The organism is Acidithiobacillus ferrivorans, from assembly GCF_016250455.1.
Taxonomy (GTDB): Bacteria; Pseudomonadota; Gammaproteobacteria; order Acidithiobacillales; family Acidithiobacillaceae; genus Acidithiobacillus; species Acidithiobacillus ferrivorans.
In genome coordinates this window covers 2610266-2666150 of the sequence record NZ_CP059488.1, presented here as the reverse complement: position 1 = coordinate 2666150, position 55885 = coordinate 2610266, and the positions used below count along the sequence as shown (strand labels likewise).

Here is a 55885-nt window from a genome sequence, read left to right as displayed (position 1 = left end):
AGTTCTTGGTGGAACACGCCATTCTCGATCAGAAAAATTTGTTGCATGAGCAGATTAATAGAATCTCGGTGCAGATGGAGAGCATGCGCAGCCTCAAGGATCGGACGGCTGAGAAAGTGCCCGAACTGGTGGCGCAACATCAGCGGTTACTCCAAAGTTTTGAGAAAGACCGGTATGCCTTCGAGGAAAAAAAGGCGGCTTTCCGTCAGGCGGTTGAAGAGTGCCTGCTTGTTCCCTTAGCGCCGGCTTCTTTTGATTTTGTGATCAGCAACGCCAAAGCGGAGATGCTTTCCGTATGGACGACTGCAGGTATCGTCGAACGTTTCAGACTGTTCTTCGAGGAGGCCATAGCCCATTTTGATAAAGCGCTACAAGGTGCGCAGCAGGTGTCGGCACTGGTGGCTGGGGAGTATCAGGTGTTGCAGAACCGTTATCGGTTGCCTGTGTTGCGGACGGTGCCCTATGCCATCATGCCGCGACGGGCGGAGCTCGTTGGTATGGCGGAAAGTTATGAGCGATTTGGGATGATGCTGGAGATCGCTATGAACACCCAGAGTGCCGTAGTGCGCAAGGCCTTCTTGACCGTAGCCAGTCGAACCCGCGATTTCGTCGTGGAAACCAGACGGGAAGTAGAGACCTGGGTAGATCAGATCATGGCGGTCATGAACCAGCAACTGCAGGTTTTTCACGACAATGCCGAAGAGGAACTCAATGCGTTGCAAAGTATTGCTCAGACCGTGGGCAATATTGATACCCGCATTCAGCAACTACAGCAGAGCCTGCAGATTGCGCAGGAGCAGATGGCCCGTCTCGACCATGACTCGGCGCCATTGCTCCATCTGTTGCAGGAATCGCTCAGCACTGTTTCGTAAGCTGCAGAAATTTTTGTTCCAGAGTTTCCGGCGACTCTGCATGGTCGGGGTCGCTGAGGATGCAGTCGACAGGGCAGACCTCCATGCATTGCGGGGTGTCATAGTGACCGACACACTCCGTACAAAGATTAGGATCAATAACGTAGATCTGCGGGCCCATGCTGATGGCGTTGTTGGGGCATTCCGGTTCGCAGACATCGCAATTGATGCACTGATCGTTAATGAATAGGGACATTACATCCTCCTCTAGGCACCCTTGTATTCTACTTTTCTGTAAGCCTGGGGTCCATGCCGACACAAAAGTGCTGCTTTAAGGCCGTGGCCACGGCGGGCTGGACGAAGGCGTCCACATCTCCCCCCAGACGGCTGATTTCACGCACGAGGCTGGAAGAGAGAAAAGTGTACTGATCGGAGGTCATCAAGAAGAGGGTCTCTATCTGGGCATTCATGCGCCGGTTAATGGAAGCCAGCTGAAACTCATGCTCAAAATCCGATATGGCGCGCAGCCCGCGCAGGATCAGATGGGTCTTTTCTTCCTGAAGCAGGTGAATCAGCAGTCCAGGAAATGGCCGTACCCGCACCCCTGGAATCCCGCCTAAAGTTGCCTCGGCGAGCGCGACCCGTTCTGCGAGAGGGAAAATAGTTGTTTTCGCCGTTTGGGCGGCTACCGCCACCACGACCTCGTCAAATAGTGCAGCGGCGCGCCGCACCAGATCTTCATGACCATTCGTGATGGGATCGAAGGTGCCGGGATAAATAATGCGGCGTTCTGTGTGAGGCTTAGTCATGGGGGGGCTCCGGCAAAATGGTATAGAGAGTATGGTGCGAATCGCCGCAGCGGCCGCGCCGATAAGCGCGCCAATGATTGGGGATGGCGGCGTCATCCCATTGTTCGGCAGCGGAGGTCTCCAGATACAGCCAGCCTTCTGCGGCGAGCTGCTGACCATTCCACAATATGGGGGCCATCCGCGTAGGCCAACCTTGGTCGAAGGGCGGATCGGCAAAGATGATATCAAAGGATCGGGGGCAATGTTGCAGGTATCCCCATGCATCTGTGCCAGCTAACTGCTGTGCTACTACACCGCAGGCGGCCAGATTCCGGGACAAGAGTTGGCGGTGTTGTGGGTCTTTCTCGACGAAGACCACTTCGCGCGCGCCGCGTGACCAGGCTTCCAGTCCCAGCGCACCGCTACCTGCAAAAAGATCCAGCACCCGTGCTCCAGCCACCTGTCCTCCCAGCCAGTTGAATAGCGTCTCGCGTACCGCACCCGGTGTGGGGCGCAGGGAATGACCGGCTGGAGTGAGCAACCGTCGCCCGCGATGGCGACCCGCAATAATAGAGACGCTCATACAGGCTGATCCCGCGGCAAGAAACGCCGCTCATGGCGCGCTGCGGCATTACACGCATTGTTCGATTCCGCCCTTCGGTGGATAATGAGGAAATTCATAGTGTCTGAGGTCTGCCTAGCCAATGGTGTTTGACTGGTTCAAGCGTAACAAAAGCCTTCCTGTGGGGGAAACGTCGCCCGCTATAGCAGAAGAGTCCGCGCAGGCAACAGCCTTTTACGATGTGCCGTCGCCAGAAGTGCCGACGCTCGCTGACACACCCGGAAAAGGGCTTGTCTCCCGTCTTCGACAAGGCCTGACCCGAAGTCGGGAACAACTGGTCGAGGGTGTGGGGCGTCTGGTGCTCGGTAAAAAGGTCATTGATGCAGAATTGCTGGATGACCTGGAAGCCTTATTGCTGCAAGCTGATCTGGGCACGGCTGCAACCCGGGAAATCATGGACAGCGTGACGGAACGGGTACATCGCAAGGAACTCATGAACCCCAACGCGCTCCAGGCGGCATTGCGCGAGTCGCTCCTCGATATCCTGCGTCCCTGCGCGCAACCGTGGTTGCCCGAGAAGGGGCGTTCTCAGGTGTTGCTTATGGTGGGCATCAATGGGGCGGGCAAAACGACCACCACCGGCAAGCTGGCGGCACACTGGAAGGCAGAGGGTTTCGGCATAGTCCTCGCTGCCGGAGACACCTTCCGCGCCGCCGCCGTAGAGCAATTGCAGGGCTGGGGTAAACGGGTGCAGGTGCCCGTGGTGGCGCAGGGGACGGGTGCGGACAGTGCTTCCGTGATCTTCGATGCGCTGACTATGACCCGTGCGCACGGCAGCGACTTGCTCATCGCCGATACCGCCGGACGCCTTCATACCCAGGGCCATCTCATGGAAGAGTTGAAGAAAATCAAGCGGGTCCTTGGCAAACAGGATCCAGAGGCGCCACAGCAGATCTGGCTGGTGCTGGACGCGGGCACCGGCCAGAATGCTCTTAATCAAGTGCGTCAGTTTCACGATGCGGTAGGGTTGACGGGTATTTGTATCACCAAACTGGATGGCACCGCCAAAGGTGGCGTGGTGGCGGCTATTGCCAAGGCCCTGCCCATCCCTATTCGCTATATCGGTGTTGGTGAGCAGATCGAAGATCTACGTCCTTTTGACCCCGAATCTTTTGTCGATGCCCTTTTTGCGGAGTCGAAGTCATGATCGAGTTTATCAACGTCACCAAGCATTACCCGGGACGGCATCACGTCCTCCGCGAGGTGAATCTGCATTTGCGTAAAGGCGAGATGGCCCTGCTGACGGGGCCTTCTGGTGCTGGTAAAAGTACACTACTCAAGTTGCTTCTGCGGTTGGAAGATGTCAGTCGCGGCACGCTGATGGTTAATGGCGTCGATGTCTCCACCCTCAGGCGCCGTCATATTCCCGCCTACCGGCGGCGGATCGGTGTCGTCTTTCAGGACCATAAGCTGCTGATGGATCGCGATGTGTTCAGTAATGTAGCGCTGACCTTGCAGGTGGGAGGCCTCACGGGCCGGCAGATACAAAGCCGGGTACGGGCGGCGCTGGAGAAGGTGGGGCTGGGGGATCGGGCGCAGGATTTGCCCGCGACCCTGTCTGGCGGTGAGCAGCAACGTGTGGGTATTGCCCGTGCTATCGTCCATACTCCAGAAATTCTGCTGGCGGACGAACCGACGGGTAATCTGGATAACTCCCTGAGTACGGAGATTCTTGATCTCTTTCGCGACTTTCATCACCATGGAACGACCGTGCTGGTGGCCACCCATGATCAATCGCAAGTCAATCGCCTCGGCCTGCCGGTATTCCACCTGGAACAGGGCCATCTGCACACTCATGAGGAGGACAAGGCGTGAATCTCCACATTCGTCTGGAAGCGGCAAAAAATGCGCTGAATGCGCTGATCAAACAGCCGGTGGCCACGCTGATGACTGTGCTGGCGCTGGCTATCGTTCTGGCGCTTCCGGTGGGTCTTTTTGCTGCCCTCAACAATCTCCAGCAGTTGTTGGGGCACTGGCGGGATCAAGCGCAGATCTCCCTCTTTTTGCACCAGGAGGTCTCTGCCGCAGAGGTTCAGAAACTCCAGGCCCTCCTCGAACGCGGCACCGGGGTGGTGAGCGTGCGTTATGTGGGCAAAGAGGCGGCGCTGACGGAGTTTGAGCACCAGGCCGGGATGACGGCGGCCATCCAGACCTTAGGTGAAAATCCTTTGCCAGCCTCTTTTGTGGTCGAACTGAACCCGCTGGCGCAGAGTCCAGCTGCGCTGCAAACATTAGTAGTCTATTGGGGCCAGCAACCGGGAGTAGCCAGCGCGCAATCAGATCTGCATTGGGTGGCGCGTTTGCAGGCGATTCTTGCCTTAGGTAAGCGCGCGGTGTGGATTCTCGCAGGATTGCTCGCCGTGGGTGCCATCCTGGTCATGGGGAACACGATTCGCCTGCATATCGCCCAGCGGCGTGACGAAATCGACGTGGCGAGTCTGGTAGGGGCTACCCGCGCCTTCATCCGGCGTCCCTTTCTTTATCAGGGCCTGTTTCAAGGGGCGGTCGCCGGGATGATTGCCTGGCTTATTGTCGCTATTACGGTAACCGTTTTGCAGGGGCCGGTGGAACAATTAGCAGAACTCTATGGGACCAGATTTCACTTGCTGGGTCTGAATTCCAGGGAGGGTCTTATGCTTATCGCCGCCAGTGCGCTTCTCGGTTGGTTGGGGTCGCGCCTTGCAGTGGGGCGGCACCTCGACCATACTTTTTCCTGAGGCCTGACTCCGCAAAACGGAACATGCGGTCGTATTCGGAGTCCAACTACGCGTGACGGTGCATGAGGATTGCCATGAAAGAACTTGCGATAGCCGGTAAAGATTTGGTTAGCCCCGACGGGCTCGCGGCCTACCTGCGTTTTGTGAACGCGCAACCGCTTCTGCAGCCGGAAGAAGAGCGTGATCTTGCCCTGCGCCTGCGTGATCACGACGATGTGGATGCGGCTAAAGATCTGGTGCTCAGCCACCTGCGTTTTGTGGTGCGGGTAGCGCGGGGCTATCGAGGGTATGGGTTGCAAGAAGCCGATCTGATTCAGGAAGGTAATATTGGGCTGATGAAGGCGGTGAAGCGCTACGACCCGGATCATGGCGTACGTCTGGTCTCCTTTGCGGTGCATTGGGTCAAGGCGGAGATTCACGAATTCATCCTGCGTAATTGGCGTATTGTCAAAGTGGCCACTACCAAGGCGCAGCGCAAACTGTTTTTCAACCTCCGTTCCAGTCGCACCCACACCGGCTGGATGGGTGGCGAGGAAAGTGCCGCCATCGCGAACGATCTGGGCGTTACCCAGTCGCAGGTGTTGGAGATGGAAGGGCGGATGTCCGGTTACGACTATTCGCTTAACCTCGAACCCAATGAGGATGGAGAGGGGGGGCGTGTCCTGGAGTTGGCGGATCCCACCGGGTCTCCCGTAGAGCAACTGGCGGAGCGAGACTGGGATCAGCATCAGCACAAGGCCTTGCACTCGGCGTTGTCAGTTTTGCCCCAGCGAGATCGCTACATCATTGAGAACCGCTGGCTTAGCGAAGACCCTAAGACCTTGCAGGTGTTGGGCGATGAGCTGGGCGTTTCGGCAGAGCGGGTACGACAACTGGAAAAAAGCAGTATGGGAAAGTTGCGTCAACAGATGCTGGCGACTGCTTGAGTGCGGTGCTGCTTTTTCACGTCGACGACGCCGGTCGCTGGCCTAATCTGCTGGCCAATGTTCGTAACGCTCAGGCAGCGGCTCCGGAGCGGAGTTTGCGGGTCATCGCGAATGGTCAGGCGCCCATGTCCCTCTGGGCGAAGGGCCACTGGCGGCGCGAGATAGAAGAGCGCATCAGTGCTGGCGTGCGGGTCGATTTTTGTGAAAATAGCCTGCGTAATCTGGGTTTAGATCCTGATGACCGGCCGCTAGGCAGCCAACTGGTTGCCGCCGGAATCGTTGCCATTGCCGATGCCCAAGCGGTCGGCGCCCTCTACATTAAGCCCTGACCCCGCGGTGCAGTCACCCCATCACAAAATATAGCGGGACAAATCCTCGTCCTGCGCCAGATCTTTCAGGCGGCTGTCCACGTAGGCAGCGTCGACCTCCAGAGCCGTAGTACCGCTGTCCGGCGCGACAAAAGCCACCTCTTCCAGCAACCGCTCCATGACGGTGTGTAATCGCCGAGCCCCGATGTTCTCCACACGCTCATTGACCTGCTGGGCAATCTCGGCAATGCGCTGCACACCCTCCTGAGTAAAGTGCAAAGTCACCCCGTCGCTGGCCAGCAAGGCACTGTACTGCCGGACCAGCGCATTCTCCGGCTCCTGCAGTATGCGTACCAAATCTGCCGCACTGAGGGCTTCCAGCTCCACGCGAATAGGCAGGCGGCCTTGCAGCTCTGGAATTAGGTCTGAGGGCTTACTGAGGTGGAAGGCACCAGAGGCGATGAAGAGAATGTGGTCGGTCTTCACCACGCCGTAACGGGTGCTCACATTGGAGCCTTCTACCAGTGGCAACAAATCTCGCTGCACGCCTTCCCGGGAGACGTCCGAGCCCTGCTGAGTGCCAGCGCGCACTGCCACCTTGTCGATCTCATCAATGAAGACAATGCCGCCGGATTGCACCCGCTCCAGCGCCAGGGCGCGGACTTCCTCTTCATTGACCAGCTTGGCGGCTTCATCGTCCGTCAACAGACGCTGCGCTTCGCTAACGGTGACGCGTCGCGTGCTGGTTTTGCCTGGTGCCATGTTAGAGAACATATCGCGGAGCTGGTTAGTCATTTCTTCCATGCCCGCCGGGGCCATGATCTCTACACCACCCTTGGGCGCACTCACTTCGATCTCAATTTCCTGCGCGTCCAGCTTGCCTTCGCGCAGCATTTTGCGAAACTTCTGGCGTGTACCCTCATCGTTGCGTGGCACAGTGCTGTCGCGGGGGCCGGGGATGAGGATGTCGATGATCCGCTCCTCGGCCAGCTCCTCAGCACGCTGGCGCAGCGCGACCTGACGTTCGCTGCGGATCATATCTACAGCGGTTTCGGTCAGATCGCGGATGATGGATTCCACATCCTTACCCACGTAGCCGACTTCGGTGAACTTGGTGGCTTCTACCTTGATGAATGGGGCGTTGGCGAGTTGCGCCAGACGCCGGGCGATTTCCGTTTTGCCTACCCCTGTGGGCCCGATCATCAGGATGTTTTTGGGAGTGATTTCCTGATGCAGTGGCGGCGGCACCTGCCCGCGTCGCCAGCGGTTGCGCAGGGCAATAGCCACGGCACGCTTGGCCTCGGATTGGCCGATGATGTACTTGTCCAGCTCCTGGACGATCTCGCGGGGGGTCATTTCAGACATGCTCATAGTTCTTCAATCGTGTGGTTGTGGTTGGTGTAAATGCAGATATCGCCGGCAATGCTTAGGGCACGTTCGGCAATGCTGCGGGCGGGCAGGTCGCTATTTTCCAGCAGGGCACGCGCCGCTGACAAGGCATAAGGTCCGCCGGAGCCGATGGCGATGATGCCGTATTCTGGCTCCAGTACGTCTCCTTGACCGGTAATAATCAGGCTTTGTTTATCATCGGCGATGGCGAGCATGGCTTCCAGACGGCGCAGTACCCGGTCGGTGCGCCACTCCTTGGCCAGTTCCACGGCGGCCTTGGCCAACTGGCCGGGGTGAGCCTTATGTTTGGCCTCAAAACGCTCCAGCAGGGTAAAAGCGTCTGCCGTAGCTCCGGCGAAACCGGTCAGGACGCCCGGATCTATACGGCGTACCTTACGGGCGTTACCTTTCATCACCGTATTGCCGAGGGTCACCTGGCCATCTCCCGCCATGACCACGTTGCTACCCCGGCGGACACAAAGAATCGTTGTCCCGTGCATTTGCTGCGAATCTGTCATGTTTTTTCCTCAAAATGTTTCGTATCCTGAGCGCCGCGTCGTGATCGCGGGTGCGCCTGGTCGTAGACCTGTGCTAATTGCTGATAATCCATATGGGTGTAGATGGCGGTGGTGCCAATACCGGCATGGCCCAGGTATTCCTGTACCGCGCGCAAGTCGCCGGACGATTGTAACAGATGGCTGGCAGCACTATGGCGCAGGGTATGGGGATGCAGCGGTTGTCCCAAGCGCGCCGCACCCAGTTTCTTGACCCGTATCTGGATGCTACGCACGCTGAGTCGCTGGCCGCGTTGATTGATGAAAAGCGCTATTTCTTCACCTGCAGACACCGCCGGGCGCAGCGCAAGGTAGGCGCGGAGTGCCGCCCAGGCGGGCTGACCCACGGGTACGATGCGTTCCTTGTGGCCCTTGCCCAACACCCGCACCGTACCCCCATGATAATCTAGGTCGCCTACATTCAGTCCTGCCAGTTCGCTGACGCGCAGGGCGCTGGAGTACAGCAGTTCCAGGATCAGTTGATCACGCAGGCGGATAAAGTCTTTCTGATCCTCTGCGGCGCCAGGGGTGGGTTGCATCAGCACGCGCGCCTGATCTACGGTCAGCCAATCGGGCAGACGCTGCTCCGCCCTGGGCATGGCAAGGCCCTGCACCGGGTTGCGCAGTTTGGGCGCGTCATGTTGCAGATGGCGATAGAGGGCACGTATCGCCGCGAAATGCCTGCGCAGGCTGCGAATGGCCACGCCCCGGCTGCGCTCCGCCATGAGGTAGGCGCGCAGGCTGCTGCGCTCTATTTGCGCGATCTCCGTCTGCCCGCGTTGCTGTGAAAACCGCGACCAGGCGACCAGGTCATGGCCATAGGCGCTGATCGTGGCCGGACTGGCCCTGCCGCTCTGCCGGAGCGTTTCGATAAACTGAGTAACGGCCGCTTCAATCAACATGGGCTCAGGCAGCGATCCAGTGCCGCTGTAACCAGGCGGGCAATCTGGTCGAGCAGGTCGGCCCCGGCGTCCTCGGCATAGCGGCCGGGGTGCTGACTGCCGAGCAAAATACCCCCTTGCAGATGCTGACCGGCAAGCGGGATCAGGGCGAAGGACTCCAGTCCCGCCCCGGCAGCGCCGAAGAGGGTGCTGCGCAGGGTCGGGCTGAGGGTCAGTCCGGTCGCGGCGCGCAACAGCGGGAAGCCATTCAGAATCTCCTGAAAATCCGCTTGCTCCAGTGGCAGGAACTGCGGCAGATCGGCCATGGGCGTGCGGGCGATCAAGGCCATTTCCTCGACCTGAAAACCCTCCCGTAAACGGCCGATAACGGTGTGAAGGGTCGTGGTACAATCGGGCGTCTGCAGCAGTTCGGTAGCCAGATCGGAGAGATGCAGGCCGAGTGCGGCATTCTGTTGGGCGGCACCTAGCAGTGCACTAATACGCTGATGCAGATGGACGTTTTCCTCGCGCAGTACCTGTACCTGCCGCTCCAGCAGGGACGAGGCTGAACCACGTCCGACATGGGGCAGGGTCAGGATGTGGAGCAGGTCTTCCTGATCCCACAAAAATCGCGGGTGCTGGCGGAGATAGGCCCGGACCTGATCCGCCTGGTCATCCATTTCGGGGGCCGTGGTCACTCAGTCATCCTCCCAGTGGGTTTCATGGTAGCGTTCAGCGGCGCCATGCACCTCCAGCGCGGCGATCAGGCGTGCCAGCATCTCGCCCTCCTGATCATTGAGTTTATGCAGAAAATTAAGTTCAGCTGCATGACTGTTCAAGCTTTTGGCAATGCCCTGCAATATCGTGTCCTGCATGATGTTTCTCCCTTTGCTGCCTATGACTCAGTGATTCAGTCTGACAAGGGCCAGACCCCGTCAAAAACCACTTGCGCCGGGCCAGTCATCAGGACCGGTTGCCCCAGGCCCGCCCATTCGATCTGTAAGGTGCCACCAGGCAGAGTCACCGTCACCGCATGATCCAGCTCGCCCCAGCGGATACCGGCGACTACTGCCGCGCAGGCATTGCTGCCACAGGCCAGAGTCTCCCCGGCACCGCGCTCCCAGACCCGCAGTTGAATATGGCCCCGGTCACGGACTTCCATGAACCCCACATTGCAGCGCTGGGGAAAGTCCGGGTGTATTTCCATACGGGGGCCGAGGGTGGCTACCGGTGCATCGGCCACGCTGGATACGCGCAACACCGCGTGGGGATTGCCCATGCCGACAGCGGCGATGCGCAGCGTGTCATCCCCTATGGGCAGCAGGTATTCGGGCGCTTCTTCCTTGCCGCAGAAAGGAACCTCAGCCGGGGTGAGTCGCGGGATGCCCATGTTGACGGTGACTTCACCATTATCCTGGTGATGCAGGATCAGCCGTCCGGCCAGCGTCTCGACGGTGATCAGCGCTTTGTCCGTGAGTCCGGCGCGGCGCACGAAGACGGCAAAGCAGCGGGCGCCGTTGCCGCACTGCGCCACCTCAGTGCCGTCCGCATTAAAGATGCGATACCGGAAATCACAATCGGGGGACGTCGCGGTCTCTACGAGCAGAATTTGATCGCAACCAACGCCGAAGTGGCGGTCGGCTATGGCTCGGATGGCCTCGGGGCGCAGCTCGACCCGTTGACGAACGCCATCGAAAACGACGAAATCGTTACCCAGGCCCTGCATCTTGGTGAAGCGCAGGGAGGGGGGCACAGAATCAGTAAGGGAGTGGCTCATGTGCCGAGTTTAGCAATGTCTGTCCGGGGAGGACAGAGCGCGCGAATCGGAGGCTTCGGGCTATGTTTTCCGTGGCTCTTGCATGTCGTGCTCCAGATTTTTCAGCCTGGTTGAGGTGGCATCGCAATGGTTTGGCCATGCGTGGGCGCGCATAATCGTTGTTTTTATTGGCTGGGGGACGTGGATTCGAACCACGGTTAGCGGAGTCAGAGTCCGCTGTCCTACCGCTAGACGATCCCCCAAGAGAGGGGCGAATGATAGCCGTGGCGGCCCGTTCATGTCAAACAGCAGGGGCTTTACGGTTGGTTTTTGTGGTGCGTTGTAAAAAAGGTGTTGTGAAAATGTTGCAAAGCGTCCGCTCCGGTGCTATAGTTTCCTTCGTGGTACTTGAAACATCGCTCTCGAGGAGGAGCTTAATCATGAAAAAGAATCTCGTAGCTTTGGCCGTTGCGGCGGCTTTTGTGGTCCCTGGCGTTGCTTTCGCTTCGACCAGTTCCAACCGGGACACCGGTCCGGTCGTTTTCGGTTATGCCCAGATCACCGGTGCCCAGCAGTTCGGTACCCCAGCCTCGCAGTCCAGCGGCCTGATCTTCGGCGCCAACCGTATCCGCTTGGGCTTCAAGGGTGAGGCGGTTCCCGGCGTAACTTATTACGTTGAGGGCGCCTATGATGAGGCGGGCTTAGGCAATGGTTTGCCAAATGGCCTGAATAACGGTCTCGGTGGTAACGTGCTGGGTGGTAGTAGTGCCCAGTTGATGGATGCTTATATCAACTTCGCACCGGTGCCCTTCGCCCAGTTGCAGGTCGGCAAGTTCAAGACCCCGGAAGGTCTGGAATACACCAGCGTGGCCGGCAATGAACTGACCTTCATCTACCGCAACATGGGCCAGTCCCTGTTGCCCGGACGTTCCGTCGGCGCCATGGTCCATGCGGGCAACGTGATGGGCACGGGCATTGGCTATGCCGTGGGTATTTTTGATAACACCTCGCTGGATAATTATACCGCCTTCAGTAATGCCCCCGGCAACACCTTTGGCGGCGGTCAGGGCGGCTTGCTCAACGGCAACGGCAAGTACATCACCTCCGGCATGTTGAGCTACAGCATGAGTCCGCTGTTGACCGCGGAAGTAAGCGGCAGCATGGGAACGGCAAGGACCTATCATGGTACTGACAAGCTCACCAGTTGGAATGTGGGTCTCAGTGGCGGCATGATGGGCATCAACTACGGCGCCGGTTATACCCGGACTGATGGTACTAATACGATTGGCTACATGAACGCGAGTCCTAACAGTGTCGGCACCGTCAATGCCAGCGACTGGCATGCGGAGTTGGCCGCCAATCTGCATGAAATGAGCCTAACCCCGGACTGGTTGGACGTCGAACCTGCCGTGCGTTACGACCAGTACCATGTGACGGGCGCTGGCACCCTGGGTAATGCAACCGTTGGTGTGAACTACTTCGTGAACCCCAATAATCCCCATGCGGCGGAAGTTCAGTTGAACTATATTCTGGCTACCCGTGGTGGTTCCATCGACAACGCCTATGGTTATCCCAACGGTAATTCCCCCATCAACGGTGTTGCCTACAACACCCTGATGTTGCAGTTCCAGGCTGGTTTCTAAGTTCAAACAAGCCTTCGGACCGCTTCGGCGGCTCCATTGCCGCCCCTTCGGGGGCGGTTTTTATTTGCTTTTTCGGGTGGATACCTTTATAAGAAAACCCGCTGCGGGGCTTGTGCCTCTGCGTTTTTTCTTATGACCGTTTTTGGGGAATATTAGTGTCTCGTCAAATCCGTAACATTGCCATCATCGCCCATGTTGACCACGGTAAGACCACGCTGGTGGACCAGCTCCTGCGTCAGTCGGGTACCTTTGCCGCCCACCAGCAACTGGAAGAGCGGGTGATGGACAGCAACGACCTGGAAAAAGAGCGCGGCATCACCATTATGGCCAAGAACACGGCGGTGCAGTGGGGCGACACCCACATCAACATCGTTGACACTCCCGGCCATGCCGACTTCGGTGCCGAAGTGGAGCGGGTGCTGGGCATGGTGGATGGCGTACTGCTGTTGGTGGATGCCGTTGAAGGCCCGATGCCGCAGACCCGTTTCGTGACCCGCAAGGCGTTGGAACTCGGTCTCAAGCCCATCGTGGTGATCAACAAGGTGGATCGCCCCGGCGCCCGCGCCGATTACGTCATCAGTGCCACCTTTGACCTCTTCGACAAACTGGGGGCGACGGAAGATCAACTGGATTTTCCCGTAATCTATGCCTCCGGTTTGCAGGGTTATGCGGGGGAAGATCCCGAAGTCCGCTCCGGTGACATGAAGCCCCTCTTTGAGATGATCCTCAGTCATGTGGCGGCGCCAGAGGGTGATCCCGAAGGCCCCCTACAGATGCAGATTGCCGACCTTGATTACTCCAATTATGTGGGGCGTATTGCGGTGGGTCGTATTCGCCGTGGCACCATACGTCCGGGACAGGATATCGTGTTGATTCACGGCGTCGACAAGACCCAGACCAAGGCGCGTATCTTGCAGCTCCTCGGCTTTGATGGCCTCAAGCGAGTGCCGTGGGAAAGTGCCACGGTGGGCGACATTGTCGCCGTAACCGGCATTGAGGAACCCTCCATCGGTGCCACCATCGCGGCGCCTGAAGCGCCTGAGGCGTTGCCTTGGAAGCCCATTGATGAACCCACCCTGAACATGACGTTTCAGGTCAATACCAGCCCCTTCGCGGGCCGGGAAGGGAAGTTTGTCACCAGTCGCCAGTTGCGCGAGCGTCTGTATCGTGAGTTGCTGATCAACGTTGCGCTGCGGGTGGAGGATACCGACAATGCCGATGTGTTCATGGTCTCCGGGCGCGGCGAGTTACACCTGACCATCCTCATCGAGAATATGCGCCGTGAGGGCTATGAGCTGGCAGTGTCACGCCCCCGGGTCATTCAGCGTCAGGTGAACGGCGTATGGGAAGAGCCTTACGAGGCATTGACGGTAGATGTGGAAGAGCAGCATCAGGGCACGATCATGGAGCGTTTGGGCATCCGTCGCGGCGAATTGCAGGATATGATGCCCGATGGCCGGGGCCGGGTGCGTCTGGAATACAAGATTCCGGCGCGTGGTCTCATCGGCTTCCATACGGAGTTTTTGACGGCAACTTCCGGTACCGGCGTGATCAGCCATATTTTTGAGGGTTATGGTCCGGTGAAGGGAACGATTCCGGCGCGCAATAACGGCGTGCTGATCTCCGCAGAAGAGGGTGAGGTGGTTGGTTTTGCCTTGTTTAATCTGCAGGATCGCGGGCGAATGTTTGTCAGCCCCGGTGACAAGGTCTACCAGGGCATGGTGATCGGTATTCATACCCGCGACAACGATCTGGTGGTCAACCCGCTCAAGGAAAAGAAGCTGACCAACATGCGCGCGTCCGGTTCTGATGAGAACATCATGCTGACGCCGCCTATTCGCCTGACGCTGGAAGGCGCGGTCGAATTCATTGCCGATGATGAGTTGGTAGAGGCGACGCCCCAGTCCATTCGTATCCGGAAGCGTTATCTGACGGAGAATGAACGTAAAAGAGCATCGCGCGGCGGCAGTTAAGCCTTCGCTATGGATTGCTGAAGAGAGATGGCCCGGAGCGAATGTAAGTAAGGCTCCGGGCCATTTTTTGTCGCGTGTCGCAAGCGATGCCTACTGTGTGGGCGCGGCGCGCGTTTTTTCCAGGGTGATCAGGCGGAACCAGCCACCGACCGCGGCGGGGATATCGCTGACGATCTGCAGTTCGGGCCGTTGTGCCAGAAGATCCTCAAACACCAGGTCGGTATGGGTGGCAATGGGGCCGGACAGGGGGGCCAGTAGGCGCCGCCAGAAGGCGCGTTCACCGCGGCGAAGAAACTTGTCGAGGAGCAGTATCCGGCCGCCAGGTTTGAGGACGCGGCTGGCTTCTGCGAATGCCAGCCCGGCATGGGGTACGACGGCAAGTATGAGATGCATGACGACAATGTCGAAACAATTGTCCGGAAAGGGCAACGCCTCGGCGTCAGCCTGAATCAGCGGGAAATGGGGAGACAGGCTTTGTGCGTGACGGAGCATGGCGTGCGTGAGGTCGATGCCGACGGCCGCGCAGGTGCCAGGCAGATAAGGAATATCCAGACCGGTGCCGATGCCATCGATCAGGACGCGGCAGGGTGCCGACGGAATATTGCTGAGGCTGCGTTGCCGCAAGGGTGCGGAGAAGCCGCGCACTGCCGCATTATAAAGGGGCGCCCAGAGCGCGTAGGCGCGCTGCAGGCTCTGGTAGCTCAATGAAAGACGGTGGCCACCGCCAGACGAAAGGCGGGGATGGGGACGAGGAAACTTTCTCCCGTATCGCTGACCCACTCGAAGCTGCCGTGCATGCTGCCTACCGGCGTGGACAGGACGGATCCGCTGGTGTAGCGGAAGCGTTGACCGGGCTGTAGTGTCGGCTGTTCACCGACGACACCCGGTCCTTTGACTTCCTGGATATGACCTTCGGCGTCGGTAATGATCCAGTGGCGATTGAGGAGTTGTGCCGTCTGCGGACCGTTATTCTGCATGGTAACTTGATAAGCGAAGGCGAAATGTTCCTGCTCTGGGCTGGACTGTTCCGGCAGATAGCGCGTCTCGACGCTGATCTGGATTTCTGTGGGGGGTTGCTCTTCCATGGGTGTGCTCCGGGCCGTTGGTCGGCGTTACGATTCAGAAACAGTCTAACGGTCCGGGGGCGGGCTGCCAAGTTATACCGGCTAACCGGTCAGCGCTTGGGTGCCGCGGTCGGGCGCGGGCGGTAGAGGATGAGTACGCGCCCGATGCGGCCGACAACGTCGGCATGACTGGCGCCGGACAGGGTCTGTATCATGTCATCCCGTTCGTCGTGGGATACCTGGGGCAAACGTATCTTGATGAGTTCGTGGGCATGGATGGCGCCTTCCAGTTCGGCGAGAACGCCGTCGGTGACGCCGTGGGCGCCGATCATGACGACAGGCTTGAGGGCATGCGCTTGTCCACGCAGGTTTTGTCTTTGTTTGGCGTCCAGCATGGTATCCTCGTCAGTCTGATTGGGCTGCTATGGTGTAGCGGCAGAGTGTACGTTTGTGGAGGGCGGGGGTCAAAGTCCGGGGGTTTGTTGTGGCCAGAAGTAAATCCAGCCAGAAGTGGCTGACGGAACATTTTAAAGATCCATTCGTGCAGCGCGCGATGAAGGAGGGGTATCGCTCGCGCGCGAGTTACAAATTGCTGGAGATTCAGCAGAAGGATCACCTTATCCGTCCGGGTATGCGCGTATTGGATGTGGGCGCAGCGCCGGGTGGCTGGACGCAGGTGGCGGCGCCGCTCATCGGCAAGAAGGGGCGACTGGTGGCGGTGGATCGTTTGGCGATGGACCCGGTGGCGGACGCCATAGTGATCTGCGGTGACGTTTATGAAGACGCAGTGCTGGCAGCCTGCCGGGATGCGCTGCCGGGTGGCGCTGATCTGATTATGAGCGACATGGCCCCCAATATGTCCGGTATTGCCAGCGTCGATCAGGCGCGTGCTATTGATCTTGCGGAGCTGGCGCTGGATATGGCTCAGCGCTGGCTGGTGCCGGGTGGCTCGCTGCTGATCAAGGTGTTTATGGGGTCCGGCGCGGAGGATTTGCGTCGGGCGCTGCGTCGGGACTTCAAGAAAATAGTGGTACGCAAGCCGGAAGCCTCGCGCGCGCGCTCTACTGAGCAGTATTGGTTGGCACTGGACTTTCAGAGAGTTGCGCAGGAAAGGTTGGACAACGGCGGTGCGAGTTCCCTATAATTCGGCCACGCGCAGTTAGCTCAGATGGATAGAGCGTCGGCCTCCGAAGCCGAAGGTCACTGGTTCGACTCCAGTACTGCGCACCATAAAAAACAGCGACTTAAGTTTTACTCTTGATGCCAAAATGAATTTATGCCACCCTGACGCCATACTAGGATAAGAAGCAGGGTGCAAATATGGCAACGATCAGATCCCGAGAAGACCAGGATGGCATCACCATCGGTTGGCAAGCCCAGATCAAGCGTAAGGGCTTCCCCATGGTCGTTAAAACCTTTCGCACCAAAGCCGCGGCTACGCAATGGGCCACGGTGACGGAATCGGAAATGATGCGGGGCCTTTTTGTGTCCCGAAGCGAATCTGAGCGCACCACGGTTGATTCCTTAATAGATAGGTATGCTCGTGAGGTGTTGCCTACCCAGAAGGGTGGGCATCGGGAAGTCTCCAGGGTGAAGCATATAAAGGAAGGGCTTGGTAAATACTCGCTCGCTGCTCTGACATCATCCTTGGTCGCTGATTATCGTGATGCCCGTTTGAAAATCGTCGGTCCTCAGTCTGTGAAGCATGAACTGGGGCTTCTCCAGCGTGCATTGAAGAAGGGCGCACAGGAATGGGGGATCGCTCTACCAGGTGGCATCCCTACCTTCCTGGTGAAAAAACCATCACTGCCGGCCTCACGGAATCGGCGACTAGTCGATGATGAGGAAGACAGGTTGTTGACCGCATGCGCAGATGCTCGCAACCCATGGCTTCGGTCGGTCGTCGTCTTTGCCATTGAAACCGCGATGCGGGCAGGTGAGATAGTAGAGACATGGAAGCAGGATCCGTCCGGGGCGCTGGACGCCAACGAAAAACATCTGCAGGTAAAGGTCAGTAGCGGCTTGATATGGGAAAATGTAGATCTGAAAAAGCGCACCGCGCACCTGCCAACGAGTAAGAACGGCGATGCACGCACAGTGCCACTCTCCAGTCGTGCCGTAGTGACGTTGGAGGCTCTGCCGCGCAATCTGGACGGGCGTGTGTTCGGCGCCACTTATGAAGGCGTGAAGCAGTCCTATAATAGAGCATGCAAGCGTGCAAATATCACCGGCCTCACCTTCCATGATCTCCGTCACGAAGCCACCAGCCGCCTCTTTGAGAAAGGCTTCAATCCCATGGAAGTGTCGGCCATCACTGGCCACAAGACATTGCAGATGTTGAAGCGGTACACTCACTTAAGAGCGGAGGACCTAGCGAAGAGAATGGGATGAATCTACACTTTAAATAATGCGCAATATTATGGAGGATTACTATGAAGTCAGAAATACCCTATCGTGGCCGGATAATCAGGAAAAAATCTAATGGGAAGTGGGAAATTTGCATTGATGAGTCAACCAGCAACTGTCACGGGAACTTTGACAACGAAGATGCTGCCAAAAGACAAGTGGATGATGATTTAGATCATTATCCAGGCTCAGGAATGGAAATATGATGTTTTATTATTCAGATTCTGTATTTCTTTTTATTTTATAAGGATGATGAAAAATGGTGTGGATTATAACGTGCAACAAGGATAATGGAGCGGTAGGTACATCGCTGCATGAGCCAAAATTTTTTGATACGAAGCAAGCTGCACTCGATTGGATATCTGAGAACAAAGGTTTATTCCCAGACTGCAAACTTGATCCAGAGGAGTGCAAACCGGTAGGCCCTGGAATCATAACGGCAACCATCGAAACGAAGGAACCGCCTGAAATTTCTGGGTATCAGATTTATCAATACGACTTTTCTAATTTCTAGGGGGACCAAATCCACGATCTCCGGCATGAGGCCACAAGCCGTCTCTTTGAAAAGGGCCTGAACCCCATGCAGGTCGCGGCCATCACGGGTCACAAAACTTTGCAGATGCTGAAACGCTATACTCACCTGCGAGCCGAGGATCTGGCGAAAATGCTAGGGTAACCTAGGTAAACAAAGCGGAAGAGGTTATGGGGCGGAACGAAATGAATACATTGACTGAGTTTACTGCTTTAGGTGTATTGGCAACTGCTATCGCAGCTGGCTCTACTGCACTTATGGCTTACTTTACAAAGCAGTCTATAAAAGAATCAGTGAAGCAAACTAAAAAAATAATCAGATACGAGAATGTTCCCGTGTTACAGATAGAGCAAGATTGGAGTGGTTCGGGATATAGCAGGAATCAGGCTATAGACTTTACTAGCGAAAGGGGTGAGGGGGCACTTTCTCCAACAGACTATGTTAACAAGTATAAGCGTGGTGATTACGAAATAAATTTACCGATAAAAAATATTGGCAAAGGTCCCGCCATAAATTGCAAGATCATCGTAACATTTCAACACGATTCTATAACCGCCAACGGGAGCCTTATGGCGCTTGGTGTGGGAGAAAGCACTCTACGCAATCAAAAACGAATATATGCAACAGTGAGTCACCCTAATCCTGCAAATTACAGCCACTCTCTTGGTGGTCAGTGGGTGATAACTTTACAATATAGCGATATATTTGGCAACATATATTACACTGATCATCATAAAGATCCCAACAAGGAATGGGGTATATTTAGGGAGAATGGACTGCAAAATTATCCTCGATGTAAGGCAATACCGTTGCTGTCTCGGTTTATAAAAATACGCAAGAATGTGGATTATAGTAACTGAACGACTTTCCCAGGCGAGATAAAACGTGTCTAGTCGCGTGGTATGCAAGTATTCGCGTAACAGATCAACGCGGCCTCGATGACTTCCTTTTGCACCGCATTGTCAAAGTGCTTCACGAGGTCATCTAGGGCCATGTGAGCGCGTCCACCCAGCATCACCGACACCTGCTTCCCGCTATACCCGCTATCCGTGAACCGGCGGCGAAAGCGGCTCGCGGCAACCCGCTCAGCGTTAGTCATTGGACGGTCTCCCTTTGGCTTGCGGCCCCTGCGTTTGGGTTGTTCGGCTATCTCAGTCATGCTGTCATCCTCCTGCGATCTGTCCATGTGGAAACAATACGCGACTAGACGCTCTATTGCAAGCATTATTATATAAGCGCGACTAGTTTCAAATAAAGTGGAAGCCTATTCGCGTCTAGTTTCGGTAACACAAATCTAGCGGCTTCTTCACCAGTAAGGTCAAACTAGCCGAAACGCTATTTTATCCATGATAGAGTTATCAATAAAATCATGGTGTTGCATTGCTATCGCGTGTGGTTTAGAGTCGTGTTTTCCATGGCGCAACGAGGTGCAAAATGAGTATGAAGACAGAATGTGGACAAAGTGTGGACAGCAACTGGGGCAACGTTCCGTGTCCTGCCGTATTTATGGGAATGGGTGACGCCGATCTGGCGGAGATGCACATGTGGTTAAGCAGGAATACTCCTGCTCGGGCGCTTTCGACGCCAAGCGCAAGCTATCAGGAGGGGGTGTATTTTTGCTTGGGGCAGGTCGGCATCGGTTTTACCGCAATTACTGATGCCGCAATCATCAAAACCTGGCGTGACCGTCATGGGTCCGAGTGGACCTGGAACGATGAAACGATGGAAGCTGACTGCGACGCGATGCGTCTCGTTGGGCAAGGCGTTGACTCGTCAGACCTGTCCAAAGATGAGTTCGCTGCGTTTGCGCAAGGCATGCTTGATGCGGCAACCGCCTGCGGGTGGGTTGGACCTTGCTGATCGCAAAGGCCGAAAGGCGCGTTAAACACTATCGGAAGCACCGCGCAATTAGCAAGTATCACGTCAATGAGAAGCCCCACAAAAAGTGGGGTATCATGTTATTTTACCTGGCGTCCCTCCACATTTCCGCCGTCGCCCCCTTTCCCCTTGGTGTCCCCCGCGCCCAAATTCCCGGCATTCGTCCCCGGATTCGTAGTGCTCTCTGGCTTTGCAGCACTGCTTCCAGCACCAGTGCCATTCATGGCCGCGTCTGCCTTTCTTTGCTTGTTCATGGCACCAACGCCATACGTCCCAGTCGCCAGCACTTTTGCCTTAGTTGCCCCACTCGTCGCCGCCTGTACGCCAATTTCCCCTTCGTGTAAGCCACCACCAGCACGAGCACCAAGGTAAAGTGGTACAACATCTGCGAGATGCGTGATCAGCTTCATAACGAGCTTAATCGATCCCCAGATCGTACCAATGATCACGGCAAGCACAGCAACTGACCCGACGATCCCGAGATGAAATCCATTCATTCCCATCATGTAGATGGTCATCGCCGCACCGACAAAATGGCCTACGATGAAGATCAGGAAGAACATGATAATAAAGCCAAACGTCAGCAAGACCGGCCGCATAACAATGCCTGTGGCCGCCGAGTATCCATACTTGGTTTCATTCGACGCAAATCCCTCCCCCTCGGCATAAGCATGCGCGGCGGCCCAGAGCGGCGCGGCGACCATCAGTTCCATGACGACAAACAGCCAGCCGATCACCGCGAAGATCATAATGACGCCGGGAATGGCAGGGATGACGTAGGCGATAATGGCACCCTCTACGACCAGAAATAACCCGATAGGCACAGCGAATTCGCTTGCACCACTCATAGCAGACACAGCACGTGCTCCGGCACCCATCACTTTGCCGGCGCCGTATGCCAGGGCTCCGCCGGTTGCTGCTGCTCCTGCGACTTCGGATGTGCCTGTGAGATCGGCCCCGGGCACGAACATGCCCGCAGCGAACCCCCCTGCATAGCCAACGCCTTTTGCGATGGCTATGGTGGCGCTGGGGCCAGCCGCGACGATGCCACCCGCCAGAATGATGTCGTGTCCGTCGGACATCATGTTCGCCAGCGGATTACCGGAGTCCAGAGACCTGACGACATTCATGACCTTTCCGCCCATCCAGCTTGCCCCACTTCCGGATGAAAGTACGCCGCCTGCGGACATCCCGGTGGTCGCCACAGCTTCCGCACTGCTCATGTAATTGTTACTGGATTCATAATGATTGATCGCTGCGTCTGCGGTAAGCATGACGGGTTCAACGAAGTTTCCAGAGTTTTGCGCGACATAAGCCATGTTCGGCATCATGATTTTAGGCTGCAACATCTTCAAGTAGGCTTGTGACGCGGCATTGATGTTGTTCAGCGTCCAGTAATAGAAAGAAGAGGATGCCCAGCCAAGACCAGACGCTTCGTTCGCGAAAGCCTGCGTTTGCGCGATAAGCGCCGACTGCTTGTTATTGTTCATCTGGTTGTAGGCCGTCGCCTGCTGAGTCTGATACATCTTCACCGCTGCTGCAATCTGTGATGGGAGAACAGGACTCGCGTCCGTCTGCACATTTTGATTAACGATTTGTGTTGCAATGGGGTAAATCTCATTCATCGCGCCGACGACGGCGTTTTTCTCAGACACACAGACAGGGTTGTTTTGCGCTGGCTGGACGACCGATGCCGCCAATGAAGACCCCGGCAAGCCAGATTGGGCCACGGCATTTGCTGTATAGTTGAAAGCGTTGGTTACCATGTTGCCCAGGCCAGATATCCAGCCACCACCAAAGGTTCCCTGGTTGGCACCCGTGCTGCTCTGCATCTGGTTGGAGCATGAGACCTCGATGGTGCCGAGTCCTGCGATAAACTGTTTTGCGGGCACCCCGGCAACAGTGGTGCCGGCAGCGGTGGAAGCCAGATGCTGGGTCAGTATCCAGTCTCCGCTGTTCACCCCGCCGCGCCAGATCCAACTGCTACTCAATGGCATATGATCCCGCTGAATCAGGTACTCCTGAGCAGTCGCCATCAACAACGCCTTACCGACAAACCGGTTGTCCCGCGTGGTGCTCTGCTGGCTCGGCATCAACGTCCCCGACATTTTCGGTATTTCATTGACAAACCCCGACCAGACATCATCGGCGACCCCGATACCCCAGTAAACTCCCAGCAACGCGATACACTGAATCAACGCGAGTCCTTTGGCCCAGGGCAGCGGAAACAGCATGGCGAAGGCGGCAGGGCCTCTAATTGGCGCCCAGATGCTGTGATAACGCTTCCCCAGGGGCGTCCCTTCGTGTGCCGTCGCCATCCCGCCGACCGTCGCTTGATAGACGAGCAAGGCGCTGACATACATGAGTAAGGCGATATCGAAAATGGAGAACAGGTGCGCCAGGACGGAACCTGCTCCGCTGGGGGCGCCGCCGGTCGCCAGTAGCCACCAGTTTGGCCCGAGCAGCGATGAAAGCAAGCCGGTAGAGATGTCCGTGCTGGGTGGTGACAACGAAATGCCGATGCTGCTCATGGGGTTTTCCTTTTAATAGTGTCTGCTTCTGTTAAGGTGTGCCAAGCGGAAACATTATTATTCGGCCTCTTCTTCAACCCCGGTTTCTGCCAGGTCCTCATGCTCTTGCTGGATTCGTGGCACCGGTAATGCGGGTGCATTTCCTCCAGTAAAGTCGGACATCTCGGTTACCATTTTCATCATTTCAAAAGCCATTCCCGCGCCGGGGATGAGCGCGTCCAAAGCTTGCCCAGCCATATGATCACCCATGATTTCGCCCACGCCTCCCCCTTCGCCTGGTTGCTGCGGTGGTTGGTCAACCTGCTGGTGTTCGGGTGGCTGGATGTTCAATTGCTTCGGCTGCTGTGGGTCTTTCTCTTTTTTAGCGGGTACGTCAATGACTGGTGGAATATCCACCTTCGGGGGGACGGCGCCCCAAATTGGTCGGGCATAACGCGGTAGCACCCATTGCGCCTGATGCTTCTCTCTGCTTCCTCGCTGGTTTGGATTTGGCTGGAATGGCCAGTCCAGCAACCCGACGTGCTCTGACCCTGCCACGGTCATGATTGCGCGAGGCCCCTTTTTCGTAACCTTCACTATTTGCCCAAGCTGCGAAGGCAACACCGTGTGCTCCTTCACCCGTTGGTAGCTGCCGCCCTGGCTGCTGCCTCCGCCTTGGCTGCTACCAGACTGCACGTTCGTAGATGCTGCGTAACGCTCCAATTCTCGCTCCCCCAAAATCGCCGCCGCCCATTTTTGGTCCTCTGGTTCAACTACGCGACCAACAATTTTGGTTGCAGTTTGCATGGCCCAGTCCCGCGCTATTGCTTTTGAGTACTCCTCTTCAATTTGGTTAATGCCTTGGCAACCCAAGGCAATTCTGACCCCTTTTGACCTCAGAACATCCAAGGCTTCCGTGATTGACGGAACCTTCCCCATTCTGGGAACCTCGTCGAGGATGAGCCAGATTCGCCGTTCGTCAGACGACTCGATGTCCGGCAAATCTTCCAGCTTCAATACAATTTGTTCGATCAGGCTGGCGCACCACGCTTTACTGATTGATTTCGCAGATGGACGGAATCCAAGGATGGCAATAGGTGGAACTTTGCCTGCAATCCATTTATTTACACTCCATTGCTTGCCCCTTGCCGCGTCTTTCAAATCATCCGCCGCCACCCCAAGGTTCACCACATGAGTGAGGTAAGCGGATATGTTGGCAAGAAAAGACGTGGTCGTTTTGCTATCCGCTCCGCCTGATATAAGTGACGCGGCTACTGGATTTTCTCGCGTTATTATTTCCTTGAGCACTTTGAAATCAGCGAGAGCTTCGGCGCAGCGCTTCGCCAATTCCGCGAAGCCCCAATCTTCGCCGTGTTCACGTTGAACATCGGATATGATGCCTGTAACCAATGATCTGGCCCCATTGGTCCACATCGGATTGTCTGATTTTTCAGGCTCAGGAATGAGCGTATTGGCCAAGGCTTCGGCGTCAAGCCGGGTGCGTATGTCTCGCCCCAGTGCCCATACCGCAGACCGTGTATCCCACGGCGCCAACAGCGCGAACTGCTTTCCGATTGCCTCACCTTTCCCTATTTTCTGTTCAAAATCTCCCTTGAAACTGAAGATAATGGCCTTATCCCCGCGTTCGATTATCTGGTTAATCACGGGCCAGAGAATGGTGGTTTTGCCTGCACCTGACCCGCCAACAATGAGCAGGTGCGAGGCTTCCAAGGCTTCGGTGGTCTGGATTTTGGGGTGGATTCGGATGCCCTGGTTTTTTCCTTTGACCGGCGGCGATGCTTCCAGAATCGCCTTTTGCATAAGTTGTGGTTTCCGTGTTAATTGGGATCCGCGAATGTGGATCTCGGCGGAGATGTTACCGGCGAAAAATCCCAAGATGCCGCCAGCGCACACCCCAACTGCGGCACCCGCAGAGAGTGGTAAAGCAAACGGCTGTGGGAATATTCCAGTTTGATGAATTGCCGCGATGATCGTGTCCGGAGATAGAAAACCCGCGCCTTTCCAGATTCCCACAAACTCCCAGCCCGCAACGTACCCGGCCAGGGCGCCAACTGCGGCACCCAAGCCTATAACCTCAAAAAAACCAGAGCCTGATTGAAAACGCGGATCGTTCGGGCCAGTGTATTTATCCATCAATATTCCTTGCGCACCTTGCTGAGGTAAAGATTTCTAGCGGGCTTGAAAAACCAGCCTGCCTGGTAAATGAAACGCCAGAACACTTTCTTTTCCCATTTTGTATTCATCATTCTGATCTCCTGTGCTGTTGACCTTCACTAATGTGCGCAAGGCGGAAACATTTTTATTCCCCGAGTTGCATCTCCGCCTCCGGCTCGGAGGAGAACTGATATGCCGCATGTTCGGGTTCTGGTTCACCTTCTCGCTCCTGCCCTGGCTCCACCTCCAGTGCGCGCTTTTCGGCAAGGTCACCCTCTCTCCCCAAGTCGCGAGAGGCCGCCCAGCGGGCGGTTTGGAGTTCGTCCAGACTTTCTGGCGCCTGCATCTTTGAGGCGTCAAGCGCGCTTTGCTTGTCTGCAAATTTGCCCCATGCCTTACAGAGTTTTTCAATGTTATCCGTGATAACCGTAAGTCCGTTTTTTTCTCGGCTGCAGGCAACATAGGCGCTTTCCGCAGTAGCAACCTTTGCTGCCTCGCCCACAACAATAACCTGCTCAACGGTGGCACCTTGGGAACTGTGGACGGTTCTGGCATAGGAATAGTCGATGACCTCTCTGCGCCGTGGGTCGATCGCCACCTGTTGGCCAGTGGCGGTCAGAATGATCGCTTTGCCGGTCTTTTCATCGACCCCAACCACCCGCCCCTGCGTGCCGTTTATAATGCCCCTCTCGGTATCGTTTTGCCGGAATACGATCTGGTCACCCACACTTAACAACATATCCCGTGATGTGTATGCGCTCATTCTCGCCTTGGCGGGATCAACGATGATCTGCTTTTTTGGGTCATCGAGTGCCCGCAAGGTAAGTTTTCCGCCGCCAGTGCTCGTTACGCTCCACTGAGAATCCTTAGCTGCCGATACCTCGCCGGTTTCTTTGTCTTTCACGTCAGCATTGAATTGCACGAGGACTAGACTGTTATCTTTGCCTTTGCTCACGTAATGCTCCGCGCGGGTGGCAGACTCGCGGGTCAGATCCAGTTTATCTAATGCTGTCACTGTGACCTCGCTTACACCTATGCTACCCTCCGCCCGTAACCCCTCGCGCACTTTCCCATTGATGGCCTGGCGGGTGGCGTTGGTGGCCGCCAACACAAGCGTTTGCTGTCTGGCGTCCGGGGTAAGGCTCAAGTATTCCCCAGCCGCCGCGTTGGCCAGCGCCACACTCTTGTCCTCGCCCTTCGGCACTGTGACTTCACGCATGTAAGTTTTGGCAAGCTCCACGCCTCGCACCGCGTCGCCCTTGGCGAATGACCGGGCGATTTCCCGTAACTTTGGATCTTTCTGCCGCTGTATTTCGTCGATTGTCGCGAATTTAATGACACCCTTTTCTAACATTTGCGCCAGAGGCGTTCCGGCTTCAACCGCGTGCAACTGGCGCGGATCACCAACAAATAAAATCCGCGCGCCCTCCGCATCCGCTTTCTTTAAAAAAGCATCCAGATCCTTCGCGCTGACCATTCCGGCCTCATCCATGATATATAGTTTTGGCTGACCCGCTTTGTCCGGGTCTATTTTCTGGAGATTGACGCTGGCCAGAGTGCGCACATCATCGCACCCTGCGCTGGTCAATTCGCTAGCCGCTTTGGTCGTAGGAGCAACCCCGATCACTTCATATCCGGCCTTTTTATACTCGTCGGCAATGACCGCCATGCTGGTGGTCTTACCGGCGCCAGCATACCCAACTATCCCCATATAACGGTCAGTGGATGTCAGGGCCAACTCGATGGCGGCACGCTGACCGCCACCGAATGTGAAGCCCTGTTTTTGCTCACGCTCCGCGATGATTTGCGCTACTCTGGGGTTTCCGGCGGCTTGGGCGGATTCAAGTCGCAAGCTTTCAAGTGGTCGCTCACCAGCACTTTCAGCGCCTGGCAATAAATCCGAATTTTGTCGCTGTCCGTTACCTGCCAAACGCTCTGAGCGCAATTCTTGCAGACCGTGGGCGGTGATATCAGTAAAGTCCTCAATGTGGGACGCGTCGCGGGCAGACTCATCGGGTTGATCAGTTGTTCCATTTTGATACTCCTTTTCAGCGGTTGATATTGATACTTCGAGTACAACGCTTTGTTCTGGTACAACGGCTTCGGACTTACCCTGGCCGTCTTTTGCCCGGTGGAGGATCTCCGCTTCGCGGTATAAAGCGGACTTGGTCGTGAACTGGCGGTCATGCAAACCTTCGGCCTTGCCTGCATAGACCAATCCCCCCGCTCTTGATTTGATGGCGCCGTCTATGGCCTCCGGTGAGACATCGCCCAGGCCAGCACTGAGCGCCTCTGCCTTGAGAGACTGTTCAGAAAAGACAGAATCGCGCTCTGATAGATGGCGGATGGCAGATTTAAGGGCATCCTCTGCCGTTATCTGCGCTACCGGAATACCAGTGGCCTCACGCATCACAGCAGCATCATGGATGGCGTGAAGGTCCATATTTTGTTCACGAAATTCGTGACGCCAGGCATAGAGTTGGTCAATCTGATTAAGTGTCGATTTATTACCTTTGGTTTTATTTTGTGCGGCCTGGCGCTCCTTCGCTGACACCTCACCACGTTCTCCGCCGATTTCGTTTTTTATATCCTGGGAACGGGGAGAAAAATATTCAATTTGCTCCCTGCTGATGCCTGCGATCTCAAAGTTGGCGCCCTTGCCTTTCTCGATCTGGTAACCCAACGCTTTCACCTGCCTGGCCAGTTCAGCTTTATATACTGTGTCAGCGGTCATTTTCTTTTCGTTGTTGTGGCCCCAGTCTAGCTTCATGCCAACCCATTTTCCGTCTGCGCGTTGCGTCATATTTGAGATGATGGCGTGCGTATGGAGATGAGGGGCTACCTGCCCCGTCGATGAATCGCGGGCATCTTCGTGGGTATAAAGCCCTGCGGTTAAACTCTCCGAAAAGTCGTTGCCCTTACCGCCGCCTTTGCCAATGCGAGCATGAACCATTTCCTGTTCCACATAACGCATGGCAGCCCTGACGGCGTTCTGGTGGGCCTGGACAATACGTGGATCCTCGACCGACATAATGGAAACGCTTTTCGGCGCCGCGATGGTTAATTCTTCTCCCATTCTGCGCGTTTCTGCCGCCTGACCACCTCTTGTCGATATGTCTTCCCCGGTATGCCTTACCTGACCGGATAACGCGCGCACCATATCTTCAGCCGTCACCGCCCCGGCAAGGCCCTGCGCTTCAGCGCCTTTTCCAAACCATTCCGATTGCGCACCACCACTCATTGAATAGTACCCGGTCGCTTTGACCTCCCCGGACCTAGTCATGTGCTCTTCGTATTTGCTTTCCATATATTTTGCTACGGCGGAAGGGGAACCCGATAAGTGCGTATTCCGGATCATGGCTTTGCCCTCCTGCGCGCTGCTTTTCGCTCAACATCTTGATTGATGTAATAGAAAAAGGCCGAGAGAAAACGGCTGTTGATAAGCATGTCTTGATCGCGTTTATCGCCCGCCAATGCTCGCGTAACAGCGGACTGGATAGACTTTTTTGCAAAGTGCGCAACGCCGCCTCCGATACGAATTTCATCTTGGGTCGGCGGGGTCATTCTGCACGCTCCTTTCTGGTGTATTTAGTGGTCATGGCCAATTTCCTTCATATGGTCGTACCGCGATTCATAGCGCACATTTTCTGCCGGGAAACCGTATTCAAAATCTGATTTTTTCTGTAACTCTAGACGGCGCTCGGTTACCACTTTTGATGCGCCTGGCATTTCGTGTTTCCGCGCCTGCCTCCGATGCTTTTGCAGCAGCATGACTCACCTCCTTATATTGATGGACCACCGGACGGGTTGGGTACCCTCATGAATGTGTGCCAAGCGGAAACAAATGTGGAATGAGAATGGGCGGCTGCCACGTGCAACGACCGCGTTACACAGTGGCGCTGGGAGTCTGGAGAGCGACCGTGCGTAGCGCCGGGAGCGGTGTAGCACAGAGTGCCGCGCAAACGGCACGGTCCCATCCCGATAGGGGTGGGGCTGTGCGTGATAAAGGGCACTGCGAAGCGGTGCCCGTCAATCCCGATTCTTTAAGACTAACATGGCAGATTGGCGACTTATTGACGGCTAGCATGGCAGTTAGACGGCTCATTGATGGCAATCTGACGGCATACGAATGGCGCACGTTTTCCCTACAGACAGCATTCCGGTGGCACTTTAACAGCGCAATTGTCCGACAAAAGCAAATTGGCGGCACACACGGCAGATTGGCGGCGAGTGTGGCGGATTGACGGCGCACATTTCCAAATGTTTCCGCTTAGCACACATATATATGGATGGCACTTGGACCATCCAAGGGGATTCAGAATGACAAGGAAACTGGATGATCTGGTGGCGCTCGGGGTGAATCCTTCGCGGCACGGTTGGCAATCACTGTTACTGGAAAATTACGAACAGATAACGAATGCACGGCGATTACTTTGGACCTGGGTGGATATTGCCGATGCCCTTGCCGTTCCGAAAGACAAAAGCGGGGACCTGGGCAAGGCGTTTCGCAGGATCAATGCGGGAATAAGAACTGGCAAAGTGATGGTGCCAAAGTCGGGCAAGAGTTCCCGCCAGCCGGCTATCAGTACAAGTACAGATGTTGCAGAAAATAAGCCTTCAAGAATTAAGTTTATCGGACCTCAATAAAGGAGCATTACCATGAAAAGCATTTTGGTGGTACACGGGGATAAGGGGGGTGTCGGCAAGTCCACATTTGCGGCTTTGGTGGCTGATTATGCTGTGCATACGTTTGGAAAAGCTGCGTTGGTCGAAGGGGACAGCACTATTTTCGATGTCGCTCCGCGTTTTGAGAACACGAAAGACATGAACATTATGGCCGTGGATTTGGCGAGGCCTGATATGTCTGAAGACGCGATTGTCGCACTCTTTGATGAAATTGAACGGGGCGTTGATGGTGATTCCCATATCATCATCAATACACCCGCCAGTGCCGGGAAGACGCTTGATGCCCAAGCGGACCTGATTGTTCCGGCAATCGAAGGGTTAGGCTATAAACTGGTAGTTTGCTGGATGGTGGATGTTGGTGAAGACAGCGCACGACTCAGCATGCAAAGCAAGATTTGCGAGCTGGCCGATCTAAAAGTTGCGGTGCGAAATACTAGGCTGAAATCCGTCGACGCATTGCCGTGGGCTACCCACAAAGCCCGCACTGCCTGGCTGCAAAGTGGCGGTCTGGAAGTCACGCTGCCCGGTCTGACTGAGCGGGTAGTCAGTAAGCTGCGGGAAATTCAAATGCCACTCTCTGAGATCGTCACCGCAGACGTTGGGCTTTCCGTCATCGAACGTCAGGCCGTCAAGCGCTGGGTAGACACAGCATGGGCTGAAGGTGTGGCACCCATTTACCAGACATTGGGAGAATGATATGGAGGATCTGAACGATTTGGAACACCTGGAAAATCTGGCGTGCGAGAGAGGGGACGCCACCCTCCCGGCATCGCAAGTGTCCGAAACCGAAACGCACCAAGGACAACCAGAACCTTCGGGTTATGACGTGATCGCTGATCTGCTGCCACACGAAGAACTCAAAGCGCTCAACAAATGGACGCAAACCTACCAATTACGGGGTGATGACCCGTTTTACGGGGGGTACATCATGACTAAAACAACGTTCGCCGCCGCGATAGCGGCGGGCAAAGCGGCAACGATCATCCATGATGAGGTGACAAGCATACCAGCCATGATTCAAAAGGCGGTGATTTCCGGTGGTGAAGATGTGGCTGGGCGGGTAAGGGCTGCCCTGGTGTCTAATTTGGGAGAGTTCGCACAGGCAATCGGCCAAGGGGTTCATCTAGCGACAGACCAGGCGGTTGTTAAGGTGCAAACCGCGTTGAAAGATTTTGACGGAAAAGTGGATAAGGCCATAATTGCCAGAAAGGATGCGGTGGTGGCGCAGTGGGTTCAGAGCGGTAGTGACGCATTGGACCAGAAGGTCAGAGAAGCCATAAAAACAGAACGTTCAATCAATCTGGTCATCATGCTTTTCGTGATTTTTGCTACGTTTCTTCTCGGCATTGTGTTGGGTACGCAGTTGCCTTGGCATTTTTAATTTCAGGTTTTGTGTGTCGCAGTGTTGCCCCCTGTTCGGGGGCTTTTTATTTGCGACTAGTCGCGGTAATAAAATGTTTTCATTATCGTGACTAGCCACGAAATTGGCTGCCGCTTTATTTGTAACTAGACGCGAAACAGGCTTATCCATGAAATCCACGGCCCGAAGCCCCGCCAACGGAGACCCCCAACAAGGGGTCGGTTGGCAGGCGGGGTTGTGGTCGGCAAGCTGGCGCGTGCGCTGGCTGGTCGTTACGCAGTAACGAGCCGTCCATCAAGGCGGTGGAGTTTGTGGGTAAGGTGGAGTATGGTATACATGTAACATGTGAGTCCTCATATGCATTTTATTACGGCTTATATATATGCAAAAAAAACAAAAGTGTTGCTCAGATGACGACTTTAAAAAGGCAGCTATAAGAGCTATAGAATTCAAGTCTGAAATTGAGCGTAAGATTGAATTTTATCAGAATAACAGCTTGCTTACTAAAATAAGCATGTCAATTGGTGGTATTTCAAAGATGAAGCGCCAAGGGTTCCATGTCGCGATAAGGCCATCACATTATATTTCTTGTATTTTGCCTTTTTCGAAACCGCATTGTTCACTCAACGATATGCAGCCCGCCTTTGCAGATCCTTATCTGACAATTCGTGGTAATTTTCAGATATATAGCCAGCATGGTACAAAGGAAGAGCTAGCAGAGATAGAACGCCTTAACAATATAACAGCCAGTTATGTAATGAATAACAATCAACCACATTATGATCTAGCTAGATATTGCACTATAGATGGATTTCCATTTTTTATTCCACTAGAAGGGAAAAATAGGGTTGACCTCTTTAGACGTCACTCACAAAGCATTCACGCAATGGTAACAGCAACCGAATATCCACGCCCTCACGAACTCTGTATTATCAAGACGCAACCCTTCAGCCTTTATTATTTACATCACAAAAATAAGCAGGGAGTCAATGTTGAGCCTCTAGCTTTTCCAAGCGTTTCCATCCCGATACTAAAGTGCTACGGTGTTCACGAGTGTGGCTTTACCCCTCTGTGGTTGCGTTCTTATTTAGAGTGGAGGCGGTCACGCAATCGGGTGACATCAAGTCAAATGCGTAGCTAGCTGCCTATCATGCGGCAAATACACTACCACGGCGGCGCCCCCCCTCTTGTTGACGGACAAAAAAGTATCATCCCGGAAAAAATAGTTTCATCCTGAACAATAAAGTATCATCCTGGCGTTTCCTCTGAATTACGGGGGGCTGGACCTGCTTGACAGACGCACCCGACTCTACCGCGAATAATGCAGGCATGGTCATGGGGTGGCGGTCCTCGGCGAGGCCTTGCTCACGGACGATTGGCTGCCGTAGTATTCTCTATGATCTGATGACAGTTAAAGACTGATAGCGGACGTTTGGGGCGGACTAGGATTTGCGTGATAGACTCGTTTTGTGTTGTGCTTGCACTTGACACCGCCTCTAACGTAGGGCAATGAAACTATGGCTATTCCTAAACGGTTAAAAAATGCGCCCCTCATCGAGGCGATATGGCAGATGCAGTTCAACGTGCCTGGGGCTGGGGACATTCTGGCGGGCCAGCTTTATAAGGCATTACAGGTAAGCCATCCCCACCTGAGGCATACACCTCTTCCAACGATCAACATTCCACCAATAGTTGCCGACATGGACCCCAACCTACGTTTTGCCCCGAAAATTCGGTTGGAAGATCCAGACAGCTCATTTCTTTGGCAGATTGGTAATCGTGTCGTTACTGTTAATTGTCGTGCGCCCTACGCAGGATGGGAGAGGTTCAAGGAAGAGATTGTGCAAACGATAGGTTTTATTCGTGAGAGCGGTTTGATCCAAACTACCGAGCGACACAGTCTGCGCTATATAGATTTGATAACTCTGGAGCCTGCCCCCGACCTGTCGTCCTTGCAGCTATCGATAAAGTTGGGGAAGTTCCAAATTGGTAAGAATCAATTGCAAATGCGGGTCGAACTCTCGGATGATGGTGTTGGTCATGTGGTTCAGATTTCTACACCAACCAAGGTGGGTCCGATTGGAGGCCAGCGCGAGGGAACGATAATTGACTTGGAGAGCTACACGCCTCAAGAGAAGAGCTGGGATGCAATGGTGAGCGAAATCGAAAGCTTGCATGATCGGTCTAAGACGTTTTTCTTTGAACAAATACTGACATCACATGCAATCGAACGAATGGACCCGGAGTATTAAAAACGATGAATGAATATGCTGTATCTATTGCAGCTAAGTCTTGTTACTTATTGCTTGCAACAACGTTAAGCTATAATATGACTTCAACATCTTCCATAGACGTTGAGCCGCATTATATTCCGTATTATTATAGTGCACCTGTTTCAGTGTCTATCAATTCCGCGCTAGACATCACTGGTGATGCTGTGGTCGATTACTACCAGCCACGCACTGAGTTAGGCAAAAAACTCATCGCTTTACGCCGAGAATACGTCTTAAACGGTGGTCGACTTCTTGCTGAACCTGAGTTGGCGGATGAAATTCGGCTGCGCAAGGGAGGGGGCTTGGGTGCCTAAGCGAACTTATATCGATTCTAATATTTTGATCGCAGCATTCTTAGGACAGGATGATTTAAGCAATAGCGCGTTCCAACTCATTGATGATAAGGATCGACATCTGGTTGCAAGTGATGCCGTTCGCTTGGAAACTCTACCAAAACCGCATTATGAAGGTAATCAAATAGAAGTCGATTTTTACGAAACAATTTTTGCTTATGCAGAGATGTTGCCATGGGATACCAATGTGCTCTACCATGCCCAACAGCTTGCGGAAGAAAATGGTATTGCAGCAATGGACGCGATTCATATATCGTTTGCGATTTCCGCGAAAGTTGATGAATTTGTCACAAAAGAGAAACCAACAAAACCAATGTTTAGGGTTCTGGATATCCCTATTCGATCTATTTCCTCCGCTTAGAAGAAAGCATATTAGGTGACAGTTTCCATTTCACCGACGGCTCCCTGTCGCGGTTGAGCTCTGAGCCCTGATGGTCGGCAGCAGACCGTTTCGGACGTTCATTGCCGGCGATAAAATAACATCATCCGACCCAAACCGGCCATCCAGCCTCGTGACAGTATACAGGGTGTAAACACTGATTGATTGACGGGTTGTTGGTCACATATTAGCGCGGAAAAGGCCCCCGCAAGGACCACCCGAGTTCGACAGTTAATCTCGCAACTCCTTGATATTGAAAATAGCGATTTCAAAACGCTCCACTACAACAGCGTCAATTGCTGAGACGCGGCTGGTTTTTTTACCCGGAGGGCATGCAGAACCTCGCTTTGACATTCCTGGATGGAAGACACCCCGGATACGGGTGGGGCGCCATTGAGACGAACTCGGTGATGCTGAATGCGGTGGAGTTGCTCCAAGGCTCGTTCCGGCGTCAGCCCGGTGTGACTCGCACGTAAACGACTGCGCATGACCCGATGCAGAATCAGCGCCATGAAGCAGATCGCTGCGTGCGCCCGTATCCTGTCGGGCAGGCGGTGGTAGACCGGGCCGATTTCCAGCTCGGATTTGAGCACTTTGAAGCCCCGCTCGATATCGGCGAGAGACTTATAGCGGGCCACGACCTCCGCCGGTGACAGGTCCTGCACATTGCTCACGAGCAGGAGCTTGCCATCCATCTTTTCCGCCAGGGTGCGTGCGCTTTTGTCGATGTCGTAGCTAAACTGCTGTGCGGCCATATCGACTTGGATGATGCGCGATAAATGCGCCTCGCAGACGGCATGGTAGAAGCGTGCCTTGGCACCGCTGTCGGAGAGTTTGCGTCCCCGATGCTTTTGCCGTCGTCCTGATCATCCAGTTTGCCGGCCCACTGGTCGCCCTGAGTAATCAGCGCTTCGATCCGCGCATTCCGCTTGGCGGTCTGGTCCGCCGCCGTCATGGGATCATGGGCGATAACCAGCCGCAGGTCGTTCCAGGTGCGCTCACCGATGACTTCTTCAGTGGCAGTGTTGCACGACTCCCGCTGGAAACTATCCAGCAGATCGGTAAATTCATGGTACCGCCGCCCCGGTACGGCCAGGATAAACTCCAGCGACTGCCCGTTGGCCAGCCGGATCGCCTGCAACGCCTCCAGATTGTCCAGACTCAACAACCCGCGATCCGCGATGAGCACCAGGCGCCGCACTGTCGGAAAGCGCTCCAGCACTTTGCCCAGGGTCGGCAGCAGCGTTTTGGTCTCAGCGGTGTTGCCATCGAAGACCTCATGGTAGATCGGCAAACCTTCTGCAGTCTGCACGACCCCAGCATGAACTGGCGAGCGATCAGACCTTCCTTGGCCATCCCGAATTGACGGACGTCCTGGGGAACCGTGACCAGGCCTTCACTGCGGATCGTGGTGAGGTCATAGAAGACCACGGACAGGTCCTGATCGATCAGGGGGCGCAACAGTCCGGCTACCACAGCATCTACGGCACTCTGTTGCTCCATCAGGGCATCCATGCTGCGCAGGAGTTGCTGGTGGGTAATCGTTGTCACGGTGACATCCGGCAAGGCGACGGTTTCCACCCAGCGCAGTACGCCCAGTTTCGATTCGGGATCGCAGAGCCGGTTGAGGACCATCACCCGGATCAGCGCTTCCACATCGGTCGTATGGCGGGTCTTGCGGAACACCTGACGTAGGGCGCTGAACCCCAGCTCCTTCCAGAGTTCGGTCAAGGCCCAGACATCGCCAAAAGCACGCGCTGCTTCAAAAGCGATGGATGGTGGAGAAATCATTGGCGTCGGGGTGGGTACCTGGCCGCTGACCTTCATCAGGCCCTGAATCACGGCATTCAACTGACTGTCGACCTGATCCAGCCGCCCAAGTGTGGCGACGGTACGCTTTTTGACCTTTCCGGCATCATCCCGGTAGGACTCGACAAGCTGGACATAGCGGCGGCTGCCGGAGGTGGTGATCTTCACATGCATGCCGCCACTTTATCAGCGTTCATAGGCATGTCAATAAAAGAGCCTAAGTGATAAAACGTGCCACCACAGAAGTTTTAGAAAATACGCGCTGAAACCCCTATGAATGCTGGGGCGACGTTACGAAATTGACGATTTTTGCCGATGAACTGTCGAACTCGGGGGACCAGATTCTTGGTATCTGAAAAACCACGGTTTAATGGGTAACTGTCGCCCCTGTCTGACAGCTTAGGCTGCTGTCTAGGAACTTTTGTCCACTATAGCTTAGAGCTTCAATACGTTAGGAATCTTCAAGAAAATTCAGAAAGTTGGTATTAGTTTTTGAGAAAGTCTAATAAACATTGCGGTGTTTCAGCATACTGTGAAAGCTCTGAAAGTATATTATTCTTCGATAAGTTAAGCCCAACCCTACCTTTCGTTTTGAAAAATTGTGGATTTTCGGAATTTCTATCATCTCTTAATAACGTCAAAAATATCCTCAAGAACTCTATAAGATATTTTCCCCTGTAGCAACATGGTTTATTTTCTAAGAGGATAAACTTTGAAATCTGCTTTAACAGCTCGGCATCATCAATATCGCTCGCGTCTGGAAACAATTGTGAGAAAGTCTCAACTTCATATTTCTGTTCAATGCCACCCAGAGAAATACGAACCATACTTGTAATATCTTGCCCGCGCAGGTTAAGTCTCGATCTTGAATTCTCATTTTTAACGTGCAAAAAAATAAAAGCATTCAGAATTGTTGTTGAATCACAGAACTCATTTATCAGTCTATCGTAAACCTTGATAAGATATTCCAATTCGCTTTCTTCAGAATCATCAGAGAGGCTCTCCACGCCATATTCATTAGTTAGTATTCTGCGAACCGCGCTTACACTTACATAAAAATTCTCTATTGAATAACAAGGCGTGACATACAATTTTTCAGAGCATGCATAGTGACATAACTCATCAAAGTCTCTATCAACAAAAAAAATATGTTAGCTTTAGATAGTTTTTCATGCTTAACAACGAGGTTATGAAGTTTCAAAACATCCGCTTTTCCATGACAAGATAGCGGGTAGCTACCACCACTACTTGCGCGGATCACTCCGTCAATTCTAACGCTATAGTACTTCGCATCATTTCCTTCGAATACAAAGAAAAAAGCCTCATGATTTTTTTCATATGCTAATATAATCTTTTGGTATAGTACCGTATAGTTTTCACGACTCCGTCTAAGATCAGAAACAAGATCAGCCATCGCTTCGCTCCCGATAACTAACATTCAATGCTTCAGCATAACTATCAAGTTGATTTTCGAATATAAAAGGAGAATGCGTTGCAGCGAGTAATAAGCCGCATTGCCCAGAAGCAATAATGTCAGGTAATAGAGTCTTCTGCCACTCAATGGAAAGAGACAATTCCGGCTCATCAAAAATTATTAAGCTTTTTTTCGTCGATTCCAGATATAGCTTCGAGAATATAGATACAAGCTGTTTTTCTCCCGAAGACAGCTTCTCTAATAAAACTTCAGTTTCTGTTCTTTTATTTATCACCTTGATGGTTACATTACTTTCGTCGTACCTGATTTCCTTGCCTCTCAAGTAATTGTTTGAAACCTTAACAAACTCCTTGATTCTATTGTCTTTATCTTTTTGTTGCTCATAAATATCTAGGAGATTAGATAAAAAATAGGCGAGCGTACGGTGGTTATCATTTCTTATATCCCCAGACTCAACCAATGATAAAATTTTCGTCTTTGTTTCTTTTGAGACGTTTGCTCCAAGCCGATCCAGTACAATTTCCAATGCTTCTGGATTCGAAATCTTTTCGAGCTGTTCCTGATCTACAAAAATACCCGTCATTAATTCATCTAACATTCTTCCGCTAATTTTGGAGTACCAAGTAATTGCTGACTCAATAATTTCTGAAGTTACCTTTTTGAATCTTCCCGACACGTCACGCATGCCAAAATGGATTAGTTGCTCGTTCTCATCAGAAAACTCCCCTTCGTAACCCAATCTCTTAAGGTCCTCTTCAACACGTCTGTAAGTTGGTAAATAAAAAACTTCTAAAGGTGTGGAAATTTTTATTTGATTTTTTATTTCAGAGAGATTGGAGGAAAATAAATCATCATTCAATTCATTGCGAATCATCTCCAGCATACGCTGAAGTTCCATGGTTGGGCCAGGAAACATTCTATTTGCCGTTTGGAACTCTTTAGTTGCCCTAATACCCTCTAATTTATCGATGGTTATAGCCTGTTCAATAAGGTTCTTGGTGGTGCTATCTCCTAAATATCGTGTTAGCCGTTTGTAATGTAAATTGCGTTCCAAATTGCTGGGGAGCTCCACCGCAATGTCGTTCCTCGATAACTCCACATGCTCTTCACTTGAGAATTCAAGTATTATTTTTTCAAACTCAATTTGTGATAATCTTCTGAATTGACCCGTAAGCAAATAAAATAAGGAGTTCAGCACCGTAGTTTTCCCAGTGCCATTTTCAGCAATGATTATTTTGTAAGCGGAATCAAATTCAAGATGTACATCCTTATCGCCGTGCAAACCAGTAATCTTGAATGACCGTATGCATGGATTGAGTTTTGTATCCACACCAGACTCCTCATAATTTTAAGCAAATAGGCCCTAATAAAAAATGGACAGTGGTTTAATCTGTCGCTGCACAAGATTGCGCCAAGATTTAACATAAACTGGTATTATGCGACATGGTCCAACGCCTATCTCCTTCTCTCACACCAGAACGGCTGTTCTTGGCCGATAATAGCCCTTCCCATGCCGGCTGTGAAGGTCCGTTTCCGCTGCTTATGTGTCATTGGGTGTAACGCAAGCACAAGGGATGCCCGTAGGCGCCAGGATGAAACTTTATTGTCCACCATCACAGGGTCGGCAAAGGCGGTGGGGCTACTCAGGATGATACTTCGTGAAACGTGGAAATTGTTCAAAACGTAGAATCAATGGGATACGGCTGATCCAGGATGATACTTTTTTGTCCGTTAACAGGCGGGGGTGTGGCATTCTTGATCGCTACCAGCATTGGACAGCCTAAACTCTAACGCCTGGTGAGAATGCTCACGAGTGCGACAGTCGGCGCGCTACTGATGAGGGCGACGGAGATTTCCCAAGGCCAGTGCAGGAATGCACCGTAGATCCCGAAGCCCAAAGAAACAGCGTAGATCACGGTGAAAATCGCAAGTACTGGCCACATGAGCCGCCGCCGCATGGCTGCGTTCTCCAGTTCAATAGTGTCCTTCAGGCGTTGCTTAGACAACCCTGAAGATATCGGACAGGGCGCCTGCTGCTGAGCGCCATAAGGGATCCAGCGTGGGGATGGATGCAGGGTTCTCGCCGCGTAGCACACATGCTGCCCTCGCCAACCATACTGCATCCTTGAGGAGATATCGCCGCGCTAGAAAAGCACTCAAACCTGAGCTGCTAAACTTGTTACGGCTCAACAGCGCCGAATCCACCAAATAATCCAAACGAACCGCGAGGTGTGCATTATTAGGTACGGCATTCGCATAGATCGCTTTCGCGTTCCGCTCCAAGGTTCTTGCCACCCAAACTATCGCCCAAGAATGCCCCACCAATTCAACGATGGCTTTCATAAGCCGCTCGGTCTTGGTTAGGTATTCGATGCTGTTGTCATGCAGTTGAGTAGCCATGCCGAGAGTATAGTACGGATTCAACGGCCCACTCAATGTATTAGATGGGAGGGGCGGCACCGTTTCGCCCTCGTCTGGTCCACGAAAAACTTTTCTGGCCTGACCACCATGGATTTCCTTCTGGGCTAGGCAGGTTTTCTTGACCAGGATGGCCCACCCTGTCGATAACGCGGATCTGCTTGACCAGGGTGGGCCATCCTAAGCGCTGTTATCTGATATAGGTTCGTGTGCCACAGGCTTTTGTTCATCTGAGACGATCAATCCAGAGCGCTGCCTGTACCATGTCCTCCGACTAATATTCTGCTGCTCCCATGGGGCGGCTTCAGTGATAGATCCCGCGCGGCGCACTACACCGCTGCGCCTGCCCCTTTCCGCCTGCAATTCTGACGTATGGGTGCGCTGGATAAGCTCTTGCAGACCACCTGGGGTAATATGGGTCCACGTCCACTTGCTGATGCTTTTGGCAGTAGCCTTCACTTCGGAGAATGGCAGCGGGGCCTGGAATTGCCCGTTAATGCTCTCTAGACGCTCCAGGACAACTTTTGCCCAGCGATCGAACCCATTGGGTGCCCAATGCTCCCGAATTGCCTGGTAGGCCCAAACTCGGCCATCATCAAACATGGTGACATTCCTGCCCAAGCCGTGAGCCTCTTTCACCGTTGCGCGGTATGCCTTGGCATTTGCCGCGCTCAAGTCCAAATATGCAGCCAGATCCCCCAGGGAATACCTGTGATCATGCAAATTCCACGTCTCCCAACTGCCGTGCAAAGGATTTTTAGTGATGAGCCCGGCAAATCCAGGATCGGCATCCAGTTGCCTGCACAGAGATCCTTCGATGGCCGAGAGGTATCTCAAAGGCTTTAGCTTGGCGGCGCTGGTACGGCAAACTCCCGCCGAGAGGAAATACAGAGCGTGGGCGTGGCCATTTTTAGGGTTAAGGACAACGCGATTAGGTAGTGGCGCCCGGCGCTTCTCGAAATAAGCACGGTCTACTTGGCGGTCAATGTCCTGCGCCAAAGTCCAGACCATATGCCAGGAGTTGTACTGTAAATAGCGGTACGCCAATGCAGTCCGGGCCGGTCTGATGCTCAACCCGGCACCTAGGTCATTCGTACACCACGGCTTGTATGGCAGGTGATCCGTGAAAGGCCTGTGATCATGATCCTGCGTAATCGACCGCTGTGCCTGAGAAGCCAGTTTTTCCTTTCTGGGATGCCTTACGGACAGATTGGCATTAAGCCTTTCCAGCTCAGTTTGTAGTGCCAACCGCTGATGTTCATCCTCACAATTCTTCAGGGCACGTCGAACATTTTCACGTGTCAAAGCATTGTTGCGTTTGAGAATGGAAACCCAATCTTTTGAAAGCTCAGATGCCATGGTCCACCCCCGCGACGGTTAGCCGTGGGGTTCGGCCTACGTCGGGGGGTGGTTCACATAAACTCGCAAGGAATTGTCTTAGTCCAATAGTGCCGCGCTTTGCGTTGCCATTCACGATTTGTCTGATTCTACGCGTCGTTTTTCCAGTGTTCTCAGCAATTTTTTTTGTTGGCAATCCCAACAAAAGAAGGCTTAATACTTCCCTGTATTTGCCGGTATATTGCTGCATGGCAAAATCGCGTTTTCTGTTTATCCGCTCCGAAACAGCGGCATTAAATTCCGCCGTTTCAAGGCATTCCTGCTCTGAAGCCCCGCGAATCAGTTGAATATTGGCCGCTTTTTTATTGCGGCGTTTACGTTTTCTGGGAGTATTTGGCAGATCCGGGAGCCGCGGTCCGGGCTCTGAAACAGCGCGCCGGGTGTCGTATTTTTCCCTGCCATCTTCGTTTTCAGGGCATGTAAAAAGTGGCTGAGCCAATGAATCAGGGTCTGGGATATCCTCATCCCAACCCTGGTGTTGTGACAACCAGGTATCGGCTTCTGCCTGCCTCTTCTGCTGGGCGTGCTGGGCGGCGCGGTTCATTGCGCACCGCCTTTGACTGCCGTCAACGCAATTCTTGGGCGGCCTGCTTTGCGCTTGGGCGCCGCGACCGGTGCGGGTGTAGAGGTATGCTTTGGGCGGTTATTCAGCCATTCCTGAACGGATTCTGGGGTCCACCGGGGACCGCGGGCGCCGGGAATGCTGATCGCTTTCGGGAGTAAATGAGGTGTCTTCGAGTAAAGATTTTGAAGAGTGTGCTTACTTATGCAAAGAAGAGCGGCCAGCGCGCTTTGATCGTAGAGATGGAAAGAGGAGGACGGGCGGCGCTCCGGGTCTGGGTCACTATCGCCATCATCATTGCCGTCACCAGATTTCGCCGATGACCTGGTGCCATCTCCAGCGCGCCTTCCTAGCCTTCCTGCCGAAGCTTTTTTGGGAGAGCGTGAGAGCACAGCTTCCAGATTAAGCTTGGAAACCTCTTTATAGATGCGAGTTGCCCGCAGCGCAGCTTGCCGTTGCAAGTAATCCAGTTGCGCACGGGTCAATGCATCGTTGCGAAGCGCTTCCAGAGCGTCCTCATGGTACTGGTACCTGTCCCTGCTGCCGTCAGGGGCGGCAAGAGAAGATGGCCTCCGTATGGCTGTGGTGCGCTTTGGGGTAATTCGGCCCGATAGAAGCAGGCGTTCAAGGGATTCTTTGGTCAAGGCTGCCATTTTGTGTCTCCATATTTTCTGTGTTTAGACCGCTTCGCCTTCTAGGTCTGGGCGGGGTAACCCCCCGCCCAACAGAGGAGACAAAGCGCCAAGGGAGCTACCCCGGCAACTCAAATTATACATGCCATGCCCAGGGCAAACAATACTTTCTTCAATAAATTCAACATAGTAGTGCATAACGCCACGTTACATACGTTAACGATATTTATGGGCTGGACGTGAGCCAGATTCACGGCGTCTGTCAAAACCCATTGAAAGTTTACTGTGAGTTGATAAAAGCGCTGGTCGCTCATGAAAATAAGTCCTGACAAATGGAATGAGTCTAAGGGCTTGGGGTTTGATTTGATGGGCGTCACTGTGACAGGGTGGCGAGCTAAGTAGTTGATACCGGCGCCACCCTGGCGCCATACTGAAAATGGGAACGGCAGGGAATATCAGGGAATGGCGATGCATGAAATATGGCGTAACACATTGCAACTTCTTAAGTTATTTTTGTAACGCGTTGATGCGGAAAGGATTAAAAATGGGCGGTTTCGGCCTCCGAAGCCGAAGGTCACTGGTTCGACTCCAGTACTGCGCACCATAATAAGTTAAAGGTCTGGGTATCGTGCCTGGGTTTTTTGGTTGCCATCCTGCTTAAACGCTCTACTGAGGTCAATTTTAGACGCTTTTGTGCAACGCATTGTTAGCCGCTAAAATGTAATGACCCTGTCACTATCGGTGACCCAATCCGCTAATTCTGGCATCGTGGACTTTTCCGCGCCCTCAAAATAGGGATGATTCTTGTAGATGCCACAACGGGTCATACACGTTCCACACACCTTGACCAAAGCGCCTTGTGCAATGAGTTCCTTGAGCATCTTGGACAAATCCTGGTCGTATCCTTCTGGCGGTTTGCAGACATCACGAGCCATGTCGACGGAATCATTCATCAGGAACACTCTTACTTCTTGGCCCGCTTCCAAGAGTTTTCCGGCAAGACGCAAACCATTCCAACTCACGTCAGTGTTGTCATAGGGCTCACGGTTGAAAATTATCAGCACTTTCATGTGGTTTCCTTTCATTTTCGGGGCCATTGGATGTAAAAACCACAGCCTTGATCGGTGGATATCCACTCACGTCCGTATCACACACAAATAAAAGTATTAACACATATTAACATTCATAAAACAAATGCGGCAACTCAATTGGAGGGCGGTATGCTCAACAAGGATCGAATGTCTCCTGACCACCTTGCCCATTCCGCTGTCTGGTAGCTCAGTGCGCAGATACTATAGGTCTTGGATCCTTGATCGAAGTCAAGGATTATCCTGACCGCGACAGGCACCATTTACGGACGCACACCACAACTTCAGGAGACGCCCATTATGTTTTGCTATCAATGCGAACAAACCACACGTACCCCCGCCGGAATAGGCTGTACCAGCGAGCCGGGAACGTGCGGCAAGGATGAGGCCACAGCCGATCTGCAGGACATTCTCACGCACCTTATTAAGGGCGTTGCCCAGTATGCGCGCCGGGCGCGGGCGGTGGGTGTTGCCGACAGACAGACGGACGACTTCATTTTTTATGGCCTTTTCACCACGTTAACCAACGTGAACTTCACTGCTACACGTTTTGTCCACCTGATCCAGGAGGCCACCAAAAGGCGTGAGCGAATCAAATTATTGTACGAGGAAGCGGCGCGAGAACAGGGCACGGCTCCCGAAATCCTGTCCGGTCCAGCCACCTTTCAACCCGCCGATAGCCTGGAACAACTGCTGCGTCAAGCCCCTGGCGTCGCCATAAACGCCAACGTAGAGCATCTCGGATCAGATGTGATCGGTGCTCGCGCCCTCATCATTTACGGCATGAAAGGCGTAGCCGCTTATGCTCAACACGCCCGCGTCCTGGGTTATCAGAGTGACGAGGTCGATGCCCAGGCTGAGGAAATCCTGGATTACTTGGCAAGTAATCCAACGGACCTCGATGAAATGTTGGAAGAATCATTGGCAGTTGGTCGTTTGAACCTGAAGGTGATGGAGTTGCTTGACGTTGCCAACACCGAGACCTTTGGAGCGCAGGAAATTACCTCTGTGCGCATCTCCCCGATCAAAGGGAAGGCCATCCTGGTCAGCGGTCACGATCTCCATGATCTGAAGCAAATCCTGGAGCAGACCAAGGATCAGGGAATACATGTTTACACCCATGGAGAGATGTTGCCAGCCAACGCCTATCCCACGCTCAAGGCATACCCTCATCTGGCAGGGAATCTAGGGGGCGCATGGCAGGAGCAACAGCGCGAATTTGCAGATTTCCCTGGGCCCATCGTCATGACTTCCAACTGTATCATCGAACCAGGCAGAAGTTATAAGAATCGCATTTTTACCCTTGGCCCAGTGGGGTGGCCGGGTGTCCGTCATATTGACAATGGGGATTTCACCCCCGTTATCCAGGCTGCCAAGGCCTTGCCGGGATTTGCCGCCGATGCGGAAGATCAACGGATCACCATCGGTTTTGGACATCACACCCTCTTGGGTGTGGCTGGCAAAATCGTAGATGCGGTAAAATCCGGAGACATTCGCCACTTCTTCCTCGTCGGTGGATGCGATGGTGTTTCTCCGGCGCGCAACTACTTCACGGAGGTGGCGGACAATGCCCCCGCCGACTCGGTAGTAATGACCTTGGGTTGCGGTAAGTATCGATTCAATAGGCATGAGTTCGGAGATATTGGCGGCATCCCCCGCCTGCTGGATATAGGCCAATGCAATGATGCCCACTCCGCCATCCGGGTAGCGGGTGCCCTGGCCGAGGCGTTCAATTGTGGGGTCAATGACCTGCCGTTGTCGATCATGCTCTCCTGGTTTGAACAAAAAGCTACAGCCATTCACCTTTCCCTGCTGGCTTTGGGTATCAAGGGGATCAAGCTGGGGCCAACCCTACCTGCCTATCTCACACCAACTTTGGTGCAGAAGCTCCAATCACGTTTCGATCTTGATCTCGATCTTATTGGCGAGGCGCAAGCGGATTTGCAGGCGGCCCTGACGCATACGGCATAACACAATGGATCGCTGCTTCGTTCTGCAACGGACGAAGCAGCATAAGGATGAGCACATCATGACCAATTACGATATCACTATCCATACCCGTGATAGGCAACGGGTGTCCTTCGCCTGTTCTGAGGCGGAAGATTTACTCTCCGCTGCGGACCGGGAAAGTATCCTGCTTCCTTCCCAATGCCGGAAGGGAACTTGCGGAGCCTGCGTGGCCACTGTCACCGCAGGTGCTTATCGCCTGGGGGAAGTGAGTATGGAAGCCCTGCCAGAAAATGCGCAGGCACGAGGCGATGTACTTCTGTGCCGTACCTATCCGCGAGCGGATCTGATTCTGGAGGCGCCTTATGACTACAACTACATCCGCTTTGAGCGCATTCCGGAGCGCGAGGCCGAAGTGATAGAAGTCACTATGGTGGCTACGGGTACGCGACGACTGTTGTTACGCCTGCAACCCGATGCGCAAGGGGGAGCTGCGGAATTCGAAGCAGGGCAATTTATGGAAATCCAGGTTCCTGGCAGCGATGCGCGTCGCGCCTATTCTTTAGCCAACAACACCAACTGGAATGGCGACCTGGAATTTTTCATCACGCTGCGGCCAGGTGGTGCCTTCTCTACCTATCTGGAATCCGCCTTGGTGGGCGACCGCCTGAACCTACGTGGACCACTTGGAACCTTTACCCTGAGAGAAAACGGTCTGCGGCCACGTTGGTTCGTTGGTGGCGGGACAGGTCTCGTGCCGTTACTGTCGATGCTGCGACGCATGGCAGATTGGGGAGAAATGCTTCCTGCGCGTCTGTACTTCGGCGCGAGATATGAAGACGAACTCTTCTGTCAGGAGGAAATCCGCGAGATTCAGGATAAACTTCCCCAATTGCAGGTTAAGATATGCCTTTCACGTCCTGGCAATCAATGGGCGGATTATCGGGGCAGCGTAATGGATGCCTTGCGCGATGACCTGGGTAGCCTAGCGGTCTTACCGGACCTGTATGTTTGCGGATCAACGCGACTGGTCCAGGGCGTAACGGAATTAGCTCTGGGCCAAGGGTTGCCGGACTCCTGTTTGCAGTTCGAACGGTTTTTGTCTGCATAGTGCAGTGTCTATGCCTCGGAATTCCAGGTGACGTGATTGTCCGCAGCGAAATGTTTTTGCTCCATGGAGATTTCCTAGCGCCAAAAACTTACATAAAACCTTACCATATCTGTCGCCTCCACATGGTGGGGTACATCAGGTGGTATCCAGGCGGGACGCTCGGGGCTTAATGACCAGTTACGTCCGCTGCCGTCATCCAGGCAGTAACGCAGCCGACCCTCTAGGACCACGATGCGTCCCCAAACCCCAGCCTTGGTGTGATGATCGTGCAATAAACCGGCGGGTATATGCTCCCTATCGAACTCGGGTGTGCGTTTGTATTCTTCCAAGGGTGCGGTTGGCTCTGGCAAAGATGTCTCAGCAGAATGCTCGCCGGTATCCAGATAAATGCGCTTATCCCGCACCTTGCCCCACGCTTCGGCGTCTGCCAGTGCCGGTTTTTTCTGAATGATCACAGGCCATGTTTTAGCGAGCTGTGTATTGAGTTCCGGATACTCTTCCATGCCATTCGGCAGGTCCGCGTCCTGGTAAATTGCATCGACCGGGCACTCGGCCACACACAAGGTACAATCAATACACTCCAGAGGATCTATGACTAAAAAATTGGGGCCCTCATGGAAACAATCTACTGGACACACCGTCACACAGTCGGTGTACTTGCAGAGAATGCAGGATTCCGTCACTACATGCGTCATGCTTGCTCCTCTGTGCGGCGTACCCGCCGCGGCCAATGATCATGAATGCTGAACACGAGGTGCAGTAGCCATAAAAACAGCAGAATCTCCGCGATGGTGCGATGCCAGGGGAGGAATCCGCCATGATTCTGCCATAACAGGATGCCGATACACGCAGTGATGCTGGCAAAAATGAGGAAAAGGCCTTCCACCGGGGCATCAAGGCCATCACGAAGTGATTTGGACGCCCCAGCCTCCCGGTGTAACTGCCGATGCAGTTGATGCCGAGATTCCACGGAGAGCAGAAAAATGCGCGCAGCCGTCTGCCGCCCCGGCGTACTGCTCAGCAACCAAACCCATTCCCCCGCGAGAAAGCCTGCTGCAGTCAGGCCATCGGCGATATGAAATGCATAAATCGAGGTATCTCCCATGGCGAGCAAGAAACCGGAGATTAATTGCAAGGTAACCGTCAGTACCGAACCCAACAACACGAACAGCGCCCAGCGCGCCCGGCAGGACGTAGCCATTTTATTGTGCCTGACGTCGCCGCGCCATGGTCGCGCCTATGCTCGCCCGCTTTCCCGTATCCAGCATGCCTTCGGCGATGGGGAATATTTCTTCATTCTCCATGGTCACATGGGCGCGATTCATGCCGATAAAAGGCTCCAGCCCGAGAGCGTGCATACGTCCCGCTTCCACCACAGCCAGGTCTTGATCCAGCCGTTGCCACTGTTCCTCCAGCTGACGATGCTGCGCCGCCAGATTTTTCACCGAGGTACGCAGAACGGCCGGAAACTCCGGCTGCTGTAAAAGCCAAGGGAAAAGATCTTCCTCTTCATCGGCGTGATGCTGCGGGGCGGCCAGCAGAAAATAACGGCGTATCCGGGTGGCGGCATGGCGCGCCTCATTATCCGCCCCGCACTGGGTGAGGTGTTCGGCGAGCCGCTCCAAAGTCAGGCAGTGCCCGAGGATGCGCTCATGGCAGGCACGCAGCAGGCCAATCGGGTCATCGAAGGTGGGGGCGGGTTCCCCCAGGAGGTTCATGACGGATCTCCACCTGCCGTATTCACGGTAAAACGTATCCGGATTTCGTGCGGATCACGGACTTCGTAGGCAATGGCGACTTTATCGCCGTAGCGGGTGCGGAGTTGTTCCAAAAGGGGCAACGGATCATGGTCGTTAACAAAAAGCATCGTTTCGCCTGCCGAAAGCGCATCCAGTGCCCCGAAGATGGCGGCATGCCGAAAGCGTTTGGCGATACCGCGCGCGTCGAAGGGATAGACGGCATCGCTGCGTAAGTGCTGATGATGTAGCTGTTCTTTCATGGGAGATATCCTCGAATCGTGAATACGACAGCCCATGGTTGTTCATCTCAGTCAGTTATTCCTTGATCTGCGTCAAGGGCTCATTAAAAGCATTGCTTTGTTCCTCAGATTCTTGCTGATTGACCCCGTTCCAGGCGGAAAACACCGTATAGACTTTACTATACCGTAACAGGTGACTGTGTTCCTGAGTGGGCAGGAGTTCGCCCATGCCATAGGCGCCTAGCGTGGGGAGTTGTGGAAAACGCTCCCGCCAGAGGGCCAAATCACGGTCTTCGCCGCCAAAGAAGGCAACATCCCGCCCGATAGAACTGGAAATCCAGGCGAAGGCCGGAGACGGCGCATTCGTCGCCAGGGCCTCTAAGACCATGCGGGTGTCACGTTCCGCAGAAGGTGGGTCGCGGAGGGTAAGAAACGCACGGGATCCCTCCTCCAGAGCCCGCTCCAGCCAGAGCCCGCTACGATTGATATCGGTAGCCCGGATATGCAGCAGGTCGGGTGGCGTATCTGGATGGGTGTCCATCCTGACTTCGCCGATGAGTAAACGCTCCAGGGGCAGGCGAGCCTCCTGGCGGATACTGAAGGGGATGTTCTGGGCCAGCATGGGTAAGGCCAGATAACGCTCCAGTTGCAACAGCAGGTTGCCTTCCTGACGGGTAACCGGAAGTATTGCGCTCAAGGGCCGCAGCCCTGCCGACCAGGCAGAGTGCTGCGCAGATATTCCCCGAAAACACAGTTCTACAGGTTCGCGTCGGGCGCTGGCATGCAGCCAGAAGCACCCGGTACGACTGCTCACGCTGCCGAAACCGGCGGACTGGCCAAGCCAGTGCGGCGTCGTCTGATCCGGACGCGCCCAGCGCAGACGTGGCATGCCCGGCTCCTGACTGCTGCGGCTGAGCCCCAGGGGTGAGGCGAGCAGCAGCACGGCGCAAGCGGGATCCCCCAGTGCCTGACCGGCGTCGGTGAAAACGCCGGGGAAAGTCGCTACTGCGATCTGCAGGCACGCCAACTGCCGCATCTGTGCCTGCAACATGGATGGATGCACAGGGGACAGCGGAGGGCTGAATAGAAAGAGGGCGGCGGTAATGGTCTGCCCGTGTAGCTTGTGGTGGGCCTCTTCGACCGCCTGCGCCAGCAGTCGCTCAGGATGCCGGGCACCCATGGCGAAGCCGGTGCTGGCTAGGATGACTTTGCTTCCCACTGATTTTTGTCCGGCCATTCGCAACACTGGAAAAGCCGACAGTGGCCACAGCGCGGCCGCTTGGCCATGCAGGTATAGCGACCATGGAGGATCAGGAGATGATGTGCATCCTGCACATATTCGGCGGGTACTGCAGCGAGCAAGGCCTGTTCGACAGCCAGAGGGGTTTTGCCGGGAGCAATACCTATCCGGTTGCCGACCCGGAAGATATGGGTATCTACCGCAATGGTGGGTTGCCCAAAATGGGTGTTGAGGACGACATTGGCGGTTTTCCGCCCGACACCGGGGAGCGCTTCCAGGGCCTCCCGATCTGCGGGCACCGCACCGCCATGCAAGGCCAGCAGTTGTTGGGCCAGGGCATGCACATGACGGGCTTTGGCGTTAAACAGCCCCAGACGACGGATATGGGCCTTAATGCCGTCCTCACCGAGCGCTACCATGGCGTCTGGAGTGGGTGCTGTTGCAAAGAGTGTCTGAGTACAGGTGTTGACGACCTTGTCTGTACTTTGCGCGGAGAGCACTACGGCGACCAGAAGCTGAAAAGGGGAGCCGTAGTTCAGCTCTGTTTTGGGGTTGGGAATGGCGGCACGCAATGCCGCAAAGCAGCGATGAATTTGATCTGGATCTATGATGTGCTACCCACGGAAGCAGAGGATGGTGCCGGGAGATATGCTGCATGCGGTGCCGGAGCTCGGGTCTGTGACCTGACCCGACACCGTTACCGCAGATTCAGACGTGACGATAACGACCAATCTCCGGCGCTTCCGGTCGGGGATGGTTTGCCGCGACGGCATTGGCGGCGGCGATCCATTCTTCATGGTCGTGTTCCAGGGCGTGGAGCATGTCGTGGTCCAGCTTGGGCAGGATGCTCCCCTTGATGGTTTCGCCGAGGTCCAGCATGCGCGTGGCAACCGCGTAGCCGTGCAGATGGAAATCATGGTCAGCATGGGTGCCAAAATGGTCGCTGCTGAAGAGTACGCCTTTGGCGGCTTTCAGATCGGCATCATTCATGACGTAGTCTTTCGTCCACCGGTACCACTCTTCAAAATATTTCTCTTGCGCTTCAAGGCTCCAGTCGTGAGCCTCAAAAAAGGCGAAGACCGAAACGCGGTTGGCCTTGCCAGAAAAAGGAAAGTGACCTGACATTATACGACTCCTCCTGCATGTGGGTGTAAAAGCCTTTGAGGCATTGTAGCCGTTTATGGTTGCAGCGCAACGCAAAAGCTTTTTTATAGGGGATAATGATCTCCAATGACCGGGCAATCTACCAGCAAGCCCCGCGCCCGCAGCACCTTGGCGATGCCTTCCCGGCCATTATCCTCGCCATGGACGAGAATGGTGCGCGTCGGTTTTTGATCGCCGTACCAAGCGAGGAGTTCGTCATGGTCGGCATGGGCCGAGAAGCCGCCGATGGTATAAATTTTGGCGGCGACGTGAATCTCCTCACCAAATATCCGCACGGTTTTGGCGCCGTCGATGATGCGCCGCGCCAGCGTCCCCTGGGCGGCGTAGCCGACAAAGATAACGCTGCAGTCTGCGCGCCAGATGTTGTGTTTGAGATGATGGGTGACCCGGCCGCCAGTCGCCATGCCCGATCCGGCCATAATCAGGGCGCCGCCCTTGATCAGGTTGATGCCCATGGATTCGTTGGTTTCGCGGGTGAAGTGGAGGTTGCGCAGGGCGAAGGGGTCGGCGCCCTGTTGCAGACCTGCACGGGTATCGGGGTTGAAGCACTCCGGGTGACGACGAAAAATCTCCGTGGCGGAAATGGCCATGGGCGAATCGAGAAAGACCGGCAGGTTGGCGGGGAGCTGATTATTGCGCATCATCTCGCGCAGGTAATACAGTAAATCCTGGGCGCGCTCCAGGGCAAAGGTGGGGATGATGGCATTGCCGCCGCGTTTCAGGGTATCGAGGATGGCATCGCGCAGCTCGTCCACCGAGGGCCTGATGGCTTTGTGCAGGCGGTCGCCGTAGGTGCTTTCCATGACGATGACATCCGCCTGTGGTGCGGGGGTGGGTGGGTTGATGATGGGCTTACCGCGATTGCCCAGATCACCGGAGTAGACGATGCGCTGCTGCTTGCCCGCTTCACTGGCTTCTACCAGTATCCAGGCGGAACCGAGAATATGACCGGCGTCTCCGAAGGTCACACTGACGCCGGGGCAGACCGCTATTTTCTGCGCATAATCCGCGGTGCGTCCAAAGCGATCCATAGTATCGAGGACGTCGGTGAGGTCATAAATGGGCGCGGATTCTGTTCCACCCTGACGCTGGTGACGTCGGTTGGAGCGTCGCGCCTCTTCTGCCGCAAGGCCTGCTGCATCCATGAGCACCAGTCGCGCCAGCTCACGGGTGGCTGCCGTGGTGATGATCTCGCCGCGAAAGCCACGTTTCACCAGTAAAGGAATGCGCCCACAGTGATCGAGATGGGCATGGGTCAGCAGCAGATAGTCGATATCTTTGGCGTCAAAGCCGAATTCGGTGCGATTTTCTTCTTCCAGGTCGTGTCCGCCCTGAAACATGCCGCAGTCGATGAGCAACTTTTTATCGCCAACGCTCAGCAAATGACAGGACCCGGTGACCCCCCCGGCGGCGCCATAAAATTGCATTTCCATATGCTTCTCCCCCTGGGTTTCGCTTGTTTCCCGGATCTGCTGCGCTTTCCAATCCCAAGTATAGCGGATCAGCGGCTAGCGGAGGAGGTTAGTGACCGTCCGCGCGCCGCGCCAGCACCGCGTGATAAAGTTGGAGATAAGCACGTGCCGATTGCTGCCAGCTATAGTCGCCCGCCATGGCCTGATCTTGCAGTTGTGACCATAGCGCTGGCTGACGGAACAGCGCTTCCGCGCGCAGCACAGTATCACGCAGGGCATCGCTGTGCGGGCGGTCAAAAACAAATCCGTTGCGTTGTAGTGGATGGCGGAAATCGTCGGCATCGGTGACCGTGTCGGCCAGTCCGCCCGTGCGGTGAACGATGGGCAAGGTGCCGTAGCGCAGGCTGTACATCTGGTTCAGGCCACAGGGCTCGAAGCGGGAGGGCATGAGAAAGGCATCTGCGCCTGCTTCGATGCGATGGGATAGCCCTTCGTCAAAGGCGATGCGCGCTGCCATCTGGGTCGGATGCGCTGCGGCCATCTCCAGCAGTTGCCGCTCAAAAGATTTATCGCCACTGCCTAATACCACCACCTGCATGCCGTGGCGTAACAGATCAGGGAGAATATCCAGTACCATATCCGTCCCCTTCTGCTCCACCAGGCGGCTGATCATGCCGAGGAGGAATACCTCGGGATCGGGGTAGAGGCCGAGACTGCTCTGCAGTTGCGCTTTACACTGCGTCTTGCCGAGTCGATCTTGTAGCGAATAATGTGCGGGCAGATAAGGGTCCGCGCCGGGATTCCAGTGGATAGCATCAATACCATTGAGAATGCCCGACAAATGCCCAGATCGGGTTTGGAGCAGCCCATCCAGTCCCATACCGAAGGTGCTCGTCTGAATCTCCTCGGCATAGGTGGGGCTGACGGTGGTGAGCTGGTCGCTATAAGCCAGACCTGCTTTCATGAAGGAAAAGGCCCCGTAGAGTTCTGTCCCGAGCCAGTGAAAATCCGCTGCGGGCAAGTGCAGAGGCGCCATAGCGGCGGGCGCGAAGCAACCCTGATAGGCCAGATTATGAATGGTGAAAAGGACGGCGGGTCGCGCTGCGCCGATCCGTGCCTCGAGATCGAGTAGGTAGGGTATCAGTCCGGTTTGCCAGTCATTGGCATGGACGATGTCTGGACACCAATGAAGCCCTGCTACACGTCCTTGGGCGATTTCGACAGCTACCCGGTTGAGCAGGGCAAAGCGTCGGTCATTGTCTGGCCAGTCTTCGCCTTGAGTATCCTGGTAAGGACCGCCGTCACGCTCATAATAGGCAGGATAACGGAGGAAAAGCACCTGTGGTCGCTCCGCCAGCGACCACAGCTCGGCCGTTTCACCCGTATAGGGCACGTTGACGGCACAACACCAACGCATATCACTCATGGCCGGGCGCCCATAGTAAGGCACCAAAACGCGAACATCGACGCCCAGTTGCCTTAACGCCAGGGGCAAAGCCCCGCCGACATCCGCGAGGCCACCCGTTTTGGAGTAGGGTACCATCTCCGAGAATACAAAAAGTGTTCGTAACATAGGGCGTGTGTTCTTCTTTGTTTGAGTGTTGTTGTTAATATAACACAAAAGCGGCGCGTGCTTCACGAGCGCCTGCGCTGAGCAAATTTTGAATGATGCGCCAGTGTCGCCTATCATCGGCGGTTGGAAAATCCCACAATGCGGTTCAGGAGTGACATGCATGGAATGGTGCGAGCGTTTTAAGGAGTTTCGGGACCGGCAGCGCTGCGTGGTATATTTCCCCAATTTGCATGAAGGCGAAGATGCTGAAGCTTACGCCATTTTTCTCGCGCTGATGCGGGTGAAAATGGGCATTATGGTGCTGGCGCCGGATCGGGAAGAACGCTACGAACCCGTTTATCGGGAGGCGCTGAAATACCATCTGCAGACCATCCGTCATAGTCGTTTGCTCACCAGCTTGGTGCCCCTCAAAACCCGCGTCTATTTTGTGGAAACGGCGGAACTGCGCGATGCTTTCTACGGCTGCGTGGATTTTTGTGTGCCGGGTGGCACTCTGGCAGGCGGTGCCGTGGATCTCGCCAAAGCCATCGCGGATGGTTGTCCCCTCATCCTCGGTCCGAAAATGCCGGATAACGCGGTACGTCAGGGCTTGTTAGCCGCTGGCGCTGCAGTATGGGCGCAGGATAATGCGGAGATTGTCGACCTGGCGAAGGCCTGGCTGAGCGATCCGGCAGCGGCTAAGGCAGCAGCGGGGAAGGCAAAGGTGTGGTGGGCCAGGCACGCGGCTTAGTACCCGTATTTCTGCCCCGCGCGTCTGGTCTGGCCAGCGTTCACTGGCCGCAAAAAAGCCCCGAACCGGCGAGGTCCGGGGCTTTTTTGCGGGGGACTGAAAAATCAGGCCTGCTGCTTCAGCGCCTTCAGGAAGGTAGCGGCGAAGCGCATGGCGAATTTCAGCACGAACTGGGTGTCCTGGGCGAAGAATATCTTAATCAAACCGAAGATCCCGCCACCCTTGTTGCTCTCGTCTTTCATCTCGGTCCTGGTCTGCTCCAGCGCCTTCATCGTCTTGTTCACGCCGCTGGCGAAGACTTCGTCGGAGGGGATCATGGGGACGATTTGCGTCATGATCATGTTCAGCTTGCCGATCAGGCCAGCCTTCTGCAGGCTACCCACCAGCGCGAAGACGTCGGGCAGCATGTCCACTAGGTGAGCATCATGCAGGCCCTGAACAATTTCCTTGATCCGTGCGTTGATGCTTTCCGCGTCGCCCTGTACAGCCTTGGCACCGATCTGCGCGATTTCCAGCCAGGCCAAGGCACCCTGGCTAATGGTGCTGCCGATGTGGCGGATAGTACCGTCATGCCAGAATTCGCCGACCATGTCCGCAGCAGTGCCGAAGGCAATGCTGAGGTCGTCGCGCGGTATGATCAGTTTTTCCAGGTGGATGCCTTTGTCCGCAAGCGCCTTGGCAGCCGCCTGCAGTGAGTCGCCGGCGGCTTCCGCCATGCCCAGCAGGCTACCAACACGATCAGCCAGGCTGTCAGAGCTACCCTGCGCCAGCGCCTTGGCACGCATTGCGATTTTCAGCCACTTTTCGGCTTCTTCCGCGAGGTCGTCCAGCTTTTCCGGCAGGTCTATGTCGCTGAGGATGTTGCGGACCGCGCCCACGCCATCTTTACCCGCCTGGATGAAGAAGCCCGCGCTGGCGGCATAGCCGACGAGGTGTTCCACCTGGTCCAGCAAGCCTTCTACCCGCTGCGCGAGATCTTCAGCGTTGCCCCGTGCCAGAGTCTTAACCCGCAGCGCGATGTGCATCCAACGGCTACCACCGGCACCAATAGTGGCGAGCGTGCTGCTCATCTCCGCGCCTTCCAGCACCTCCGGTATGGTATCGCGCAGGGTGCCGATGGCGATGTTCATCTGTCCGCCGAGGATTTCCGCCATGTCGAGCATGCCGCTCAGACGCGCCTGCAGGTTGGGGGCGTCACCCTGAATGAGGCGCTGGGCCCGCTTGGCCATCTGAATCCACTGGTCGGCCATTTCCTGGATTTCGTCGAGGCGATCCGGCAGGTCGAGCTGGCCGACCATGTTGCCGACGACGCCGATACCCTGCCTGGCGCTATCCATCCAGTATTGTATGCTTGCGGTGGCGCC

The 55885-nt window shown here is 54.7% G+C and carries 63 protein-coding genes, 3 tRNA genes and 1 pseudogene (2 of these 67 cut by a window edge); 27 read left to right on the top strand and 40 right to left on the bottom strand.

Translation table 11 applies throughout. The features are described from left to right. Nucleotides 1-872: the end of a dynamin family protein gene (locus H2515_RS13290; RefSeq protein WP_198660365.1), read on the top strand. It extends 1108 nt beyond the left edge of the window; only the last 872 of its 1980 coding nucleotides appear in the window; its start codon lies beyond the left edge, outside the window; it ends in the stop codon at nt 870-872. Here H2515_RS13290 and H2515_RS13285 read toward each other — a convergent pair. From H2515_RS13285 to rsmD, 3 genes are read right to left on the bottom strand one after another with little or no spacing between them, the layout of a single operon-like run. Next, on the bottom strand, nt 856-1107 hold the full coding sequence (locus H2515_RS13285; protein ID WP_065413167.1) for a YfhL family 4Fe-4S dicluster ferredoxin: 252 nt from the start codon (nt 1105-1107) through the stop codon (nt 856-858). The two genes, H2515_RS13290 and H2515_RS13285, sit on opposite strands and share 17 nt — an antisense overlap. A gap of 28 nt (nt 1108-1135) precedes the next feature. Then, a complete protein-coding gene (coaD, locus tag H2515_RS13280) occupies nt 1136-1660 on the bottom strand; it encodes a pantetheine-phosphate adenylyltransferase (RefSeq protein WP_035191943.1) in 525 nt (174 codons plus the stop codon). Beyond that, nucleotides 1653-2222 carry a 16S rRNA (guanine(966)-N(2))-methyltransferase RsmD gene (rsmD, locus tag H2515_RS13275; RefSeq protein WP_065413166.1) on the bottom strand — a complete coding sequence of 190 codons (570 nt, stop codon included), beginning with the start codon at nt 2220-2222 and terminating at the stop codon, nt 1653-1655. Before rsmD ends, coaD begins: the two co-directional genes overlap by 8 nt. 121 nt (nt 2223-2343) lie before the next feature. On the opposite strand from rsmD, the gene ftsY reads away from it, so the two are divergent. From ftsY to H2515_RS13250, 5 genes are all read left to right on the top strand, one after another. Beyond that, the gene (gene ftsY, locus H2515_RS13270; protein WP_198660364.1) at nt 2344-3408 is read left to right on the top strand and encodes a signal recognition particle-docking protein FtsY; all 1065 of its coding nucleotides are present in this window, start codon (nt 2344-2346) and stop codon (nt 3406-3408) included. After that, the gene (gene ftsE, locus H2515_RS13265; protein ID WP_198660363.1) at nt 3405-4076 is read left to right on the top strand and encodes a cell division ATP-binding protein FtsE; all 672 of its coding nucleotides are present in this window, start codon (nt 3405-3407) and stop codon (nt 4074-4076) included. Before ftsY ends, ftsE begins: the two co-directional genes overlap by 4 nt. Then, on the top strand, nt 4073-4978 hold the full coding sequence (ftsX, locus tag H2515_RS13260) for a permease-like cell division protein FtsX (RefSeq protein ID WP_198660362.1): 906 nt from the start codon (nt 4073-4075) through the stop codon (nt 4976-4978). The genes ftsE and ftsX overlap by 4 nt, the downstream gene beginning before the upstream one ends. A gap of 74 nt (nt 4979-5052) precedes the next feature. After that, complete coding sequence (rpoH, locus tag H2515_RS13255; protein ID WP_198660361.1) at nt 5053-5904, top strand: RNA polymerase sigma factor RpoH; 852 nt, start codon at nt 5053-5055, stop codon at nt 5902-5904. 5 nt (nt 5905-5909) lie between these two features. Beyond that, nucleotides 5910-6233, top strand: a complete 324-nt coding sequence (locus H2515_RS13250; RefSeq protein WP_231551095.1) for a DsrE family protein — start codon at nt 5910-5912, stop codon at nt 6231-6233. A gap of 21 nt (nt 6234-6254) precedes the next feature. On the opposite strand, the gene hslU is transcribed toward H2515_RS13250, so the two are convergent. The 7 genes from hslU to H2515_RS13215 form a co-directional block, all read right to left on the bottom strand. Continuing rightward, complete coding sequence (gene hslU, locus H2515_RS13245; RefSeq protein ID WP_035192098.1) at nt 6255-7577, bottom strand: ATP-dependent protease ATPase subunit HslU; 1323 nt, start codon at nt 7575-7577, stop codon at nt 6255-6257. Nucleotides 7578-7579: 2 nt separating this feature from the next. Beyond that, nucleotides 7580-8119, bottom strand: a complete 540-nt coding sequence (gene hslV / locus H2515_RS13240) for an ATP-dependent protease subunit HslV (RefSeq protein ID WP_014028037.1) — start codon at nt 8117-8119, stop codon at nt 7580-7582. Next, nucleotides 8116-9057 carry a tyrosine recombinase XerC gene (locus H2515_RS13235; RefSeq protein WP_198660359.1) on the bottom strand — a complete coding sequence of 314 codons (942 nt, stop codon included), beginning with the start codon at nt 9055-9057 and terminating at the stop codon, nt 8116-8118. Before H2515_RS13235 ends, hslV begins: the two co-directional genes overlap by 4 nt. Then, nucleotides 9051-9734 (bottom strand): DUF484 family protein, encoded by a 684-nt coding sequence (locus tag H2515_RS13230; RefSeq protein ID WP_198660358.1) that lies wholly within the window; start codon nt 9732-9734, stop codon nt 9051-9053. The genes H2515_RS13235 and H2515_RS13230 overlap by 7 nt, the downstream gene beginning before the upstream one ends. Next, nucleotides 9735-9911 carry a hypothetical protein gene (locus H2515_RS13225; protein ID WP_014028040.1) on the bottom strand — a complete coding sequence of 59 codons (177 nt, stop codon included), beginning with the start codon at nt 9909-9911 and terminating at the stop codon, nt 9735-9737. It lies immediately after the preceding gene. 35 nt (nt 9912-9946) lie between these two features. Beyond that, a complete protein-coding gene (dapF, locus tag H2515_RS13220; protein WP_408626790.1) occupies nt 9947-10789 on the bottom strand; it encodes a diaminopimelate epimerase in 843 nt (280 codons plus the stop codon). 192 nt (nt 10790-10981) lie between these two features. Further along, nucleotides 10982-11055: transfer RNA gene (locus H2515_RS13215), tRNA-Gln, on the bottom strand. Nucleotides 11056-11232: 177 nt separating this feature from the next. On the opposite strand from H2515_RS13215, the gene H2515_RS13210 reads away from it, so the two are divergent. Both H2515_RS13210 and typA read left to right on the top strand, forming a co-directional pair. Beyond that, nucleotides 11233-12435, top strand: coding sequence for a porin family protein (locus H2515_RS13210; RefSeq protein WP_198660356.1), 1203 nt, complete (start codon nt 11233-11235; stop codon nt 12433-12435). 155 nt (nt 12436-12590) lie between these two features. Then, nucleotides 12591-14408, top strand: coding sequence for a translational GTPase TypA (gene typA, locus H2515_RS13205; protein ID WP_014028043.1), 1818 nt, complete (start codon nt 12591-12593; stop codon nt 14406-14408). A 90-nt stretch (nt 14409-14498) separates the two neighbouring features. On the opposite strand, the gene H2515_RS13200 is transcribed toward typA, so the two are convergent. The 3 genes from H2515_RS13200 to yhbY form a co-directional block, all read right to left on the bottom strand. Next, nucleotides 14499-15113 carry a class I SAM-dependent methyltransferase gene (locus tag H2515_RS13200; RefSeq protein WP_035191931.1) on the bottom strand — a complete coding sequence of 205 codons (615 nt, stop codon included), beginning with the start codon at nt 15111-15113 and terminating at the stop codon, nt 14499-14501. Next, entirely contained in the window at nt 15110-15493 is a 384-nt protein-coding gene (gene apaG, locus H2515_RS13195; protein ID WP_014028045.1) for a Co2+/Mg2+ efflux protein ApaG, read from the bottom strand. The genes H2515_RS13200 and apaG overlap by 4 nt, the downstream gene beginning before the upstream one ends. Before the next feature lie 89 nt (nt 15494-15582). Beyond that, nucleotides 15583-15867, bottom strand: coding sequence for a ribosome assembly RNA-binding protein YhbY (gene yhbY / locus H2515_RS13190; RefSeq protein WP_014028046.1), 285 nt, complete (start codon nt 15865-15867; stop codon nt 15583-15585). An 89-nt stretch (nt 15868-15956) separates the two neighbouring features. On the opposite strand from yhbY, the gene H2515_RS13185 reads away from it, so the two are divergent. From H2515_RS13185 to H2515_RS13155, 7 genes are all read left to right on the top strand, one after another. Continuing rightward, complete coding sequence (locus tag H2515_RS13185) at nt 15957-16616, top strand: RlmE family RNA methyltransferase (RefSeq protein WP_035191929.1); 660 nt, start codon at nt 15957-15959, stop codon at nt 16614-16616. Nucleotides 16617-16625: 9 nt separating this feature from the next. Next, a tRNA-Arg gene (locus H2515_RS13180) sits at nt 16626-16702 on the top strand. 90 nt (nt 16703-16792) lie between these two features. Next, nucleotides 16793-17863 carry a site-specific integrase gene (locus tag H2515_RS13175; protein WP_198660355.1) on the top strand — a complete coding sequence of 357 codons (1071 nt, stop codon included), beginning with the start codon at nt 16793-16795 and terminating at the stop codon, nt 17861-17863. Between the two features lie 41 nt (nt 17864-17904). Beyond that, nucleotides 17905-18084 (top strand): hypothetical protein, encoded by a 180-nt coding sequence (locus H2515_RS13170; protein ID WP_198660354.1) that lies wholly within the window; start codon nt 17905-17907, stop codon nt 18082-18084. A 53-nt stretch (nt 18085-18137) separates the two neighbouring features. Then, nucleotides 18138-18392 (top strand): hypothetical protein, encoded by a 255-nt coding sequence (locus H2515_RS13165; RefSeq protein ID WP_198660353.1) that lies wholly within the window; start codon nt 18138-18140, stop codon nt 18390-18392. Nucleotides 18393-18401: 9 nt separating this feature from the next. After that, nucleotides 18402-18554, top strand: coding sequence for a tyrosine-type recombinase/integrase (locus H2515_RS16360; RefSeq protein ID WP_269802071.1), 153 nt, complete (start codon nt 18402-18404; stop codon nt 18552-18554). Between the two features lie 41 nt (nt 18555-18595). Further along, nucleotides 18596-19270, top strand: coding sequence for a hypothetical protein (locus H2515_RS13155; protein WP_198660352.1), 675 nt, complete (start codon nt 18596-18598; stop codon nt 19268-19270). 29 nt (nt 19271-19299) lie between these two features. Here H2515_RS13155 and H2515_RS13150 read toward each other — a convergent pair whose 3' ends face one another. Continuing rightward, nucleotides 19300-19569, bottom strand: a complete 270-nt coding sequence (locus H2515_RS13150; protein ID WP_198660351.1) for a hypothetical protein — start codon at nt 19567-19569, stop codon at nt 19300-19302. A 275-nt stretch (nt 19570-19844) separates the two neighbouring features. On the opposite strand from H2515_RS13150, the gene H2515_RS13145 reads away from it, so the two are divergent. Continuing rightward, the gene (locus H2515_RS13145; protein WP_198660350.1) at nt 19845-20270 is read left to right on the top strand and encodes a hypothetical protein; all 426 of its coding nucleotides are present in this window, start codon (nt 19845-19847) and stop codon (nt 20268-20270) included. Between the two features lie 98 nt (nt 20271-20368). Here the strand turns inward: H2515_RS13145 and H2515_RS13140 are convergent, their stop codons facing one another. The 5 genes from H2515_RS13140 to H2515_RS13120 form a co-directional block, all read right to left on the bottom strand. Next, nucleotides 20369-22819: a DotA/TraY family protein gene (locus tag H2515_RS13140; protein WP_198660349.1), complete on the bottom strand. Its 2451-nt coding sequence runs from the start codon at nt 22817-22819 to the stop codon at nt 20369-20371. Between the two features lie 57 nt (nt 22820-22876). Beyond that, entirely contained in the window at nt 22877-24952 is a 2076-nt protein-coding gene (locus tag H2515_RS13135) for a type IV secretory system conjugative DNA transfer family protein (protein ID WP_198660348.1), read from the bottom strand. A gap of 166 nt (nt 24953-25118) precedes the next feature. After that, nucleotides 25119-28331: a MobF family relaxase gene (gene mobF / locus H2515_RS13130; RefSeq protein ID WP_232821395.1), complete on the bottom strand. Its 3213-nt coding sequence runs from the start codon at nt 28329-28331 to the stop codon at nt 25119-25121. Continuing rightward, nucleotides 28328-28537, bottom strand: a complete 210-nt coding sequence (locus H2515_RS13125; protein WP_198660346.1) for a hypothetical protein — start codon at nt 28535-28537, stop codon at nt 28328-28330. Before H2515_RS13125 ends, mobF begins: the two co-directional genes overlap by 4 nt. 24 nt (nt 28538-28561) lie before the next feature. Next, entirely contained in the window at nt 28562-28744 is a 183-nt protein-coding gene (locus H2515_RS13120; RefSeq protein WP_198660345.1) for a hypothetical protein, read from the bottom strand. Nucleotides 28745-29293: 549 nt separating this feature from the next. On the opposite strand from H2515_RS13120, the gene H2515_RS13115 reads away from it, so the two are divergent. From H2515_RS13115 to H2515_RS13085, 7 genes are all read left to right on the top strand, one after another. Further along, nucleotides 29294-29620: a hypothetical protein gene (locus tag H2515_RS13115; RefSeq protein WP_198660344.1), complete on the top strand. Its 327-nt coding sequence runs from the start codon at nt 29294-29296 to the stop codon at nt 29618-29620. Nucleotides 29621-29632: 12 nt separating this feature from the next. After that, on the top strand, nt 29633-30355 hold the full coding sequence (locus tag H2515_RS13110) for a P-loop NTPase family protein (protein ID WP_198660343.1): 723 nt from the start codon (nt 29633-29635) through the stop codon (nt 30353-30355). Between the two features lies 1 nt (nt 30356). Next, on the top strand, nt 30357-31040 hold the full coding sequence (locus H2515_RS13105) for a hypothetical protein (RefSeq protein WP_198660342.1): 684 nt from the start codon (nt 30357-30359) through the stop codon (nt 31038-31040). Between the two features lie 361 nt (nt 31041-31401). Then, nucleotides 31402-32160, top strand: a complete 759-nt coding sequence (locus H2515_RS13100; protein ID WP_198660341.1) for a hypothetical protein — start codon at nt 31402-31404, stop codon at nt 32158-32160. Between the two features lie 376 nt (nt 32161-32536). Then, a complete protein-coding gene (locus H2515_RS13095) occupies nt 32537-33271 on the top strand; it encodes a TIGR04255 family protein (RefSeq protein ID WP_198660340.1) in 735 nt (244 codons plus the stop codon). Nucleotides 33272-33276: 5 nt separating this feature from the next. Further along, a complete protein-coding gene (locus tag H2515_RS13090) occupies nt 33277-33606 on the top strand; it encodes a hypothetical protein (protein WP_198660339.1) in 330 nt (109 codons plus the stop codon). Continuing rightward, nucleotides 33599-34006 carry a type II toxin-antitoxin system VapC family toxin gene (locus H2515_RS13085; protein ID WP_198660338.1) on the top strand — a complete coding sequence of 136 codons (408 nt, stop codon included), beginning with the start codon at nt 33599-33601 and terminating at the stop codon, nt 34004-34006. The genes H2515_RS13090 and H2515_RS13085 overlap by 8 nt, the downstream gene beginning before the upstream one ends. A gap of 299 nt (nt 34007-34305) precedes the next feature. Here H2515_RS13085 and H2515_RS16635 read toward each other — a convergent pair whose 3' ends face one another. The 10 genes and pseudogenes from H2515_RS16635 to H2515_RS13040 form a co-directional block, all read right to left on the bottom strand. Beyond that, entirely contained in the window at nt 34306-34791 is a 486-nt protein-coding gene (locus H2515_RS16635) for an IS1634 family transposase (protein WP_456298309.1), read from the bottom strand. Next, a pseudogene (locus H2515_RS13080) lies at nt 34695-36007 on the bottom strand (IS1634 family transposase). Before H2515_RS13080 ends, H2515_RS16635 begins: the two are co-directional and overlap by 97 nt. Before the next feature lie 311 nt (nt 36008-36318). Next, a complete protein-coding gene (locus H2515_RS13075; RefSeq protein WP_232821394.1) occupies nt 36319-36924 on the bottom strand; it encodes a DUF4435 domain-containing protein in 606 nt (201 codons plus the stop codon). Next, the gene (locus tag H2515_RS13070) at nt 36897-37247 is read right to left on the bottom strand and encodes a hypothetical protein (protein WP_198660337.1); all 351 of its coding nucleotides are present in this window, start codon (nt 37245-37247) and stop codon (nt 36897-36899) included. The genes H2515_RS13075 and H2515_RS13070 overlap by 28 nt, the downstream gene beginning before the upstream one ends. After that, nucleotides 37240-38598: an AAA family ATPase gene (locus H2515_RS13065; protein WP_198660336.1), complete on the bottom strand. Its 1359-nt coding sequence runs from the start codon at nt 38596-38598 to the stop codon at nt 37240-37242. The genes H2515_RS13070 and H2515_RS13065 overlap by 8 nt, the downstream gene beginning before the upstream one ends. A 457-nt stretch (nt 38599-39055) precedes the next feature. Beyond that, the gene (locus H2515_RS13060) at nt 39056-39226 is read right to left on the bottom strand and encodes a hypothetical protein (protein ID WP_232821393.1); all 171 of its coding nucleotides are present in this window, start codon (nt 39224-39226) and stop codon (nt 39056-39058) included. 40 nt (nt 39227-39266) lie between these two features. Next, complete coding sequence (locus tag H2515_RS13055; RefSeq protein ID WP_232821392.1) at nt 39267-39692, bottom strand: hypothetical protein; 426 nt, start codon at nt 39690-39692, stop codon at nt 39267-39269. Nucleotides 39693-39866: 174 nt separating this feature from the next. Continuing rightward, nucleotides 39867-40760, bottom strand: coding sequence for a replication initiation protein (locus H2515_RS13050; protein ID WP_198660333.1), 894 nt, complete (start codon nt 40758-40760; stop codon nt 39867-39869). A 274-nt stretch (nt 40761-41034) separates the two neighbouring features. Further along, the gene (locus H2515_RS13045) at nt 41035-41628 is read right to left on the bottom strand and encodes a hypothetical protein (RefSeq protein WP_198660332.1); all 594 of its coding nucleotides are present in this window, start codon (nt 41626-41628) and stop codon (nt 41035-41037) included. Beyond that, complete coding sequence (locus H2515_RS13040) at nt 41625-42299, bottom strand: hypothetical protein (RefSeq protein ID WP_198660331.1); 675 nt, start codon at nt 42297-42299, stop codon at nt 41625-41627. The genes H2515_RS13045 and H2515_RS13040 overlap by 4 nt, the downstream gene beginning before the upstream one ends. A gap of 499 nt (nt 42300-42798) precedes the next feature. On the opposite strand from H2515_RS13040, the gene H2515_RS13035 reads away from it, so the two are divergent. Beyond that, nucleotides 42799-42882, top strand: a tRNA-Arg gene (locus tag H2515_RS13035). A gap of 109 nt (nt 42883-42991) precedes the next feature. On the opposite strand, the gene H2515_RS13030 is transcribed toward H2515_RS13035, so the two are convergent. After that, nucleotides 42992-43348, bottom strand: coding sequence for a DsrE/DsrF/TusD sulfur relay family protein (locus H2515_RS13030; protein WP_198660330.1), 357 nt, complete (start codon nt 43346-43348; stop codon nt 42992-42994). Nucleotides 43349-43666: 318 nt separating this feature from the next. Here H2515_RS13030 and hcp point away from each other — a divergent pair, with 318 nt between their 5' ends. Together hcp and H2515_RS13020 are read left to right on the top strand one after the other, a co-directional pair. Beyond that, the gene (hcp, locus tag H2515_RS13025) at nt 43667-45337 is read left to right on the top strand and encodes a hydroxylamine reductase (protein ID WP_198660329.1); all 1671 of its coding nucleotides are present in this window, start codon (nt 43667-43669) and stop codon (nt 45335-45337) included. Between the two features lie 58 nt (nt 45338-45395). Beyond that, the gene (locus tag H2515_RS13020) at nt 45396-46424 is read left to right on the top strand and encodes an FAD-binding oxidoreductase (protein WP_198660328.1); all 1029 of its coding nucleotides are present in this window, start codon (nt 45396-45398) and stop codon (nt 46422-46424) included. Nucleotides 46425-46498: 74 nt separating this feature from the next. Here the strand turns inward: H2515_RS13020 and fdxA are convergent, their stop codons facing one another. The 9 genes from fdxA to glgA form a co-directional block, all read right to left on the bottom strand. Continuing rightward, nucleotides 46499-47119, bottom strand: a complete 621-nt coding sequence (gene fdxA, locus H2515_RS16630) for a ferredoxin FdxA (RefSeq protein WP_065413155.1) — start codon at nt 47117-47119, stop codon at nt 46499-46501. Beyond that, nucleotides 47116-47625 (bottom strand): hypothetical protein, encoded by a 510-nt coding sequence (locus H2515_RS13010; protein ID WP_065413154.1) that lies wholly within the window; start codon nt 47623-47625, stop codon nt 47116-47118. The genes fdxA and H2515_RS13010 overlap by 4 nt, the downstream gene beginning before the upstream one ends. A gap of 1 nt (nt 47626) precedes the next feature. Then, nucleotides 47627-48142, bottom strand: coding sequence for a hemerythrin domain-containing protein (locus H2515_RS13005; RefSeq protein WP_035191923.1), 516 nt, complete (start codon nt 48140-48142; stop codon nt 47627-47629). Next, on the bottom strand, nt 48139-48423 hold the full coding sequence (locus H2515_RS13000; protein WP_035191922.1) for a DUF2249 domain-containing protein: 285 nt from the start codon (nt 48421-48423) through the stop codon (nt 48139-48141). The genes H2515_RS13005 and H2515_RS13000 overlap by 4 nt, the downstream gene beginning before the upstream one ends. Nucleotides 48424-48478: 55 nt before the next feature. Continuing rightward, nucleotides 48479-49621, bottom strand: a complete 1143-nt coding sequence (locus tag H2515_RS12995; RefSeq protein ID WP_198660327.1) for an FIST C-terminal domain-containing protein — start codon at nt 49619-49621, stop codon at nt 48479-48481. Continuing rightward, complete coding sequence (gene nth, locus H2515_RS12990) at nt 49600-50235, bottom strand: endonuclease III (RefSeq protein WP_269802070.1); 636 nt, start codon at nt 50233-50235, stop codon at nt 49600-49602. Before nth ends, H2515_RS12995 begins: the two co-directional genes overlap by 22 nt. Before the next feature lie 115 nt (nt 50236-50350). Continuing rightward, complete coding sequence (locus H2515_RS12985) at nt 50351-50767, bottom strand: hypothetical protein (RefSeq protein ID WP_035191920.1); 417 nt, start codon at nt 50765-50767, stop codon at nt 50351-50353. 83 nt (nt 50768-50850) lie between these two features. Beyond that, nucleotides 50851-52239 (bottom strand): MBL fold metallo-hydrolase, encoded by a 1389-nt coding sequence (locus tag H2515_RS12980; RefSeq protein ID WP_198660326.1) that lies wholly within the window; start codon nt 52237-52239, stop codon nt 50851-50853. 88 nt (nt 52240-52327) lie between these two features. Next, nucleotides 52328-53791, bottom strand: coding sequence for a glycogen synthase GlgA (gene glgA / locus H2515_RS12975; protein WP_014028054.1), 1464 nt, complete (start codon nt 53789-53791; stop codon nt 52328-52330). 160 nt (nt 53792-53951) lie between these two features. On the opposite strand from glgA, the gene H2515_RS12970 reads away from it, so the two are divergent. After that, a complete protein-coding gene (locus tag H2515_RS12970; RefSeq protein ID WP_041648445.1) occupies nt 53952-54521 on the top strand; it encodes a hypothetical protein in 570 nt (189 codons plus the stop codon). 104 nt (nt 54522-54625) lie between these two features. On the opposite strand, the gene H2515_RS12965 is transcribed toward H2515_RS12970, so the two are convergent. Next, a protein-coding gene (locus H2515_RS12965) for a hypothetical protein (RefSeq protein ID WP_198660325.1) crosses the window boundary here: on the bottom strand, nt 54626-55885 show its 3' portion. The gene runs 447 nt beyond the window's last position; the window shows 1260 of its 1707 coding nt (coding positions 448-1707); its start codon lies off the right edge, out of view; its stop codon occupies nt 54626-54628.

Coding starts and splice junctions, on each gene's coding strand:
- H2515_RS13285 (WP_065413167.1), bottom strand. CDS start 1,107: ATGTCCCTATTCATTAACGATCAGTGCATCAATTGCGATGTCTGCGAA.
- coaD (WP_035191943.1), bottom strand. CDS start 1,660: ATGACTAAGCCTCACACAGAACGCCGCATTATTTATCCCGGCACCTTC.
- rsmD (WP_065413166.1), bottom strand. CDS start 2,222: ATGAGCGTCTCTATTATTGCGGGTCGCCATCGCGGGCGACGGTTGCTC.
- ftsY (WP_198660364.1), top strand. CDS start 2,344: ATGGTGTTTGACTGGTTCAAGCGTAACAAAAGCCTTCCTGTGGGGGAA.
- ftsE (WP_198660363.1), top strand. CDS start 3,405: ATGATCGAGTTTATCAACGTCACCAAGCATTACCCGGGACGGCATCAC.
- rpoH (WP_198660361.1), top strand. CDS start 5,053: ATGAAAGAACTTGCGATAGCCGGTAAAGATTTGGTTAGCCCCGACGGG.
- hslU (WP_035192098.1), bottom strand. CDS start 7,577: ATGTCTGAAATGACCCCCCGCGAGATCGTCCAGGAGCTGGACAAGTAC.
- hslV (WP_014028037.1), bottom strand. CDS start 8,119: ATGACAGATTCGCAGCAAATGCACGGGACAACGATTCTTTGTGTCCGC.
- H2515_RS13235 (WP_198660359.1), bottom strand. CDS start 9,057: ATGTTGATTGAAGCGGCCGTTACTCAGTTTATCGAAACGCTCCGGCAG.
- H2515_RS13225 (WP_014028040.1), bottom strand. CDS start 9,911: ATGCAGGACACGATATTGCAGGGCATTGCCAAAAGCTTGAACAGTCAT.
- H2515_RS13210 (WP_198660356.1), top strand. CDS start 11,233: ATGAAAAAGAATCTCGTAGCTTTGGCCGTTGCGGCGGCTTTTGTGGTC.
- apaG (WP_014028045.1), bottom strand. CDS start 15,493: ATGGAAGAGCAACCCCCCACAGAAATCCAGATCAGCGTCGAGACGCGC.
- yhbY (WP_014028046.1), bottom strand. CDS start 15,867: ATGCTGGACGCCAAACAAAGACAAAACCTGCGTGGACAAGCGCATGCC.
- H2515_RS13175 (WP_198660355.1), top strand. CDS start 16,793: ATGGCAACGATCAGATCCCGAGAAGACCAGGATGGCATCACCATCGGT.
- H2515_RS13170 (WP_198660354.1), top strand. CDS start 17,905: ATGAAGTCAGAAATACCCTATCGTGGCCGGATAATCAGGAAAAAATCT.
- H2515_RS13165 (WP_198660353.1), top strand. CDS start 18,138: ATGGTGTGGATTATAACGTGCAACAAGGATAATGGAGCGGTAGGTACA.
- H2515_RS13155 (WP_198660352.1), top strand. CDS start 18,596: ATGAATACATTGACTGAGTTTACTGCTTTAGGTGTATTGGCAACTGCT.
- H2515_RS13150 (WP_198660351.1), bottom strand. CDS start 19,569: ATGACTGAGATAGCCGAACAACCCAAACGCAGGGGCCGCAAGCCAAAG.
- H2515_RS13145 (WP_198660350.1), top strand. CDS start 19,845: ATGAGTATGAAGACAGAATGTGGACAAAGTGTGGACAGCAACTGGGGC.
- H2515_RS13140 (WP_198660349.1), bottom strand. CDS start 22,819: ATGAGCAGCATCGGCATTTCGTTGTCACCACCCAGCACGGACATCTCT.
- H2515_RS13135 (WP_198660348.1), bottom strand. CDS start 24,952: ATGGATAAATACACTGGCCCGAACGATCCGCGTTTTCAATCAGGCTCT.
- mobF (WP_232821395.1), bottom strand. CDS start 28,331: ATGATCCGGAATACGCACTTATCGGGTTCCCCTTCCGCCGTAGCAAAA.
- H2515_RS13125 (WP_198660346.1), bottom strand. CDS start 28,537: ATGACCCCGCCGACCCAAGATGAAATTCGTATCGGAGGCGGCGTTGCG.
- H2515_RS13120 (WP_198660345.1), bottom strand. CDS start 28,744: ATGCTGCTGCAAAAGCATCGGAGGCAGGCGCGGAAACACGAAATGCCA.
- H2515_RS13115 (WP_198660344.1), top strand. CDS start 29,294: ATGACAAGGAAACTGGATGATCTGGTGGCGCTCGGGGTGAATCCTTCG.
- H2515_RS13110 (WP_198660343.1), top strand. CDS start 29,633: ATGAAAAGCATTTTGGTGGTACACGGGGATAAGGGGGGTGTCGGCAAG.
- H2515_RS13105 (WP_198660342.1), top strand. CDS start 30,357: ATGGAGGATCTGAACGATTTGGAACACCTGGAAAATCTGGCGTGCGAG.
- H2515_RS13100 (WP_198660341.1), top strand. CDS start 31,402: ATGCAAAAAAAACAAAAGTGTTGCTCAGATGACGACTTTAAAAAGGCA.
- H2515_RS13095 (WP_198660340.1), top strand. CDS start 32,537: ATGGCTATTCCTAAACGGTTAAAAAATGCGCCCCTCATCGAGGCGATA.
- H2515_RS13090 (WP_198660339.1), top strand. CDS start 33,277: ATGAATGAATATGCTGTATCTATTGCAGCTAAGTCTTGTTACTTATTG.
- H2515_RS13070 (WP_198660337.1), bottom strand. CDS start 37,247: ATGGCTGATCTTGTTTCTGATCTTAGACGGAGTCGTGAAAACTATACG.
- H2515_RS13060 (WP_232821393.1), bottom strand. CDS start 39,226: ATGCGGCGGCGGCTCATGTGGCCAGTACTTGCGATTTTCACCGTGATC.
- H2515_RS13045 (WP_198660332.1), bottom strand. CDS start 41,628: ATGAACCGCGCCGCCCAGCACGCCCAGCAGAAGAGGCAGGCAGAAGCC.
- H2515_RS13040 (WP_198660331.1), bottom strand. CDS start 42,299: ATGGCAGCCTTGACCAAAGAATCCCTTGAACGCCTGCTTCTATCGGGC.
- H2515_RS13030 (WP_198660330.1), bottom strand. CDS start 43,348: ATGAAAGTGCTGATAATTTTCAACCGTGAGCCCTATGACAACACTGAC.
- hcp (WP_198660329.1), top strand. CDS start 43,667: ATGTTTTGCTATCAATGCGAACAAACCACACGTACCCCCGCCGGAATA.
- H2515_RS13020 (WP_198660328.1), top strand. CDS start 45,396: ATGACCAATTACGATATCACTATCCATACCCGTGATAGGCAACGGGTG.
- fdxA (WP_065413155.1), bottom strand. CDS start 47,119: ATGACGCATGTAGTGACGGAATCCTGCATTCTCTGCAAGTACACCGAC.
- H2515_RS13010 (WP_065413154.1), bottom strand. CDS start 47,625: ATGGCTACGTCCTGCCGGGCGCGCTGGGCGCTGTTCGTGTTGTTGGGT.
- H2515_RS13005 (WP_035191923.1), bottom strand. CDS start 48,142: ATGAACCTCCTGGGGGAACCCGCCCCCACCTTCGATGACCCGATTGGC.
- H2515_RS13000 (WP_035191922.1), bottom strand. CDS start 48,423: ATGAAAGAACAGCTACATCATCAGCACTTACGCAGCGATGCCGTCTAT.
- H2515_RS12985 (WP_035191920.1), bottom strand. CDS start 50,767: ATGTCAGGTCACTTTCCTTTTTCTGGCAAGGCCAACCGCGTTTCGGTC.
- H2515_RS12980 (WP_198660326.1), bottom strand. CDS start 52,239: ATGGAAATGCAATTTTATGGCGCCGCCGGGGGGGTCACCGGGTCCTGT.
- glgA (WP_014028054.1), bottom strand. CDS start 53,791: ATGTTACGAACACTTTTTGTATTCTCGGAGATGGTACCCTACTCCAAA.
- H2515_RS12970 (WP_041648445.1), top strand. CDS start 53,952: ATGGAATGGTGCGAGCGTTTTAAGGAGTTTCGGGACCGGCAGCGCTGC.